Raw genomic sequence first — 57,671 nt, 5'->3', positions numbered from 1 at the left:
AAATTATTTCTTAAGTTCTTTTTAGAAAAATAACGTACCTTAGCATTTTATTCACGAGCCAATTAACTACAATCAATATTTTTATGAAAAACCCAATACTCACACCTATTTTAATAGCTTCTGCAGTTGCCTTACTTGCCTCCGGATGCTTTTTTATTGCCACCCATTTTTACAACGCAGCCTCATTATTATTGTCGCACCAAAATCGCCCTCCTACCGATGGTGGCACCATTGTGCGCACCGAAGCCGAAGAAGATGGCGACAACAAACAAAAGCGCCAGCAGTGGTTTGAGCAAATGCACCGCGCCGACCCAAATACCAAATGGCAAACAATTGAAGCCGAAACACAATGGAACAAATATGGCGAATGGCTGCGCAACCGCACCGAAGGTAAATCGCGAGGGGGCAACGAGCTATTGGCAAACGGCAATTTATATGGCAATTGGAACGAGCGCGGCAGCAGCAACAATGCCGGAAGCGTTGGCCCTACCGACCTTGACCCCCAGCAATCAAGTCAAGTTTATACCATAGGAGCAGGCGGCACTATTTTTAAAGGTAATTTAGATGGTACAAACTGGGCACCCATAAACGATAAATTGCGCTTCGACTGGGGCTTGTTTGATGTGTTTATGCACAATGCTACCAAATATATGGTTGCCAATCGCGGTGCCCACGCATACCGCTCGGGCGATAATGGCATTACTTTTACTGAAGCAACTGGTTTAGCTGGTCCACAAGCTTGGGGATTTATAAAAAAAGGGTTGGTACTTAACAATGCAAACCGCACCATTTATTTGCTTTGTCAGGAATGGGATTATGTAAATTGGGTTGAAATAACTACCATTTACAAAAGTACCGACCAAGGGCAAAATTATACCCAAATAGCTGCTATATCCGGAACGCAAGGCAACGCCGATATTTATGCGCTACCCAACGACTCGACTTTGTATGTTATCGAAAACAGCCAAAAATTATCAAAAATAATATCCGGAAGTTCTACTTTAACCGTGCTTTCCTCCGGAAGCAGTTTACCCGCGGGTGCTACCGTCTATTTAGCAGGTTTTCAGCAAGGGGCAACCACTATTTTAAATTTATATAGCAACGAAAAAATTTACCGCTCTACCGACTTTGGCGTAAATTGGACGTTTAAAGGCAATGCTCCGGTAGGTACCTGGTGCGGCATGTCTTCATCAAGCAAAACCGCCGACTACTTATATTTAGGTGGCGTAAACTGTTATAGAAGTTACGACGCTGGCGCAAACTGGACACTAGTAAACGAGTGGTGGGAATACTACGGCAATGTAGAAGGCAAACTTCATGCCGACATGATGCACATTAAAAGTTTTAAAAACGGTAACAGCGAATTTATTCTTATTAGTAATCATGGCGGACTTAATATTAGCTCCGACAATTTGCAAACTGTTACTAATATTGGTATGTTGGGTTTAAATGTTGGCCAATATTACTCGGTTTACACTAACAAAGTTTTCCCATCCCGCGTATATGTAGGTACGCAAGACCAAGGCTTTCAACGCACTATTACTGACGACGGTATTGGAACTGAACCGTTTGAACAAGTTATTTCGGGCGATTATGGCCATATTGTATCGTCAAACAATGGCAACAGTATTTGGATGAATTACCCCGGATTTACCGATTATTACGCCTCGCCCCACAACAGCAACTCAACAGCCGGATGGGATTTTAACGGGGCCAATTATTTTTGGATTCCACCTCTTATGGCCGACCCATTTAACCCGGCCATTGCCTATTTGGCAGGTGGGAACTTAGGCGGCGGCGGCTCGCGTATGATAAAATTAGATGCTACCGGCGGCAGTATTAATCCCACCGAGTTAGGCTACGATTTTGAGGATCAAAGCGAAGGGGGTCATATATCGGCAATGTCTTATTCAACAATAAACAAAAACCATTGGTATGTATTAACCGATAACGGTCACTTTTTTTACTCGACCAATAAAGGCGTTACCTGGACGGAAAGCACTACTTTAACGGGGCTGGGCGCACATTATTTTTATGGAGCCACCATTTATCCCTCAAAAACTACTTTGGGCACTGTGTATATTGGCGGAAGCGGTTACAGCAATGCCCCCGCATGGGTTAGTTATAACAATGGCGAAACCTTTACCGATATTAGCTCGGGCTTGCCATCAACCCTCGTCTTTCAGCTAACAGGCAATGATGACGAAACCTTGCTATTTGCCGCCACCGAAGCCGGCCCCTATGTATATGTAGTAGCCGAAAACGAATGGTATGATATGAGTGGACTTGGCGCACCCCTTCAAACTTACTGGACGGTTGAGTATATACCCGCTATTAAAACCGTACGTTTTGGCACTTACGGTCGCGGTATTTGGGATTTTGTAGTTTTACCTATACCACAACCTTTTACTATAAAAGTAAACGCTTTGCTGCAAGGCCCCTACAACACAGGGGCAGGCACTATGTCAACGCTGCTAAACAATGCAAACTTAATACCATTGGCGCAACCTTTTAATAAAACCCCGTGGGATTATACCGGAACCGAAAATGTGGCCACTATTCCTGCTAATGTAACCGATTGGGTTTTGTTAGAAGTTTTTAGAAAAAGTGATACAGTATCTGTCGAAAGAAGAGCCGCATTTTTGCGAAATGACGGCGTAGTGATAGATACAGATGGACAAGAAGGCGCGGTATTCAATAACCTAATATCCGGAAATGAGTATTTTGTAGCGGTCAGATCCCGAAATCATTTAGCTGTTATTAGTAAAAATGCCTACTCGGTGCCTTTAATAGCGCCAATAGACTTAACAGTTGCCAACAACGTAATGGGAGTAAACCAATTATTTATTACGGGTGGTAAAGGCCTTATGTTTTGCGGCGATATTAATGCAGATGGCGTAATAACTATTGCCGATTTTAATATTTATGCACAGCAAAGCTCGGCTGTAAATCAATATTTATCCGGAGATATTAATTTGGATAAAAACGTAACAATTGCCGACTACAACGCCTACGCACCAAACTCGAGTTTAATAGGCGTTAAAGCTATTAGGTATTAGAGATACTAAGTTAGTGAACAAAACTAATTTAGCATCCGGATTAAACCGCGCGTGTTGTATCTTTGTGCGCCATTTTGGTTATACCATAGTGGTAGTATATTTTTTTTGTTCTCAATTTATTAATCTTTTTTATAAATATCACCCTACATGGCCTACGTTTTTACATCCGAGTCAGTATCGGAAGGACACCCCGACAAAGTTGCCGATCAAATTTCGGATGCAATTTTAGATGAATTTTTACGACAAGACCCCGAATCGAAGGTGGCCTGCGAAGTTTTAGTTACTACCGGATTAGTGGTTATTGCCGGCGAGGTAAAAAGTAAAGCCTACGTTGATATACAAAGTATTGCCCGCCGTACTATTAACCGCATAGGCTACACAAAATCGGAGTACCAGTTCGATGCAGTTTCGTGTGGTATAATAAGCGCCCTCCACGAACAATCAGCCGATATTAACCGTGGGGTAGAACGCAGTAACGAGGAAGCTCAAGGTGCCGGCGACCAAGGCATGATGTTTGGCTACGCTTGTAACGAAACCGACCATTATATGCCCCTTACCGTTGAACTGTCGCATTTATTACTGCGCGAGTTAGCCGCTATACGCCGCGAAGGAAAAGTTATGACGTATTTGCGCCCCGATGCAAAATCGCAAGTTACCGTTGAGTATAATGACCAACACCAGCCCATACGCCTCGATACGATTGTAATTTCAACCCAGCACGACGATTTTATTAAATCGGAAATAGCCGCACCCAAGCCGCAGCCGATACCGCAATGCTTAAACAAATTACTGCCGATGTGAAAACACACCTTATTCCGCGTGTAAAAGCATTGCTGCCCGAACGGGTTCAAAAATTGTTTACTAATAAAGTGCGCTACTACGTAAATCCAACCGGCAAATTTGTAATTGGTGGCCCGCATGGCGATACCGGCTTAACAGGTCGTAAAATTATTGTTGATACCTATGGTGGCCGCGGCGCACATGGTGGCGGCGCTTTTTCGGGCAAAGACCCTTCAAAAGTTGACCGCTCGGCGGCTTATGCAATGCGCCATATAGCTAAAAATTTGGTAGCCGCCGGCGTTGCCGACCAAGCCTTAGTGCAGGTAGCCTATGCTATTGGTGTTGCCGAACCCGTTGGCTTATATGTAAACACCTACGGTACAGCTAAAATAAATTTATCTGACAGCGAAATTGCCACTACTTTAAGTAAAATTTTTGATTTACGCCCTTATGCCATCGTTAAACGCTTACAATTAAAAGCACCAATTTACGAGGCCACCGCCGCCTATGGCCACATGGGGCGCACGCCGGGCAAAAATGGCAAACACGAAACATTTGCCTGGGAACGTTTAGATTACGTGAAACCTATTGCCAAGGCTTTTGGCCTATAATTGAGCAATAAATTTTGTCTTTGACTACTTGTTGGTTTAATTTTTAATTAAATTGCTTTAACTTTCGGGGCAATTTAATTGCTGCTATTCTATTATTTATTTTCTTGTGTTGTATTGTGAGTAAAACTAACAAAGCCCATACCGATAACCCCTATGCTAACCTAACCATGCAAGAGGCGCAACTCATTTATCGCCACTTGTTTGAAAATGCCGACTACCACAGGCAAATCGCAAAATTGTTGGCTCAAAATGAGCATTACGGTATGGCGAATGGTCATTTGGTTATGGCAGCCGAAAACTATTTACAAGGCTTGTCAGTTCATTTTGTTGGTTGGGGTTTACCCGTTGAGCAATTTAAACGCATTGCGGGCTTGTTTAGCCAAACCGACTCGGGCTGGCAGGTTTCGCCCCTTGCCATGTTTGCAGGTTTGTACTTGCGGGCAATTTACAATTTATTCGAGGGGGCATCGGGCAATTTATTAAATGCAAATTGGCAACAACTTTTTCAAAAGGCAACAGATACTAACCTGAACCCAATAACCATAGCAAAAAAGTCGGCACAATTTACTGCTTGGTGGAACAGCGCTCGCGAACTTCAAAATAAAAGTTTTAATGTGGTGTTAAATGTTAATTTATCAACGCCGGCACAACAAACCTTAAACGATTACAGTTTGTCAGAGAATATTGTTAATGAATTGCGCGAAAATTGCTGGCAAATTATGGAGTTCACTAAAAAAATTCCGGATAAGCAACGTACAAGTTTTTTTAATTGGATGAAAACTTATTTAGAACCAATTTTAAATGCCATCAATAAATTTTCATTCGATTCAATTCTTAAAAAATAAACGAACCTTTATAAAAAGTAATATTGTAGTTTGTTATTTATGACCAATCAGCCGCCATCATCTACCCGCTTTATAGACATGCTGTTTAAGGTACTACTCAACCTATTGTTTTTTACTATAATATGCGGGGCAATTTATTGGGGATACTCTAAACTGCGCGATAATTTGCTTAAAGGCGAAACGGTAGTAGTGAAAGATAACCACGAAGTAATACTTGAACGCATACAAAACGTTTTTAAAGTAATATTGGTCGAGGGCGAGTTTGCCGATGTGGTAACCTACCGCGATTTTTATAGTTACGATTTACCCGGATTTAGAAAAAGTGCCTTGCTAAAAGTAAAAGCTAAAGTAACAGTGGGCTACGATTTAGACAGTGTAGCTATGAACTATGACCATACTACCAAAACTATTAATATCATCCGGATGCCAGCACCTAAAATACTTTCTATTGACCCCGATATTCAATATTATGATGTGTCGAATGGCTTGTTTAATTCATTTTCTCCGGAAGATTTGACCAAATTGCAAAAATCAGCACGCGACACCATAGAACTTAAAGCCCGGCAAGGCGGACTTTTAGAAAAAGCCAGTCAACAATCGGTTCAAATGTTAGATATGCTTACCTTTGCCGCCCGCGAAACCGGATGGAATATTACCGTTGAAGGCAAACCATTTAAACCACAAGCAGTTTTACCCCAAAAACAAAACCCGGCACATGGGCAGTAAATGAAGTGGATAAAAGGTCAACAATATACGTTTCAAGTCGATTGTAGGTGTTGGATGTAGTAAAATGCCTAAATCATTGATTTTGAATTTGTTAAATAATTTATATAAATTTGAATAAGCCAGGTCGCTACTTTTTCTTCCGGATAATTTTTTTGCGACTTTGGCAACTCAATAAAAATTGCAAAGCTTCCTAAATTAAACGAAGCCAAATTTTTCTGAACGCCTAATCTTAACTACTTAATTTCATGCAAAATAACTTTTTATTTTTGGCCTTAAAGCTACTTGTTTTGGTAGCTATCTGTTTAAAAACAGCTAAAGCGCAAACCCCTGCCGATACGCTGCCTATAAATAATAGTATTGTTGTTACAGGCAAGGCAAACTCTTATGTCCCTAAAATTAGTGTTGGCACCCTCATTCAGTTCGAATACGCCTACCAACTGCCCATTATGGATATGGGCAAACGGTTTGGCAACAACTCAAATATTGGCTTAACGATTTTGCAAAAAACAGGTAAAAATTGGTTTTATGGCATAAATGGCCAATTTTTATTTGGTTTTAAATTGCGTGAAGACTCGTTGGCTTGGAACTTATTCGCAGAAAATGGGCAAATTTGGGGACGAGACGGCCTGCCTGCCGATGTTGTTTTTGCCCAACGTGGCTATATGGGGGGTATGCGGCTGGGCAAACTATTTCCATTAAATCCGGTTAAAAATCCTAACATGGGCATTATGGTAAGCCTTGAAGGAGGGTATTTTGAGCACCGGATCAGAATTTTTGACCGCTATCACCAAGTACCGGCCTTAGAAGGCAATTTTAACAAAGGATACGACCGGCTAACAAAAGGCTTTTTTGTGGGGCAGTCTGTTGGCTTTTTATATTTAGATCCCAAACGTCTTAAAAATATTTATGTAGGAGCGCATTTGTACGAAGGTTTTACCCAACCTCAACGCGCATTTAATTTTGATACCCAACATCCCGACTTAGTAAAAAACCGAAAAGATTGGCTTGTAGGCTTCAAAGCCGCTTTAATTTTACCCCTTTACCGCACAGAACAACAAAAACGATATTATACTCGATGATTTGATTGGCTTTTAGTTTAGGCTGATGGCTAATGGCTGATGGCTAATGGCTAATGGCTGATGGCTAATGGCTTTTTTGTCCCGCAATAAATTCTAACTTGGTTTTGCTTTGTTTTTATATTTAGTTTTTTTTAAGATAGCTTTGTTTTTTTTGGCTATTATCAGATGGTTTAACCCAAAAATTGCCTATTTTTTGCAAAGCAGGCGAAAAGCATTCACACAATTGCCAATGCCACCATCCGGAAAAATGGTTATTTGGATGCACTGCGCTTCGTTAGGCGAGTTTGAACAAGGCCGACCTGTTTTAGAAGCCATCAGGCAGCAGTATCCGGATTGTTGGATTTACTTGTCGTTTTTTTCGCCATCGGGGTACAACGTAAAAAAAAATACGCCGTTGGCCGATGCCGTTGGCTACCTTCCGTTCGATTTGCCCAAATATATTGACCCTTGGTTAAAGGCACTGCGCCCCAATTTGGTGATCTTTGTAAAATACGAGTTTTGGTTTTATGTGTTGCAACAGTTAAAGAAAAAACAAATTCAAGTGCTTAGTATATCGGCTATATTTAGGCCCAACCAGCCCTTTTTTGCTTGGTGGGGAGGCTTTGCCCGGCGCGGCTTGGCCTGTTTTAACCATATTTTTGTACAAAATACACAATCGGTACAACTTTTACAGCAAATTGGCTTAGAGCAGCGCTGCACCTTAGCCGGCGATACCCGCTTTGACCGTGTTTGGCAATTTACACAATTGCCACCAGCGTTGCCAAACCTTATTTTGCCCTTTTTTAAATCTGATGAAAACGACCATTCCCAAACTACAAAAGTTTTGATTGCCGGCAGTACCTGGCCTGATGATGAAAAATTGTTAGCAATGGCGTTTAGGCAATTTCCGGATAATTGGAAAATGGTAGTTGTACCGCACGAGATTACATGGAGTCATTTACAACATATTGAGCAGGCTTTCTCTGACCAAGACATAGTTCGCTACTCCGATTTAGTTTCGGGAAAAGTTAATTTTCAGTCGCATAAACAACCTCCTAAAATATTAATAATAGATACCATTGGCTTGTTAGCAAACTTATACCGTTTAGGGCAGGTTACATGGATTGGCGGTGGATTTGGTGCAGGTATTCATAATACCTTAGAGGCGGCAGCCTGGGGAATACCGGTTTGTTTTGGCCCTAATTATAAAAAATTTAACGAAGCAGTTGAACTTATAAATAAAGGAGCTGCGTTTAGTATAACAACTTGGCAAACTTTGACTGATAAAATTAAGGAATGGCAGCAGCATCCGGAAAATGGGGAGGTAGCTGGGGCATCCGGAAAAAATTATATTGCCGAGCAGCAAGGGGCAACAAAAAGAATAATGAATTACATACAGGATTTATTGGCGTAAAGCATCCATTTTTTTGACCATCATGAGCAGTAAGATAATGATTTTTTTAATTTGATGAGTTTTTTCGAGCGAGTTTAACACGCCTTCATATTGGTATTGTAATTGCTCGTGCGATAGTGTGATGGTAGCTCGCATAGGGTAGGCGGTTTCTATTAACAGTTGCTGGATAGGTTCGTCGTTCATTATTAAACGGACGAAATCAGTTGCGCCGGTTGCATCAAAATAGCGGTAATAGTCGTGGTGGGTTTGGGTGGCAACTTTTGCCAAACTGCGCAATAGGTTATAATTTTTAGGGGTAAGAGTAAAACTAACGCCATAATATACGGCATTAATGCCAAGAAACGTATGATAAGTTAATCGCCCTGATTTATTGGGCTCGACCTTTGTTTTTATGAGCAGGTTGCGGTTTAAGTACTGCCCTTGTAAAATTGGAAACTGCGGTTTTAAAGAAAACGAATGCCCTGGCCACTCCATGCCAATAATATAGCCTATAAGTGCTTGTGGCGTAAAGCGGTTTCGGGGTTTGATTATTACTTTTAAACCCAGTTCAAGGTTTAACCAATCGTATTGGCTTAATACGGTATTGCTGATGTAATTGTAATAGGCCCCAAGTATTGATAAGGTTAATAATGGCAACAAAACAACCAAAAAACTTAACCACCAAGCATAATTACTTGCTACTAAAGCCAATAAAAATACCAATATTATTATCAACCATTTAATAACTGTTAATTGCAACGAAGCCAAGTTTACCACAGGTTTGTGTAAAAGTTAATAAAATGTTTACCAGATATTGTAAAGTAAAAGACGAAGGCACAAAAATAGGAGTAAAATTTGACCTTATTGGGGTGTGCAGTTCTTGGATAACTCTTTTGCGCTTTATTTTATGTTAAATTACCAGCGAATAAACTATAAACACTTATTTTTTGTACCTTAGCGGCTTAATTAATTAATTAAGAGTACAATTACCTACGGAAAACAAAAATATTATCTAATAGTTATGGATAACAAACCTCAATTATTGTTCGGGAAAAAAAACTTTACCTTCGTTTTGGCCGGACTTGTTTGTATTGTTATAGGTATGGTGCTAATGCTGGGTGGTGGCAATGCCCCCGACTTAACTAAAACCTATCCCGAAGCCACTTTGTATGGCACCCAACGCACTTTAATTGCTCCGTTTTTAATTTTAGTTGGTTTTGGCCTACAAATTGTTGCCATTTTTACGCAAAATAAGCCTGCCGAATAAAATAAACTATTTCGTCTAATTAATGGTTTAATTGGTTTGATTATACCAAAGAAATAGCAATAACGCTGGGCTTTGGGGCGGCAGATTTGCCCCGCGGCCAATGGCTTAGATAGCCGGTTTGGGTGTTGGCATTTTCGCCGGGGTGTTGTACACTTAAAAACAATGTATCGTAATTAGGCGAAAACATAGGGCCGGTAAACTCGGCGTTATTAGGTGCCGAAGCAATTTGTAGTACTTTTCCGGCATTTTTTCCGGAGGCAGGAACCATAAAAAGTCCGTTATTTTTAAACGGCAAATATTCGCTATTTTTCATGGCCGAACCACTAATATCAGAGGTAAACCATAAATTGCCATGGTCGTCAAAAATTAAATTATCCGGACTTGAAAACCCCGTTTCTTCACCTCCGGTTAAAAAATATTCGTGTTTAAAGTGTAATGCTGCATGGTCATTATTTTGTTCAACAATTTTTAAAATAGCACCGTGGTAATTATTATTTTTGGAGTTATTGGTTAAAGAAACAAAAACCTCGTTAGTAAAGGGGTGAATTTCAATATCTTCGGGGCGGTCAAGTTTTGAGCCACCTACCAAATGCGCGGCCTCGCGGGTACGCACCAACATGTCGAGTTTGGTTTTAAATTTTGCGCGTAAATCAGGATTATTTTTATAGTCCAACGGAATCCATTCTCCTTTTTCTAAGTTGGCAACATATAAAGTGCCGGTTGCCAGCGAGCCGGGTTTGTCGGCAATAAATTTGTACAAACATTCAAAATAATTATCATCTCCGGTATATACCACGCAACGGCCATCTTTGGTTAAAACGGTGGTAGCACATTCGTGGGCAAAACGCCCCATAGCGGTATGTTTTTGTGCCTTTCCTGTGTAGGGGTCAATTTCAACCACCCAGCCATAATGTTCGGGTAGGTGTGCGGGGTAAAATTTTTCCCAACCTAAATCGCTATCAATATGTGTTGCGGGTTGGGTAGTATAGTTGGTTTCGCCAACAAAAAGATAATAATTTTCTTCGCAGGTAAGTAAGGTGTTCCAAGGTGTTTTGCCGCCGGCACAGTTTGCCAAAGTACCAATGGCTGTTTTGTTGCCTTTAATTGCAATATTATCGGCAAATGGGATGGGCGTTAAAGCGGTAATTCGCCGGTTATAGGCATCGTTTTTTACAAGCGACCATTTTTTAGATTCCGGATTTTGTTTAATCCGGATAATTGTACCCCCAACAGCGTACATTTCTTGTTCAATATCAAGTTTAGTGGCAGCTTGAGTTTTCATAATAAAACGGTCGCAATACTCGTGGTTTACCCAAAGTAATAAATCGTTGGCAGCATCATTTATTTTAAAGATACATAAATAGTCATTGTCGAAGCCAAATTTATCGGCTTTTGAGATAGGGTCATTCCAACTAATCAGCAAATCGTATTTTAATTCAGGACTAAGCACAACATCGTCCAAACTGTTAGGGGCAATGCCTGTATATTCAATTTGCGACAGTTTAGAGATATGCTGTTGCTTGGCAGTTTTATAGGTGTAAACACACCCATACCCCGAAAAAGTAGCAGTTAGGCCAAGGCCTCCTAAAAATTGTAAAAATTTACGGCGGTGCATTATATTAATTGATATTTACTTAATGTTGATAAAATAAAACAAGCAAACTCGTTTAAAAAGAACACAAATATACGCCGCCAAATAAAATACTAAGCAAGTAGCCCAATTTTGTGCTACCGAAGTACACCAATTTGTCAGAGCAGAATATAGCGCGATACTTTTTATCCGGAAACCTTTGTAAATAAAGGGCTGTAGCTCGTTTTAGGGCTATAGTTTAAGCCGGCAAACTTTGATTTTTGTATTTTTTATGACGGTCTATTTCGCTTAATTTTGCTAAATATTGCCGTGCCTCAACCATTTGACGCATAAAACTATTAAAACTTGCCGCAAAAGTCGTAATTTTAGCGTTGAATTACAATTTTTATATTGTTTAGTTATATGATTGAACTTACCTTAGTTAACCAAGTTGCCGAACAACGCCCCCGAAAACCCGACTGGCTTAGGGTAAAACTACCTATCGGAGAAAATTATCGAAGGGTGCGCAATTTGGTTGATGAGCATAAATTACATACTATTTGCGAAAGTGGTAACTGCCCTAATATGGGCGAATGTTGGGGAGCCGGAACAGCTACTTTTATGATATTGGGCAATGTTTGTACCCGCTCGTGCTCGTTTTGTGCTGTTGCAACTGGTCGCCCCAACGAATACGATACCGACGAACCCCGCCGCGTGGCCGAAGCTGTTACTTTAATGGGGGTTAAACATTGTGTTATTACTTCGGTAAACCGAGATGAGCTACCCGATGGCGGCTCGACTATTTGGGCTGAAACCGTCCGCGAAATTCGCCGACTTAGCCCACAAACCACTTTGGAAACTTTAATTCCGGATTTTAAAGGTAAATGGGACAACCTCTACCGCGTTTTAGAAACCCGCCCCGAAGTGGTGTCGCACAATATGGAAACCGTAAAACGCTTGTATCGCTTAGTGCGCCCACAAGCCCGCTACGAGCGCAGCCTCGAAGAAATTGCCCGCATTAAAGACTATGGCCTCAGAACCAAATCGGGATTTATGGTAGGGCTTGGCGAAACCGAAGAAGAAGTTTACGAAATATTAACAGACTTGCGCAAAAATGGCTGCGATGTAGTTACCATAGGCCAATATTTACAGCCTACCAAAAACCATTTGCCCATAGATAATTATGTTCACCCCGATACATTTGCAAAATACCGCGATATGGGTTTGGCAATGGGGTTACCGTTTGTAGAAAGCGGCCCCTTAGTACGCTCCTCATACCATGCCGAAAGACATTTGTAATAGTAACAGCAAATCAAGCAGTTAATTTTAAAAAAACTAATTTTGAGGATGTTAATAAATGTTAGCACAAAACAAGTAAATTCAATAAATTTGCAGCGCCAACCAATTTAAAGGCTTAAACCGATTTGGTAAGAATTAGTAAAAAACAAAACACCACAGATAAATTAATTTAAAAATCTCAATATCCAGCACAATGAAAAAAATTATACTTTTTGTTTTAGCTTTTACAGCCATAGCAACTACTTTTTATGCGGGGCAACTGATGGTAAAAAAAACGAACCAATCTGTTGCCGAAAAAGAGCGTGAGCATGGCGAAGAAGAAAAAGAAGGTGGCCGAGTAATGTCGGCTAAATATTTTTACGCTATAAAGGCTAACCAAATTACCGGAAAAATTGACCTTGCCGATGTTTATAAGGCTGAAAAACAAGCCGATAAACTGCAACAAACTGCGCCTGCAAAAGAAATTGATATGACTTGGGATTTTATTGGCCCAAACAATGTAGGTGGTCGCTCGCGTACGGTAGTTATTGACCGGAACAATCCTAAAAGTATGATACTTGGCTCGGTATCGGGTGGGTTGTGGACAAGCACAGACGGCGGTTTAAACTGGGCTGAGCACCCGCAAAACCCCGATTTACCTTCAAAAGCTATATCGTATGGCGTACAAGCGACTAACGGCTATATTTATTTTGGTACAGGCGAAGGATTTTATTATTATTTTGGATTTGGTGCTGGGGGAACGCCTGGCCGCGGTGTCATTGTGTCAAAAGATGGCGGCAAAACATTTGAACTATTGGCAAGTACCGACCCCGGTGCAACCCCCAATATTAACTTTGGCTGGGCTTCGGTAAATAAATTAGCCGCACACCCCACTAAAAATATTATTTATGCAGCCATTGGTAACAACGAAGCTGCTGGCAGCGGGTCGGGGTTATTTTATAGCGATGACGACGGCCAAACCTGGAAAGTGCCCAATGGCATTAACAATAACGATAAAATTGGCTGGGATGTTGTAGTTGCCGCAAACGGAACTGTATATGCCGCTATTGGCAACCGATATTTTCGCGCCAATGATGGTGAAAACTTTGAACTGCTAAACTCTCCGGATAATTTACCTGGCGACTTTTTAGCAACAGGTGGCCGCAAACGTATGGCCGTGGCACCTTCTAACAATAATATTATTTATTCTATTTTTATTAATGCTAATAGCAGTTGTTTGCAAGGAGTGTATCGCTCAGAAGATGGAGGTAAACTTTGGGTTGAAATTGGCGCCGGAGGAGGAGATTTTTTTGATCCTTTTGATAACTCAGTTCAATGCCAGGGTAGCTACGATTTAGCTTTCGCCGTTGACCCCGCCAACCCTAACCGCATTTTTGTAGGGGGTATTACTTTATGGACTTGGACTGATGGCGATGGCTGGCTGCAAGTTGATAACACCTTCGACAGCCCACAAAACAATAAATATGTTCATGCCGACAAACACGATATTGTTTTTCATCCAACAGACCCTAATCAAATGTATATTGTTTGCGATGGTGGCATATTTTGGTCGGGCAATGCCAATGCTAAATTCCCCAATTTTAAACCATTAAATAAAAACCTTCGCATCACACAATTTTACGGTATTGCCGGCTCGTTGCACGGTGCAATATTAGGCGGTACTCAAGATAACGGCACGCAGTACATTAACTTTTTTAACAACTCAAAATTTGATGCAGATGAATTAATAGGTGGAGATGGAGGTAACGCCGAAATGTCAAAACTTAGGTCCGGAACCATGTTTGCAGCCAATCCGGAAGAAAAATTTTATAGATCATCAAACCATGGCCAATCTTTTAGCACCTTTTTTGATGAACGAATTGACTGCGAACCACTAAGTTCAGATGGGTCTTGCAATGGAGATGATAAATTAGACGGCGGAGGTGGTTTTATAATTCCTTTTATGTTGTGGGAAGATTTTGACGCCTATGTTCAATCTTTATTTATAACTCCTAATGACCCTGTTGTAAAATCTCGCTTTTTTGTAGGAACAGGTCAAGGGCAAGGAAGCGGCGACTTATGGGTTACCGACGAACCTTTGGTATTTAGCAAAACACCAAAATGGTATAATATTGCTACGGCAAGCCCCAGCGAAATTACCGCCATTGCTTCGTCAAAAGATGGCAATTTAATTTATGCAGGTACCGCCGATGGCAAACTTATCCGGTTTAACAATTTTAACACCCTCGATTTAAATGCTATCCACAACAAAGTATTTAAAAAAGTAAATCCAACTGGTATTACCGAATACAAAATATTTAACTTAAAAGATGTTGCACCGGCCGGTTCAGAAGGGCGTTATATTACCGCCATTAGCATTAGCCAATCAAACCCCAAAGAAGTAGTAGTTAGCTTAGGAAACTACGGCAATAATGATTATGTTTTGCGCTCAACGAACTCTGATGCCAGCAGCCCAGTTTTTGCCAGCATACAAGGCGAATTGCCTAAAATGCCGGTATATGATATTGTAATAGATCGCAGTAATAGCAAAAAAATTATTTTAGGTAACGACCGTGGCGTTTGGGCAGGTGAAATATCCGGAACTACTGCGACTTGGTCGTGGCAATCGAAACAAATAGGCAATACACCCGTTTATTCGGTAAAACAAGAAACAACGCTTAGCGATACCAAAGATATAAAATTTGCCTCGGCAAGTTGTTATGTTACCTATGCCGGCACGCACGGTAAAGGCATATACCGCAGCACCTCGCTTACCTCATCGTTTTGCGATGTAAGTATGCCCACTACTATTGATGGCGTTGAAAATGTCCCTAGCACAACTGCAAATATTACCTTAGCGCCTAACCCAATGAGCCAAGCAGCTACGCTTACCATTACCACCCCCGACGAAAGGATTGAAAAAATTGCACTCTACGATGTTAAAGGCACTTTTGTGCAAACACTATCGAACCAATTAAACCCCGGAAACCACCAAATAACCATTAACCGCAAGGGCTTACCCGCCGGAAATTATTTGGTTGTAACCAGCACACCCAAAGGCAATATTACCCGCCAATTAATAATACAATAAGATATTTAATATAATTGGTAGCTTGAGCCAAAACTTAGTTAATTGATAAAAAGAGACGCGATAGTTGCTATTGCGTCTCTTTTTATTTTTTAACCTCTACTTTTGAAGTAACAAACTTGCTTTGTAGTTGAATTGAGTTCTTCGTTCTTCCCTCGTTACATTTCTGGAGGTAAAACCGAATTAAAATGGTATTTTTGCCGGAAGTTTTATTATTGGTTTTGCTTGTATTGCCGCATAATCTGCTAAAATTGCCAATAATAGAATAAACTTAACTTAACACAGTTAAACCGAAAAAAATAAATGAGCCAGTTACTTTTACAAGCCCAAAACGGTATTTTGCAAATAACCATTAACCGCGAATCCAAACTGAACGCCTTAAACACCGCTTTAATTGCCGAATTTGAAGAAGTACTTCAACAATATAGAGACGATTCAAGTATATTTGGCCTAATTATTACCGGATCCGGAAGTAAAGCCTTTGCCGCCGGTGCCGATATTGCCGAGTTTGCGCAGTACAACAGCGACGAAGGCAGGCAAATGGCCGCAAAAGGAATGCCCATGTTTAGAGCCATTGAAACCTACCCCAAACCCATAATTGCAGCCGTTAATGGCTTTGCCCTTGGCGGTGGATGCGAGTTGGCAATGGCCTGCCATTTAAGAGTAGCAGCCACTAACGCCCGGTTTGGGCAGCCCGAAGTAAACTTGGGCCTTATACCCGGATACGGCGGAACACAACGGCTACCGCAATTAATTGGCCGCGCCAAAGCCTTAGAGCTAATTATGACTGCCGAACCTATAAAAGCAGACGAAGCCTTACAGTTAGGACTAGTAAATTATGTAGTTGAACCCGACCAACTGCTGCCAAAATGCTACGAACTGCTACAAAAAATTGCTACCAAAGCACCGCGAGCCATCGCACGTGTTATTAGCGCGGTAAATGCTTATTACGATGAAGGCGTTAATGGTTTTGCCACCGAAGTGTACTTGTTTGGCGAGTGTTTTGACGACCAAGACTTTAAAGAAGGAACAACCGCCTTTATTGAAAAACGCAAAGCTAATTTCTCCGGAAAATAACCCCCTTTGCCCCGCCAAATATATAGCTACTACACAAATTATATATAGTGTTGCTCGCCAATTTGTCTTTCCGGATGAAAATAAATTCATTTTAAATGTTCTTTTGCTTTGAAAAACCACCTTTTTTTTTCTAACAAGTTTTATTGCCATTTTAATTGTTTTAGGCTGTTTTGGCCTATTTTAATAGCATTTATTCTTGTTAACATAACAAATTGCAAACCAAAAACGAACGAAACAAGAGATGCAACCCAACAGCCCGATATTGCCCTTTTTGATACATTTGCCCGACAAATTGAACTTAGCCTAAACCAAGGCGACCCAAGCTTTTTCAACGACCACTTTTTGTTAGACAGCCTTATTTCGCCCACTATTTCGCGTTTTTCGGCCCCACACGATTTTCAGGCCGGTTTTATGGCGGGAATGAAAGAGCAAATAGCCGTGGGCGAACAAATTGTAAGCGCTATGGGCATGGAAGGTTATTATAAATTGTTGTGGGTTAAAATTGATACCGCTGCACCAAAAAATACAACGGGTGCAAAAGCACTTTTCCGGATGGTGAACGCCGCTGGTTTAGATTATCATATTTTTAGCCTTCAAAAAAAGCAAAACAAGGATAGTATCATTATTTCTGATTTTACGATTGTACGAGGTGGCGTAGCTTTTAGCGACCTTATTTTGCGCTTATATTTATCCGGATTAACCGAACATTTAGACTCGACTATTGAAAATCAAATGACCGATTTTGAAAAACAATGGCTACAATATCAACCTCAAATTGCCCTGATTGAAAAATCGTTAAACGAAAACAAATATAAACCCAACAAAAAGAAACAGCAAACCATAGCCCTTAAAAACCTAAACGATTTACCGCAACCGTTGCGCAACGATAAATTGGTACTTTTGATGGAGTTAAGTGCTGCTCAGTATTTAGGCGGTAAACAATTAAACGAAACTATTGTTAAATTTAATCAAATTTTTCCGGATGACCCAATTGTGGATTTAGTGGTGCTCGACTATTATTTTGAAACAAACAAACCGTCAAAAACACAGCTAACCGCCATTGATAATATTGAAGCAAAAATTGGAAACGACCCTTACTTAAATATTTTACGCGCAACTATATACACCAAACAAAATAATTATACTATTGCCGACAGCCTATTAACAAAAGCTATAGCACAAGAACCCGATAACGAAGAACCATGGTGGGATTTAATTGAACTGCGCCTGCGTCAAAAACAATTTGAGCAAACAGTAAATTTATTTGCCCCAATGCAAACCCAGTTTAATATTAACCCTGCCGAGTTTTTACTTGCCGATGGCTACGATGCCTTTTTTACTTCAACGCCGTATTTAAACTGGGAAAAAGAACACCCAATACCCGACTCGGTGCGGCAAGTCTTGCAAAAACCTGTTGGCACTTTTAAACTACATGAACAATAAAAATATTATTTATTTGGGCGTTAATTTTACGCCTCTAAATATTGTTGATAACATTTTTAATACTTATTTGTATGGGCGAAACCATTCTTGACATTATAAAATTTATTTTACCGGCAATTGCCGTAATTGTAACAGCTTATTTGGTGTTATCAACTTATTTAAGAAGTCAGTTGCAACAAAAGGCCATTGAGCTAAGTCTTCAACAAAAACAACAAACTTTGCCGCTGCGCCTGCAAGCATACGAGCGCTTAATTTTATTTTTAGAGCGAAACACCATACCTAATTTGGTATCGAGGCAAACCCAGCAAGACACCGTGCCCGAAATGCAAATGATGTTGGTTGCCGGATTGCGCAGCGAGTACGAACATAACCTTACACAACAACTTTACGTGTCAAGCGAGGCTTGGAACATGATACGCGCCGTAACCGAAGATACCATTGGCATTATAAACCGCATTGGCGTAAACCTGCCAAACGAGGCCAACGGCATGGCACTTTGCCGCGCCTTGCTTGAGCATTATGTACAAAACCCACAAGCTATGCCCAATCAGTTTGCTATTGAACAGTTAAAAAGCGAAGCGCGAGGCCTGTTATAATTTGTACGGTGTTTTCAGCTATTTAAACACAGTATTAAGTTAAAAAAGCACTAAGCTTGCAAACAGCCGTTAGCTGCCCATATTAGAAGTCCATTTGTGCAATTTTGCCAAGCCCCCTTGCGCTGTTTCCTTGTATTTGTCCGACAAGTCTTCTCCGGTTCGGCGCATCGTTTCAATTACCTCATCTAAGGTAATGACGGCATTAGCTGCCTGCCGTTTTGCCAATAAATAAGCATTAAACGCTTTAACAACGCCGTTTGCATTGCGCTCAATACAGGGTACTTGTACTAAGCCGTTAACAGGGTCGCAGGTCATGCCTAAATGGTGTTCCATGGCAATTTCGGCAGCGGTGGCAATTTGGTGAATATCGCCCCCTAAACAATAGCTAAACAAGCCCGCCGCCATAGCTGCCGCCGAGCCAACTTCGGCCTGGCAGCCCAATTCGGCACCCGAAATAGAGGCATTGTCTTTAATAATAAACCCAATCATAGCGGCCATAAATAAGCCACGCTGTAAGGTTTTTTCGGCAATTTTACAATCAAGGCGCAAGTACTCTAAGGCGGCAGGTAAAATACCCGCTGCGCCATTTGTTGGAGCAGTTACAACCATTTGTCCGGCAGCATTTTCTTCGGAGGTGGCCAAAGCGTAAGCATTGAGGCGGGCAAAAAGTGCTTCGCCGTATTGTTGTTGCGCCTCGCAAGCCAAGGCATCGGCATACATGTTTTTGGCGCGGCGTTTTACATTTAACCCTCCGGGAAGCACCCCTTCGCGAAGCAAACCGCGTTGTACACTTTGGTGCATTACCGCCATAATTTGATCTATTTTTTCAAATATCTCCGCTTCGGTAAGCCCCGACACAGCTATTTCATTTTCAAGCAAAATGGTTTCAACCGGAATATTTGTTTGCTCGTGGTGGCGCAACAATTCCCAAAAATGATTGTAGGCATATTTTGGCACGGCAGCAACGTTTGAGGTTGATTTTGTACTGCCAGACTCCTCTTTTTCAATAAAACCGCCACCTACGGAATAATAGGTGCTGGTAAAAAGTATTTCGTTGTTATGTAACAAATTAAACGAAAGCGTATTAGGGTGTTTTGAGGTAGGAGTTAAATAGTCGAAATAAATGTTGGAGGCTACAAACGGGATAAAAAATCCGGAAAAAGGCAATTGAAAAACAGTATCCGGATGGTCAAAACAGGTATTTAGTCGGTCAATATTTACGTATTGCGGTGTATCGCCCAGTAAACCGGCCAAAACAGCCCGATGCGTGCCGTGCCCAATGCCGGTATGTGCTAACGAGCCAAATAAATTAACCCGAATTTGTAGTTGTTGTATAGCTTCGGGCGAGGTTTGTTGTTGTAAGTAGTTCTCAACCTCAAGTCTGAACATATTGGCAGCCCGCATTGGGCCAACTGTATGTGAGCTTGAAGGTCCGGGGCCAATTTTAAAAAGTTCAAAAAATGAGGTTCGAATCATGTCAATAATGAAAAAGAGTGCTGTTTGACAAATATATTAACAGCGAAAATTAAATTTGATTGCTAAACTAACATTTTTTTACCTAAATAGTTGATTTGCTTGTTGATTAGTTAAATATATCCGGATGTTTTTTTATTTTTTCAACGCATTTTTGTAGCTAACAAAAACCTCGCCCTATAAAAGAGCGAGGTTGGGTGTTAAACCAGAATCAACGTTTGTTTAGTTTGTATTTTGATTGCTTAGTTTGTTAGTTTAGGTTATTTGTTTACTACCATTTGTTTGCTTTCAACAGTTTGGCCGTCAATAACTAAGCTATAAATATAAGCGCCGTTAGCAAAATTATTGGTGTTTATGTTTACATTGCCAGCACCGTCGGTAATATTTATTTGTTGTAAAGTGCGGCCTGCCATATCGGTAATAACTATTTGGGCATTGGCAGTATTTTTGTCAATTGCGTAGCTAATGCTGGTTACATCTTTGGCAGGGTTTGGGTGGTTTTGGGCTACCGAACCTTTGACAATTTTAGCAACTGGGGCTACTGTGGTTTTGCTGTTTTCTGCTTTTGTTGGGTTGGCAACAGGTGCGGCGGGGGTAATACCTAATTTTGCATTAATGGCAGCTATTTGTTGCTCAAGGGCAGTAACTTTGTTTTCGAGGGCTTGTTTTTGGGTTTCGCTCTCTTTGATGGCTTCAACAAGTACGGGTATTACGGTGCTGTAATTTACGGCCAAATAACCACGTCCATCGTTCATAACGGCTTCGGGCAATACTTTTTGCAAGTCTTGAGCTATGAAACCCAATGTGTTGCCTTCTTGGAATTCGATACGACCAGCAAACTCGTTGGTTTTGTATTGGTAAGACACACCGCTTAGGGCTTTTACTTTATCTAAGGCGCTGCCTATTTGTTGTACATTTTCTTTAAATCTTGCGTCTGAGGCTGTCCAAACGCCACCTGAGCAATAGGTGTTGCCATTTACATCTAGTTTATATAGCGGGGTGTTAAAACCAACTCCAAATTTATCACTGGCTTGATTAGTAGCTACGGTAACTTGGCCTGTAATGCGTGCTGTTCCTACAACATCAAGGGTTTTAGTTGGGGCATCGGTGCCAACACCAAGGCGGCCATTATGTAAATCAACAGCTACACGGGTAGTGCCATTGCTTTTGAAAAACATTCGGTCGTCAGAGTCGCGGTAAAATAAACCATAGTTAGCATAACTTGGCGAGTGGGCGACAATGGCGCGTTCGCTGTTGATAGTGCCGCTTGCGTATATATAGGCCATGGGGGTAGAAGCGTTGCTGTATCTGAGCGAGCCTGTTAAACCAATACTGCCGGCGACATCAAGTTTGTAAGCGGGGCTACTTTTTCCAATACCTACCGAGCCACCTCCATTGGCTATAATAACATTTTTTGAAGAATTGTAGTTTAAACCCAATACGTCGGTAGTTGCGTCAATTTCGTTGCCATCTATTAACATTATTTGTGTGCCGCTCTCAATTTTAACTGCTGCAGTTGACCCGTTATTTTCGGCGCCAACAACATGCAGATTTGTGCTTGGGGCACTGGTGCCAATACCAACCTTGTCGCCTCCATTGGTAAGGTAAACTTTTGCGCCGCCGTCTGTCCATTGGGCAAATAAATTGTTGGTTAAAAAACCGAAAGCAAGAAGTGCTAAAACGAATAAAAAGTTACGTGTAGTCATGATAAAAAATGTGTTTGAGTGTGAGAAAAATATGTTTTTAAAAAAAAGAAATAAAGTAATGAGTGTTGTGATTGGATATTTTATTGAGCTGAGTTTGTGTAGTGATTGAGTTGTTTGTTTTAATAACGATTGAGTTAGTTTTTGCAAGCCGGATATTTTAGTTTTTTTGTTTGAGTGGAGTGATTGAGGTGCTTGAGTTTGTGTAGTGATTGGGTCGTTTGTTTTAATAACGATTATGTTAGTTTTTGCAAGCAGGATATTTTAGTTTTTTTGTTTGAGTGGAGTGATTGAGGTGCTTGAGTTTGTGTAGTGATTGGGTTGTTTGTTTTAATAACGATTATGTTAGTTTTTGCAAGCAGACTTTTTTGAAGTTTTTTTGCGCGTGAGTGTTTGAGTGTTTGCTGAGTGTTTGCTTGTTTGTTTATATAACTTCCGGATATTGTTTTGCAAGCAGGTTGTTTGCCATAAGCAGTTTTTTTATTTGGCTGAATTTATCCGGAAAAATAGTTGAACGAGGTGTGGTGTTCTAAGAGGTTATCCTTATGTAAGTGCTAAAAAAGCTTAATTTACACCTATCGTATGCGCAAAATTTGTATTTTTGCCACCATTCATCCTTAACATATCTTTTTCTGCTCTCCATTGTAGTGCCATGTATTTGCTCATGTTCAAAAAAATATTGGTTAGTTTTTTTCCGGCATTAATCTATACGCTTTGGCCAACTTTACAGCCCAGCATAAATAATAGTGAACATGTTTGTTTTATACATCAGCCATATAGCTCAAATTTAAACAGCAACAACAATAATAGTTCACCTGATTTTGTTTGCCAACCCGATGCCCAATCCATTACATTTAGGTCGCCCGTTGATGGCCCTATTGTCTTAGCTGGTACTTTTGGCGAGCTACGCCCTAACCATTTTCACGCAGGTATTGATATTAAAACTAATAATCAGGAGAACAAACCCATTTACGCCATTGCCGATGGATTTGTTTCGCGCATTGCCGTCTCGGGCAACGGGTACGGCCTTGCTTTGTATATTGACCACCCTAATGGCTACACCAGTGTTTACGCCCATTTAAACGAGTATGCCGGGCAAATTGGCGACTGGGTAAAAAACAAACAATACAGTTTGCAGAAATTTGCCATTGATGTAAAACCAAACCCTAATGAACTGCCCGTACAAGCTGGGCAAATGGTGGCTTTATCCGGAAATACCGGTTCTTCAACCTCGCCACATCTACATTTTGAAATCCGCGATACAAAAACTGAGCACGCCTTAAATCCTTTATTATTTGGGTTTTATGTGCCCGACTCGAGCCAGCCACTTGTTACAGGTTTCGGCGTTTATCCGGTAATTAATGGCAACCAACCCTTAGATTTGAAAATTCAACGCTTTAAACAAGTTGTTACAGGGTCATATATAGCTTCGCAACCGGTTATTTTCCTAAATACCCCAACGGCTGCAATGGCAATAAAAGCTTATGATAAATTAGACGAAGCCCACAACTGGAACGGTGTTTACAGTGTAGAAATGTTTGAAAACAACCAATACGTTTTTGGTTATACGTTTAGCCGGATTCCATTTGAAGAGTCAAGATACATTAACTCTTTAGTTGATTACGAGGCTCAAAAAGATGGTGATGGCTTATTTCAAAAATGCTTTTTAGACCCCGGAAATAATTTGTCGGTTTACCAAAATACGCACAACAAAGGTTTTATTGATTTAAGCGACTTACAAGTACACAATTTATTGTTTTTAGTTAAAGATGTTGCCGGAAACACCAGCACCTTAACCTGCGCCTTGCAATACAACCCCGCACTTCCTCCCCCAATTGTACCACCTAACAACTATCAGCAGTTTTTTGCTTACGATACCTTAAATAAATTTACAACCGATTTAATAGAATTGATTTTTCCGAAAGGCGTGTTTTATACCGATATACCTTTTCAATACAAAATGAGGTACCCAAGTGCTAAAGAAATTGAACCATTATCGCCCGTACATACGGTACACCAGCAAAGTACGCCCGTGCACAGCGCTTTTGATGTAGCTATTAAACCCAATGCAAATATTATTCCCGAACTAATGGATAAAGCACTAATAGTAATGGTAAACCGAAGCGGCAAAAAAAGTTGTGGCGGCAAATGGGATAATGGCTGGCTGCGCGGCAAAGCCAAAGCCTTTGGCGATTTTTATATTGCCTTAGATATAAAAGCCCCAACTATAAACCCTATTAATATAAGCAATGGCAAACGAATGAGCAAGGCAAAACATATATCATTTGGTATTAGCGACAATTTGTCGGGCATTGATACTTATAACGGCTATTTAGATGGTCAATGGGTGCTAATGAGTTACGATGCCAAAACAAGTATTGTGCGCCACTACCTCGACCCCAACCTGCTGCCCGGAGAACACAGTTTTACCCTTGAAGTAACCGATGAGCGGCAAAACAAACAAGTATTTACCGCTAATTTTATAAAATAACGTAATTTTGCGGCTTAATAACGAATATTTTATCCGGAATATTAAGCAATAATCAAAACGGCTTAATTAAAATATATATTAAAACAAACTATTTGTGGAAAAAGGTAATTTTATTGATTACGTAAAAATTTGTTGCCGATCGGGGAAGGGCGGTGCAGGGGCATCGCATTTCAGGCGCGAAAAATTTGTACCCAAAGGTGGCCCCGACGGCGGAGACGGCGGGCGCGGTGGCCATATTATTTTGCGTGGCAATAGCCAATATTGGACACTTATACACCTTAAATTTAGAAAGCATGTATTGGCCGAAAACGGCCAAAACGGTGGTACCAGCAATTGTACCGGCGCCAGTGGTAACGATGTAATTTTAGATGTTCCGCTTGGTACTGTTGCCAAAAATGCCGATTCAATGGAACAAGAAGTAGAAATTTTAGAGCATGGGCAAGAAATCATTTTAGTATCCGGAGGCCGTGGCGGCTTGGGTAATTCTAATTTTGCTACCGCTACCAACCAAGCGCCAATGTATGCGCAACCCGGCGAACCAGGCCGCGAAGAATGGAAAATTTTAGAACTAAAACTTTTGGCCGATGTTGGTTTGGTAGGTTTCCCTAATGCCGGAAAATCAACACTGCTGGCCGCCGTTAGTGCCGCTAAACCCAAAATTGCCGACTACCCTTTTACTACTTTAGTGCCAAATTTAGGTATTGTTTCGTACCGCGATTACCGCTCGTTTGTAATGGCCGATATTCCGGGAATTATTGAAGGCGCACATGCCGGAAAAGGCTTGGGGCACCGCTTTATGCGCCATATTGAACGCAACGCTTTATTGCTTTTTATGATTCCGGCCGATGCCCCGAATATAGCGCATCAATACGAAATTTTGTTGAACGAATGTAGGCAGTACAATTTTGAATTAATGGACAAAAAACGTTTGCTGGCCATAACAAAATGCGACCTTATTGACGACGAACTCGAACAACTCATCCGGAAAGATATAGCAACAACAACAACCGTAGATTTGCCTCCCATGGTTTTTATTTCGTCAGTAACAGGCAAAGGAATCCAAGCCTTGAAAGATTTAATTTGGGAAAACCTAAATAAGTAAAAAATATTAGTAAATTTAGTAAATAACGCTAATGCAAGCGCGTTTTGCCGACTTAGGCCTTGAACTACTTGATTTTCAGCACTCTTTTGTTGTCCATTGCCAAAAATGTAATGGGCGGGCAGTTATAGATAGCGGTAAAAAATTATGTTGTACTAATTGTTTTTATACTCAAAGCCAGCCTAAATGGTTAGGGCGTTATAAATTGTTTGTGTGCCGCAAGTGCGCCAACTGTAATCATATTTTGCATCATACCATTGAAAGCGAACAAAAATGGCCACTTATTCCGGTAACTTGCCCCAACTGTAAACACCACCAATTGTACGAAGCAACTGCCTCGCAAATTGCCTATGCTAAAGGCTTAAAACTCGACCCATATTATGGCTTGCCGTTATGGTACCAAGCCGGATTTAAGAATGAATTATTTTGGGCCTACAACGAGGCGCATTTAAACTATATAGCGCAGTATATTACAGCAAAAGTACGCGAACGAGGAATTGAACCGCGCAATAGCATCCGGAAAAATTCATCTTTAATTAGCAGACTTCCTGAGTTTATAAAAAAATCGGGCAATAGAGCTTCGTTGCTCAAACTCATTGAAAAATTACAACTTAAAGTATAAAATTGCGTTTATTTGATTTTTTTTGTAATTATATGTTGGCTATGTAAAATTACTACATAGTTTGGCCTATATTTGCACAGGAAATTGTTTTTTAATTACCTAACCCACATAAAACTTAAAACAAAATTTATGGCACGCAAAGTATCAATACTGCTCGGTTTGGCAATGTTTTTTCTAATTGCCTTCAAATTGCCAGCCCAAACCCTTAACAAACCCGCTTCAGAGATTGAATTACCCAATACAAAAGGTACAAATCTTAAACTATCTTCCTTGAAGGGTAAATACGTTTTACTTAGTTTTTGGTCAACTTGGTGTGTGGCTTGCAAAGTGATTAAAAACCCCGAATATGTACGCCTTTGGGCAAAATACAAAGATTATAGCTTTGAAAAAGCCAGCGAGTTTACCATATTTAGTGTGGCCTTAGACGAAGATATTGCCAAATGGAAACAAACTATTGCCAGCGACGGCCTAAATTGGCCTTACCATGTGGTGGACAAAGAATCGTATTACTCTTCGCTGTGGTTCGAGTACAATTTGCCCCATATACCCTATAACTATTTAATTGACGAAAAAGGCGTAGTTGTAGGTGTTAATTTAAGTTTTGCCGAAATAGACAAGTTTTTAGATAGCCGGAAAAAATCGAAAAAACCGAATAGTAATCCGGATGACAGCAGTACCAAGCCCAATTCCGGAAATACCGGCAGTGGTAGTGGAACAGGTGGTAACAACAACAACAATAATAATAATCAAACCAAACCCAATACTCCTCAACAGCAACAAATTACGGTTTATAAAATACAGTTAGGCGCATCGGGCAATCCAAATTTGGCCGCTTTCAGCAATTTAACCGACTTGGGCAAACTGACAACCGAAGCCGTAGAAGGCAAAAACTTAAAACGCATATTATTAGGCACCTATACCGAAGCCACCGTAGATGCTAAATTAGCCATAGTAAAACAACGCGGCTATGCTTCGGTCATAAAAGTTGCGCGAAAAGAAAACGTAGATGTATCAACTACACCTCCGGCAGATGGCGGTAAAACTACCACACCAAACTCGCCTACACAAGGCCAAACTACTGAGTCGAAAGTATTGCGCAAAGTATTTAAAATACAGTTAGGCGTTTTTGCCAAACCCGACCTTAGTAAGTTCTCTACCTTAGCAAATATTGGTAAATTTGACACAGAAGAAGCCCCTAATGGTGCAAAACGAGTATTATTAGGCAGTTTCGAGAAAAAAAATGATGCCGAACTTGCCCTCAATCAAGTAAAATCGAAAGGTTTTCAGGGGTTTACCGTTGCCCGCGATGAATATGAGTTGATTACTGCTTTTGCCCCCACACAATTTGGCCAGCGTTACGAACCCGCAAAACCCGATGCACCAGATATTATAAACGTCCGCGATTTAGAGTTTCCAGAAGTTAAGGCTTCGATGGTTGGCAAAATTGCCCCCGATATTAAACTGCCCGACGTAAACGGCAACACACAAGTACTAAGCGCAACCCGCAAAAAATTAACCTTGATTTATTTTTGGGCAAGCTGGAGCGGCCCCTCGCGCAATAACCACGAAGATTTAAATAAAATTTACAAAAAATACAATAAAAAAGGACTTGAAATCTTTGGCGTTTCACTTGACAAAGACCCCAAACGCGCCGCAGCTGCCATTGAAAAAGACAAACTTAGTTGGTCAATTAATGCTAACGATGCCGAGGCCATGAAGTCGAAATTATTAGATAAATACAACGTTGAATATTTGCCAGCCTTGTTTTTGATTGACCAAGATGGTAAAATTGTTGGCGAAAATTTAACTTTTGAACAGTTAGATGCCGAAATTGACGTGCGTATTGGCGAGTAAAATAACCTTGCAATAAAATAAATTTTCCGGATTTAACCTGAGATGTTGAAACTTATCCGGATGTATAGAAGTTAAACGCTATTATATTCCTATAAAAACCTAATTAAAACAAAATATTTAACTAAAATGAGATTAAAGTCTATTCTTTTAATGGTAAGCCTTTGGGCTTTAGGTCTAAATTTTTCCTATGGTCAAGGGTGTAGTGATGCAGGATTTTGTACGCTTAGTAGCTTTAAACCAAATCCTGCTGAAAGTACCAATACTTTGAACAATCAATTTAAAATTGGCATTTTTTTGGGGATGGCAGACTACTCCGTTTCAGTTTATGGTAATTATATCGAATACAATAGACAGTTGGGTCATAAATTAGGACTTGACTTAAAATTGACAACCATGGCGCAAAACGGAAACGAAATCTCTACCTTTGGCCTTGGCGATGCTTTTTTGAACGCAAACTATAAAGCAACCAAAAAATTAACCCTTACTTTAGGGGCTAAAATTCCTTTTTCAAAGGCCAACAAATCGCAAAACAATTTACCGTTGCCAATGGACTACCAAGCCAGTTTAGGCACACTTGATTTAATATTTGGTGTTGGATTCAATACCAAGAAATTACAATTTGTAGCGGCTGTGCAACAACCACTAACTCAAAATGACAACAAGTTTGTAGCTTCTGACTATCCGGATAGCTCAAAATTGAAAGATTTTCAAACGACTAACCAATTTGTGCGAAGTGGAGATGTATTGTTAAGAGTGTCGTACCCTATTTCTATAACTTCTAAGTTTAAACTGACCCCAAGTGTTTTGCCTATATACCATTTAGCAAACGATAAGTACACAGACGAATTGAAGGCTGAAAAAGAAATTGTCGGTTCAAAAGGTTTGACCCTTAACGGTAATCTTTTTTTAGGCTATGAAATTAACAGTAAAAATATAATTCAAATGAACATGGGCATGCCCTTTGTGGTAAGAGATGCGCGACCTGATGGCTTGACAAGAGGGTTTATAGCAAATTTAGAATATGTAATAAAATTTTAGCGGGTAATGCAAACAGTAAGTTTTAATGAACCTTTCGGCAAGGACTTAATTAAAGCTTCACGTTCTACTAAAAATAGTTTTTAATGCTATTCATAATTAAGCTAAAGCTACAAAAATAATCATACAAAGCCCTGCTCAATTTTTTGTTGGGTAGGGCTTTTGTACAAATTTACTATCCTGTTTTTTAATGAAAATTGCCAAAATAATGGTAACTTTGCGCCCCTTATTCAATTATTTTTCTCATTACAAAATAATACACTCATACTGTTAGTTTTATGAAGTACAGCGATTTTAATTATCAACGACCAAATATAGAAGCCACTAGTGCCGAATTTGAAAACCTATTGCAACAATTTGACAAGGCCAGCACCGCCAACGGGCAAAATGAGATTATGCAGCAAATTAATACCTTGCGCAATAATTTCGACACCATGATGAATATGGCTTACATCAACTACTCGAAAGATACCACAAACGAAGCAAACCAAGCCGAACAAGGTTTTTTTGATGAAAATATGCCTATTTACGAAAATTTATGCGCACAATTTTACCGTCAATTGGCTGCCTCGCCGTTTAGAGAAGAACTGTCGGCTTCTTGGGGCGAGCAGTTGTTTAATTTGGCCGAAATGAAGTCGCGTACCTTTAACAGCACCGTTGTTCAGGAAGCCCAAGAAATAAACCGCCTAAACAGCGAATACCTGCGTTTAATAGCCAGTGCCAAAATCAATTTTGAAGGCGAAGAAAGAAACCTGTCGCAGTTGCGCCCCTACGAAATGAGCACCAACCGCGAAACCCGCAAACGAGCCACCGAAGCCCGTTGGCAATTTATTGCCGGTATTGCACCACGCATCGAAGAAATTTACGACCAACAAGTAAAATTGCGCCACAAAATGGCACAAAAATTAGGCTTCAATAATTATGTCGAGATGGGATATTTAGCGATGTGCCGCTCAGAATACAATGCCAATATGGTTGCACAGTATCGGCAACAGGTTTTAGAAGTTGTAGTGCCCATTGCCGCCAAACTACGCCAACGCCAAGCCGATAGACTTGGTCTTGATAAATTAGCTTACTACGATATTGCCTGCAATTTTAATACCGGCAATCCTATGCCCAAAGGTAATCCGGAGTGGATACTATCGCATACCGAGTCAATGTATAACCAGCTTTGCGAACAAACTAACGAGTTTTTTCAGTTTATGAAAAAAAACGAACTTATGGATTTGGTTACACGCAAGGGCAAAGCCGGAGGCGGGTATTGCACCTATATTGCCAACTATGAAGCACCGTTTATTTTCTCGAACTTTAACGGCACCAGCGATGATATTAACGTACTAACGCACGAGGCCGGCCACGCTTTTCAGGTGTATATGAGCCGCCATTTTAGCCTGCCCGAATATCATTTCCCGACCTACGAAGCCTGCGAAATACACTCGATGAGCATGGAATTTATTGCATGGCCTTGGATGCAGCAATTTTTTGATTCCGACACCGAAAAATTCAAATTTGAACACCTGAGCGGTGCTTTGCTATTTTTGCCTTACGGAGTAACCGTTGATGAGTTTCAGCATTATGTATATGAAAACCCTAACGCTACACCCGCCGAACGCAACAAGAAATGGCGTGAGATTGAAAAAAAATACCAGCCATGGGTTAATTATGAAGGTAATGAATTTTTAGAATCCGGAACATTTTGGCTGAAGCAAGCACATATTTTTGGCTCGCCGTTTTATTATATTGATTATACGCTGGCGCAAATTTGTGCCTTCCAATTTTGGCATAAATCGAGGCAAAATTCAGCTCAAGCCCTTGCCGATTATGTTCGTCTTTGCAGCGCAGGCGGTAGCAAACCCTTTTTACAATTAGTAGAATATGCTAATTTACAGTCGCCGTTTGATGCGGGCTGCCTTAAAAATGTATTGACACCTGTATCAACGTATTTAGATACGGTAAATGATGCCGTGCTATAAGAAACAAATAGCATGTTTAAGCGATAGTGATTTGTTGTTTTAGACCGATTGCTGTTTCCTTACATCTCATCCGGATATTTTACCCTGTAAACCTAATATTAGCATCATACTTGTATGAAGAAGTATTAAATTACATAGTTAAATATCCGGATATTTTTATATTATCCGGATAAGTAGTATGCTTATGATCTCAACTAAAACGCATCCATTCACTATCAACCAAATTGACCACATTGCCTTGCAGGTACAAAATGCGGCCAGTTTAGCAGCGTGGTATAAACAATATTTGGGCTTTGAAATTACAACTTACCCTGCCACATGGGGGCACGAGCCTATAATTGTAACACCTCCGGGGCAAAAATCCGGATTAGCCTTGTTTTCAAAGCCTTCAACTGCTGCCGATGAGCATTTGCAACATAATGACTACTTGGCCAATACCTCCGGAAAATTGGCACATTTTGCGTTTAATTTGTCGGTACCAGATTTTTACGCGGCACAAAATTGGTTCAAAATTAAAAAATTGCCCTTTACTTACCAAGACCACCAACACTTACAATCTATATATTTAACTGACCCCGACCAAAACTGTGTTGAACTAACTGCGTCTATACCTTTTAACGGGCCATTTGTAACCAATACACATCTGTTGCCGGGCTTACACGGTAAACCAATTTTAGCCGATATTTGTTATTTGCCCACACAGCAACCCAAGCCTATTATTATTTTTGCGCACGGGTTTAAGGGTTTTAAAGACTGGGGGCATTTTAGCTTGTTATCGCAATATTTTGCGGCATTAGGATTTGTTTTTGTAAAGTTTAACTTTTCGCATAATGGTACAACCCCCGAACAACCCACCGAATTTGCCGACCTAGAAGCTTTTGGCCACAACAATTTTGGCATTGAGTTAGATGATTTGGGCGAAGTAATTAATGCCGTTGCCCTTAGCAAAATTTTACCTGTTAACGAAGCCCAAACCCACAATATTATGCTCATTGGGCATAGCCGGGGCGGGGGCACTGTATTGCTAAAAGCCCACGAAGACCCAAGAGTTAAGGCGGTAGCAACCTGGGCATCGGTGGCTAAATATGGCGAATTTTGGGATGAAGAGACGATGGAAAAATGGCGGCAAGACGGCGTAATGTATATTTATAATGCGCGTACTAAACAAAATATGCCCATGTACTGGTCGTTATACGAGGCGTTTTATGCTAACCCTACCCGTTATGATATACCTATGGCGGCTGCAAATTTGCAAATTCCGGCGTTAATAATACACGGCCAAGCCGATACAACCGTTGAAGTAAGTGCTGCATATAGGTTACAGCAACAAAACAAATTATTTGAGTTGTTTATTTTGCCCAACGGCGACCATACTTTTGAGGGCAAACATCCTTGGGAAAGTATAATTTTACCTCATCAAATGGCGCAAGTGGTGAACCAAACTGCTGCTTTTTTTTACAAAACGCTTAGCTTTTAAAAGGTTAACTCTAAATAAAAAGCAAATAAGCTGGACTATGCTTTTTTTAATCTAAAACGCTACCTGTCTGCTTAAAAAAGCTCTATCTCAAAAACCAATACCGAGTTAGGTTTAATAATATTGTTTACGGCTTTGCCGCCATAAGCTAGCTCTGAAGGAATAATAAAAGTGCCTTTACCGCCCGGTTTTAAAAGTGGTATGCCTTGTTGCCAGCCTACAATTAAATTTTTAAGCGGAAATGTTATGGTTTGACCCCGTGCGTATGACGAGTCGAACTCGCTGCCATCAAGCAGGGTGCCCCGGTAATGAACCTCAACTTTGCTGTTAATAGTTGGATTTGCCCCAACCCCTTCTTTATCAATGCGGTAAACAATACCAGTGGGCGTGTGTTGGTATTTTTTCCATTTCTGGGCTTTTAGGTATTTGGCAATCAGGTCTTGGTCGGCTTTCATTTGTGCCGACATGTTTTCAATTACAATAGATTTTGCCTTTTTATGGCAGGCCGATACCGTAAATAAAGTACAAAGCGTAAACAAAAATAGCAAAGACAATAAAAATAAACGCATAAAATAGTAGTATAATTTAATATGATTACACGAAAGAGCTAAATAATTGCCGAGCAAAGGTACAACTGTTTTATTAAGGGAAGCCATTAGTAAATATTTTTAGGCAGCCTATTTTTTTATTCCGGATAATGACGATGTTATAAGCCTAATCATAATAGATGGAATAACTGTTTTTATCCGGAAAAAATAACTTTAACTTTGCGGTTTCGATAGCCAAAATTTACCGTTTTTTGTATGTTACGTTCTTTATCTTCTGTTTTTATCTGTTTTTTTCTTTGTTTTACGCTTGCAGCCCAAAACAATACGCTTAAAAATAACAATGCCTTATTGTTTATGGGGCCTAAACTTGGCTACACCGAACACCGCGAAGCCCAATTAGTAATAGGTGTAACCGATAAAACGAAAAAAATTGCAGTTAGATTTTGGAAAAAAGACAGTGATGCTAAAAATTATGAAAAAATTATACTTACCGACTGGCCAAACAAGGGCAAAGATGCCCCGGTAAAAATTACCTTCGAAGGGTTGGACATGGCCACAACCTATAATTATGAGATTTGGCTAAATGGCAAAAGGCAAAATTTTTTGTACCCAACACAGTTTACAACCCGAACTTTATGGGAATGGCGTAATCCCGCCCCCGATTTTTCATTTTTAATGGGGTCGTGCGCCTATATTAACGACAGTATTTACGACAGACCGGGCAAACCCTACGGACGAACAACCGAAATTTTTGAAACAATGGCAAAAACGCCTTCCGATTTTATGTTGTGGTTGGGCGATAATGTTTACCTGCGCGAAGTTGATTATAGCTCGGTATGGGGCATTAATTACCGTTATAGGCACAATATGGCCATACCTCAATTACAAGCTTTTTGGGCATCGAGGCCGCATTTTGCTATATGGGATGACCACGATTTTGGCCCAAATGATAGCAATTTAAGCTACGAGTTTAAAGCTACCAGTTTAGAAACATTCAGCAATTACTGGGGCAACAGAACTTACGGTGAACCCAATAACAAAGGTGCATACGGCCAATTTACCTGGAGCGATTGCGCCTTTTTTCTAATAGATGACCGCTATCACCGCGCCTCGGAAAAACTACTTTTCACCGACCCACAAAAACCTATTTAGGTAGTCAACAACTAAACTGGCTAAAAAATGCACTACTTACCTCGAAAGCTAGTTTTAAATTTATTGCCACCGGAAGTCAGGCATTAAACCCCCTTAATAAATTTGAATGTTGGGCGCAATACCCCGAACTTAACGAACTGCTAAATTTTATAACCGCCCAAAAAATAACTGGCGTGGTATTTTTAAGTGGCGACAGGCATTTTACCGAAATTATTAAAATAGACCAGCCTAATGCGTACCCACTTTACGATATTACCAGTTCGCCCTTATCGTCGGGGGTGTATGCAGATGTAGGTAAAGGCATCGAAGGCAATAATCCAAACAGGCTGCCAGGTACGTTATTGGTCGAAAATAATTTTACAAAGCTAACTGTTAGTGGCGACAAAAATAACCGGCAACTAACAATTACCGCCATAGCTGTTAATGGCGACATAAAATGGGAGCAAACTATTTTAGCTAAAGACTTACAATTTGGACAATAATTTTATCTAATAATAGGTAGCCAGATATAAGAACTGACGTTTTTCCGGATAAGCATTGAAAGGAAACTGCCCGGTTGTATTACCGGTCTGCAATACTTCACAATTTGTAATTTGATGGTTGCCAAAGCATTTTATATTTTAATAGCCCTATATTGCCTAAATTTTACTTAATTTTGGGCGAACTTTTAATGCTGCTCCGGAGGTAATACATCCGGATAAAAAATAAAATCCCACTTAATTTCTCAATTATCAATCATTGTATATCGTTTTAGTACGCAAATTTATTGTTTATGTTTATTAATACTTTCTTCAAAACAAATCAATCTCTATTTACAGCTACCATTTTATGTTTGATAGCTATTTTTATAACTGCTTGTGGCGGTGGCAATACTGGCAGCGCGTCAGCAACAAAGGGCGGCAATACCGTTACCATTCACCATTTAGGCGAAATTGAAGGCTTAAACCCCGTTGCCACCTCCGATGCCAACGCCACTTATGTAGAACTTAATATTTTTGCCCAACTGCTAAACACTGATTTTAAAACCCTCAAACCACGCCCCTGGTTGGCTGTTGCCCGCCCCGAAATTAAAGAAATTAATGACGGCGAATACAAAAACGGCATGTCGTTAACTTACGAAATACGCCCCGAAGCTACTTGGGATGATGGCTCGCCGGTTTTAGCCAGCGATTATTTGTTTACGATTAAAGCTGTTAAAAACCCAAAAACCAGTTGCGCCTCGTTGCGCCCATATTTAGAGTTTATAAACGATATTGTGATTGACCCACAGAACCCTAAAAAATTTACCGTCTTTAGCAAACAACGTTATATATTGGCCGAAGAATTTAGCAGCGGTTACGTGCTTCCGGAAAAAATTTATGACCCATCCGGAATTATGAAAAATTATACCATCAAACAGTTAGACGACCCTAAAAGCAAACAAACCCTCGAAAATGACCCCAAAATTAATGAATTTGCAACTGCATTTACAAGCCCAAAATTTATGCGCGAAGATGGGGTAGTAGGTTGCGGCCCTTACAAAAAAGTGGAGTGGGAAACCGGGCAATATCTGATTTTAGAACGCAAAAAAGATTGGTGGGGCGACAAAGTGCCAAACGATGCTGTTTATGCCCACCCCGAACGTATTGTGTATAAACCAATTCCGGATTGGACAACAGCGGTTACCGCGCTCAAAGGCCATGAGTTAGATGTGGCAATATCAATACGGCCCAACGACTTTTTAGAGCTGAAAAACAACGAAACATTCAAACAACACTTCCAAATTCAAGAACCCAATGAGCTTTCGTATGTGTATTTGTCTATGAACCGCAAAAAACCACAATTGGCAGACGCAAAAGTGCGGAAAGCTTTAGCCCATTTAGTTGATAAAAAAGAAATAATTGATAATTTAATGAAAGGTATGGCGCAACCGGTAACCGGCCCAATTAGCCCGTTTAAAGATTATTACGACAAGTCAATTCCCGATGTGCCATTTGATGTTGAAAAAGCAAAAGCCCTATTGGCCGAAGCCGGATGGAAAGACTCTGATGGCAACGGTATAGCCGATAAAATTGTTAACGGCGAAAAAGTAGAAATGAAATTGGAATTTAAATACAACAACGGCAACGATACCCGAAAAAGTATTGGAATTTTAATGAAAGAGAATGCCAAACGCGCCGGAATTGAAATTGAAGTGGTAGGCCGCGAATGGACACTTTATTTAGAAGACATTAAACGCCGCGATTATATGATAGCTTGCCAAGGATGGATTCAAGGACCTTCCTTAGATGATTTAAAACAAATTTGGCATACCGAATCTGACTCGCCAGATGGAAATAACCATGTAGGATTTGGCAACGCCGAATCGGATAAAATAATTGAAGAAATAAGGGTAACCTTAGATGAAACTAAACGCAACGAACTCTACAAAAAAATTCAACAGCTAATTGCTGCCGACCAGCCTTATATTTTTATCTACTCGCCCAAAGGACGCAATGTAGTACACAAACGTTTTACCAACGCCGAACCCTCCATGAACCGCCCTGGTTACGACGAAAAAGGATTTAAACTTGCCACTGCAACACAGTAAATTATACAATTTTGATTAACTTAAAAAAAGTATTTCTTAAGATTGTAGTAGCGTTCAAATAGAATAAAATTTTTATCTCTAATTATACAGCAGTAGTTTGTTATGTTTAAATACCTTTTAAAACGCCTGTTTTTATTTTTACCCACCTTGTTGGTTATTTCGTTAGTGGCTTTTGCCCTTAGTAAATTAGCACCTGGCGACCCCGTTGAATTATTGCTAAAAGGGCAGGGTGGTGCCGAAAGTAACCAAGAGGCCAGGTCGGGGCGATATGAGGAAGTAGCTAAGAGATTAAATTTAGACCTTCCTAATTTTTACTGTGCCTTAACTTCCGCCGCTTATCCGGATACCTTACACAAGGTTGCCAAAAAGATTGAGCGCGAAACGTTAAGCAACCTAATTGGGCAGTACGGCAACTGGCCTCAAATAGCCGAATATTATAATGCGCTTCGAAACTTAGAAATTAAAGCCGCCCAACTACCCAATAACCCCGCCGACAGTGCCTTATATACCCAGCGCAACACCTTACTGCGCAACACCAAAGAATTGTTGATTACCCACAAAGATAATTTGCGCAAACTTGGCATTGAAAGTTTACAAACCTTGCTTAATGATACCATAATAACCGATACCCAAACCAAAACTGCAATAAATGAGGTAATACAAGCCAATACCAATATGTTGCAAAAAACAACGCCTCAAAAACATTATTATCCGGCTTTACATTGGTACGGGTTAAATAATCAATATCATAAATGGATTTCGGCGTTTTTTGTAGGTGATTTTGGCACCTCGTACATGGATAGCCGACCCGTTGCCAGCAAAATTTGGGACGCTCTGCGCTGGACACTGCTAATTAATGTTATTTCTATTTTATTGGCCTATCTTATTGCCATACCCATTGGCGTTACAACTGCCATAAAAAAAGACACCGCCTACGACCGCATAGTTACCACCAGCTTGTTTATGTTGTATTCGTTGCCTAATTTTTGGATTGGCACAATGTTAATTGTATTTTTAACAACTGCCGAGTATAGCCCATTTTTAGACTGGTTTCCGACCGGAGGTATTACCGATTTACCTAAATCAACCCCATTTTTTACCAGATTTGCCGATATTTTATACCACCTTATACTGCCTATTTTTTGCGTTACCTATGGCTCGTTTGCTTTTATATCGAGGCAAATGCGCGGCGGCATGCTAACTGTTATCCGGCAAGATTATATTAGAACCGCCTACGCCAAAGGACTTGAGCAAAAGGCAATAACGTGGAAACACGCTTTCCGCAATTCGCTCTTCCCAATCATTACTTTGTTTGCCTATATTTTTCCGGCAGCTATAGCCGGGGCGGTAACCATCGAAGTTATCTATAGTATTCCGGGCATGGGTAAACTTGCCATCGATTCAATTAGTGCCCGCGACTGGCCAGTAGTGTTTACCATTTTAATGTTTGCCGCCATTTTAACCATGATAGGAAATTTAGTAGCCGATATTTTATATGCTTTTGCCGACCCGCGTGTGTCGTATGGCGGGAAAGGAAAATAGACGAACTAATAAGTTTTTTAGTTTTAAAAATTGCCCAATTTATTTTATATATTGTATAATTATGTTCTTCGGAAAAAAACAAACCAAGCGTATCGAGCAAGCCCTGCAGCAACAAAAACCTACTGATCAAAGTTTTGGGGCGAATGTAAAAAGGCAGTTCCGCAAAAATAAATTAGCCGTTTGGTCACTGCGGTTTTTTTATGTGTTAATTTGTATCGCCATTTTTGCCGACTTTATTGCCAACGAGCGTCCTATTATTTGCAAATTAGATGGGCAAATACATTTTCCGGTGCTTAAACAATATGCCGTAAATTTGGGCATAACCGCTTGGGATGAAAAATTTGTTGTAAAGTGCTGGGACGAACATAATTATGACTGGGCTTGGTTTGCCCTTATTCCTTATTCGGCTACCACTTTAGACAAAAAAAACCGCGATTTTGTTAGTCCGTTTGGCAAACAAGACCTAAAATCGTGGCGTTGGCGGCATTGGATAGGCACCGACGAACTTGGGCGCGATGTTGCCGCCGGAATGATTGCAGGCACTCGTATTGCAATGATGGTAGGTATTGTTGCTATGTCTATCGCAACTTTAATTGGGGTAATTTTAGGTGCTATGGCGGGGTATTTTGGCGATACTCGGTTTGCTGTTTCGCGCGTTCGTATAATTTTGACTTTGTTGGGTATATTCATCGGTTTTTTTTATGGCTTTATTGCCCGCGGAAACGCTTTTACCGATGGTTTTTTTAGTGCAATTTTATCCGGATTTTTTATTTTTATTGCTTGTATTGCGCTTGCCAATTTGATTGTCGTTCCGCTAAAAAAAATACCCGTTCTTGCTAAAAAAATACCTATTGCCATCGATATTTTAGTGATGCGCCTCATTGAAGTTTTAAATGCCATCCCCGGATTATTGCTCATTTTGTCTATCGTTGCCTTAACCAAGCCTTCTATTTTTAACGTTATGATTATTATTGGTTTAATTTCGTGGACAAGTATTGCCCGTTTTATGCGTGCCGAATTGCTGCGCGTGCGCAGTTTAGAGTATATAGAAGCGGCGCAGGCAATGGGTTTTCCGGAGTTGCGCATAATTTTGCGCCATGCTATACCCAATGCCTTAACGCCCGTATTAATTACAATTGCTTTTGGTATTGCCTCGGCCATTTTAACCGAAGCATTTTTGTCGTTTTTGGGTATAGGCGTTGCCGCCGAAGAAGTTACATGGGGGTCGTTGTTAAATTTAGCCCGAGCCAATTTTAAAGCATGGTGGTTGGCATTATTCCCCGGATTAGCTATATTTTTTACGGTAACTATTTTTAATCTCATAGGCGAGGGGCTAACCGACGCCCTTGACCCGCGCTTAAAACAATAAAACCTGTTTTTTGCTTATTACTTGCCCGTTTGCCAAATTACAAACCACAACATATTGCCCGCTTTGAATATTAATTTGGTTAGCACTCGGTTTTAGCGGCAAATTAATTTCAAGCAGGTTGTTTGCATTTACTTTACCTACTAATTGCCCCATCGCATTGTATAAGTGCACTATTTTTATTGGGTGTTTGCTGTTTATTTTTACGTACTTATCAGCTAATTGAGTAATTTTAAGCATGTTTTCTGCTGTTGTTTTTGGGTAAACAGCGCCATAACCTACTTCTAAATTTGAGCCGGTGCCCGCTTTTACCAACGGTTTTATGGGCAAAGGCACACCCGCGCCATACTCGTCAGCACCAATATCCGGAAGATTATCGCGGGTATTGCCATCGTAGTCGTTTGTGGTGCTGCCGGGTACAGCCAAACCTTTGTCAATAGCTGGGCTACTGTTGCTTAAATGGTATTGGGCGTTTAAGGCAGGGTCGGTTTCGTAGCCGTTGGTATCGAAGTTTAAAGTTTTCCATTCATTAAAAGTGTAGGCCGGCCAATTGCCATTATACTGAAAACTGGCAGCTCCGGCTTTTTTGAAATATATGTTATTGCTAATTTCAGTATTTCCGGATAAAGAATTTTCGCGCACCTCTGCGGTATAATCTTCATCACCCGTTCCCGATTGGTCAATAAAAATATTGTTAAACACCTTTACGTTATTATTGGCAGGGGTAGCTGTATAGGTGTCGCTTACCCAAATACTTGCTGCTGTAAAATAAAGCGGCGCGTGGTACAATTCCGATTTTGTAATAATTGTGTTGTTATAGGCACTACTGTTTTGCGAACCCCAAAAGCCCAATCCGGCGCCACCGGTATTTACAACCATATTATTGCGCACAATGCAATCAATACAATCGTGGTAATTAGGGTTTGTTTTTGTATCAAACCATTCGGCATCGCAATCAAAGCCTACAAAAATGCCACCTTCGCCAATATCCATTAACAAATTACCTTCAATAAGGGCATTTTTTGCGCCGCCTTTAGCGTATAAACCGTTGGTGCTAATATTGTAAAAATAACTATTCCGTACAATCATATTGCTGCCGTTTACGTTGTCTATACCTTCGGCATTAGGGCCTCCGTTTTGCGGTAAATTACTGGGGCCAATCCCCGAGTTGTAAATGGTGCAATTTAAGATGTGGATTTGGTCGCAGCCGGGGGTAATTTTAAGGCAGTCGCGCCCTGTGTCGTGTATCACGCAATTCCGGATAGTAATATTGCGCACCCCATATTGTACACCTAAGCCCCAGTCCCAGTTGGTTTCAAATTTAATACCATAATAATAACCACCTACAATTTCGAGGTTTTCAAGCAATCCGCCTTGCACATCGGGTTCGTTGTACCATATACACGATGAAGCGTCTTCAATATCAGTTGGGGCGGTAATCACAGCCCATTCTCCGGGATAACTTTTTATGGTAATATTGTTTAGCTCAATTCTAATCTCGTCGCTTTCGTAATTGCCATCGCGCAATTGCAGTTCGTCTCCGGCGGTCATATCTTGCAGCGCTCGTTCAACGTTGCGGTAAGGTTTACTAAGACTGCCATTGCCGGTATTGTCGTTGCCCGATGGCGAGCAGTAATATATTGCACCAAAAGCTTGATGGTTATTGATGCCAACTAAAGTAAGTAAAGAAAATAGTAATAGTATTGGAAGCAGACTATGTTTCATAAATTATGGATAATTGATAATTGAAAATTGTATTTGGTGGTTCTTATTTTTTATAAACCTCTTTTATATGGCCTCCCGAAACTGTGTTGTTGCCATCGTTTAAATCGTTTACTTCGTAAATAAGCTTACAATGTTTGTCAAACGATTCTAAAATAAGGCTTTTATCGGTTGCGGTGGTAACCAAACGAAACAAAGCCCCCTGTGTGCCGTCTGAATTTGGAAAGTACAAATCTAAAGCGTTTGGTTCTAAGGTGGCATATTGCCATTTGCAGTAAAAGTACTGCCGTCAATAGAGGAAGAGGTAAAACTGCCCTCATTTGTTTTACTACCTTCATTAAAGGTGATAAACATTTGACCATCTCCTTCAATTTTTCCGGATTGAACATGGCCATCTGCAAATTTTAACTCAACCGAACTATATTCAAGTATCCATTTACCTAAAAATGGCAGTTTTGTAGATGGTTGTGGTTCGTCGGGGTCGGTACTGTTTTTTTCGCAGGCAAATAAGGCAAAACAAATTAAAAATAAGGGCAATAAAAAATTACTACGTGCAAACATATTACGTTTTTTGGGAGTGGAAATAATACAAATGATTGACAACACAAAAATAGGTTCACGTCCACACCTTATCCAAAGAAAAAAAATGCAAAAAATAGCGTAAAACAAGCCCCTGTTTACACGTTAAACCTATACGGTGTAAGGCTCTTGAGCTGAAAACTACTCATTGAAAAACAGAAGTTTCTATTTTGTAATTTGCTTTATAAGAACTAAGTTTTGCTTACCATATTGTTACCGGAATCGTTTTTTTAGCCTTATTTGTGTATAAGGTTATATAATGTACGCCCTTTGCCCAATCGCAGGTGGTAATTGGTATGTTGTATTGCCCACTGCCCGAACTTGTTTGCCATAGTTGTTGTTGCTGGCCATTGCCCGATGTTGCAATTACTTTTGCTTGCTTATTGTTTTCGGGTAAACGAATCGAGAGGGTAAACTGCCCGTTATTATTGCTAACCAAATTAGGGTAAGCTTTTAACTCAATATTTGGTGCGGGGGTATTAAGTGGCGGTTTTACACCCACATTCCAGTCGGCGGGGGTATTAGCACTATAAACGCCATTGCCATGCGTGCCAACCACAATCAGGCTGTCCACAGAGCGGCTGTCAATCATTTCAACAACAGTTTGACCTATACTTTCAGAGGCCAGGTGTTGCCATTCGGTATTAAGGCCATCAAGCGTGTTAGTGTAGTACAAACCAACGCTGGTGCCCAAAAAATAAGCACTGCTATCTGCACCAAGCGGCATAACATGAAGCCAGCGCAGCGAGGGGCCGGCCCCTGTGCCTACGCTATTCGACTCTAAATTGCCAGCTACTTTATCCCATGTTTCGCCGCCATTTTCTGAGTAAAACAAGCTATAAACGCCGTAGTTCGAGAAAACTACAAATACTTTATCGGCATCGCGGGGGTCGGTGGCTACACAACTTACGTTGCCCTTTTGTGGAAAGGCCGTACCGGTAATTTCGACCATTTTAGGCAAGCCCGACAGCGCATTATCAACCCTATAAACGCGCCTACCACCTGATGCCGGCGTAAAACTATCAACGCCGGTGCCAATATATAAACGGTGAGCAGGTTTGGTGCTGCAAGTAATAGCCGATATCCGGGTGTTGGCAAAACCAATAGTATCGGGCAAATTACCCCAGTTTAAAGCTGTTGAGTCGAATTTGTTGTTAAACGGAATAACATCAGTGCCGTAGTTTACCCAAATCCGGTGAGCCGTAGGTACGTATAAAACTTCATTTTTTACCGGATCCATCATAAAAGGATTAATAAATAAATAATCCTCTTCTGCGGGGCCAATGGGGTCAACCCTTACAAAATCGGTCATATTGCCGGCTTCATCTAATTTAATTTTAATAATTTTGCCGCCATTGGTCGAAAAATAAAAATATTGCCCATTGTCTGGAACAAAACACCAGGCGCCGTCGTAGTTAAACGACAAAGGCCAATAAAAGGTAGGGTCGGCGCTGCCGGTGTAGCGGGTGCCGTTATCTTGCAAGCCACCTATAATTATATTGTTAGGTATGGCATGGTTAATAGCTACAGTATAAAATTGAGTGGTTATATAGCCATTGTTAATATTGTCCCATTCAACGGTATCGGCAAAAAAGTTGTTAGTGCGATAAAGGCCACCATCGTTGCCATTTATCAGTGTGTTTGGCTCGTTTGGATGAAATAATACCACGTGTTGGTCGGGGTGGTGGTTCTCCCACGATAAAAATAGGGGCAAATCAGTTGATTCGCCATAGCCGCCCAGAATGCGGGAATTATTTGGGGTAGTAAACCCATCAGTTGAGCGGTAAAGGTTAGTACCGCCAATAACAATCACATTGGGATCGTGGGGGCTAACAGCAATTAATAAATTATAGCCGCCTTGTACGTTAAAATCGTCAAATCGGTAAGGACCAACGTATAAATTATCGGATAAGTTTTGCCACGAGCCACCTGCTCCGCTTCCGTTTCCGGATAAATAGGTGTATTTCCAAAGGCTGTTTTGCTCTGGCTCAAACCTATAATTGTAGGTTGTTTTGCCGCCTCCGGGAGTTACACCCAAAAAATAAACATCGTTGGGGTTTTGAGGGCTATAAGCCATGGTAATACGGTTATAAGCTGCCGAAAAATCGGTGGGGGTAATTTTTGTCCAAGTAGTGCCATCGGGGCTTCGCCAAATACCTTTTTCGGTTGCATCATCGCTAAGTGTGGCATAAACAGCCCCTTGCGGCGTACAAATTACCTCGGCAAAATAGGCAGTACTTGCACCTTTGCCTAATACTTTTGTAAAGGTTTGCCCTCCGTTTATACTCCGGTAAATTCCGCCATAGGTGGTAGAGGCGTAAACCACGTCCAACGAGTCCGGAGCTGATACGTCAACAGCCAAACTCCAAACTAAATCCCAAGTAAGGTCAAAAGTTTCAATACTGGCCGATGCCGTTGTTTTTAACGACTCCCAGGTAATGCCGCCATCGATGCTTTTATACATACCATTGCCCAAATAATAAGCACCTACATCGCCGGCCGAGTTGCCGTAGGCTTCGCCGGTGCCGCAGTACCAAGTATTAGTATGTCCGGGCCTAGTGTCTTGTACCAAACAAGTAATTCCCGGATAAGAGTCCGTGCCGTAAACTTTTGTCCACGAATTGCCCGCGTCTTCGCTGCGCCATATCCCACCCGATACACTTCCGGCCAACATAATATTAGGGTCAGTTACATCGAGGGCTAATGCACGGGTGCGCCCACCTATATTGTGCGGCCCGCGCGACAACCATTCTAAGGTGTCAATACCCGAAGCTGTTTTGTTAGAACGATTTTGTTGTTTTTGTTTTAAAGCTTGTACAAAAGCAATTTCTTGTGTGCGTATGCCTGTCGGAATTTTTCCGGTATTGGGGTCGGCAGTGCGCCGGTGTTCCCAAGTAAAACGGGCAAATTTATCTTCTTTGTTGCCAACGCCCAAAGCCGCACCTGTTGTTTGGTAGGTACTGGGTTTTAATGAGGATAACGAGATTGAGTTTTGTACTAACCAGTTTATACCTGTTGCTGCAAAAATGGCAATAGGTATAAGTAGGGCCAATAAAAACCAGTTCTTTTTAGTTGATTTAGGTAAAAGTGAAGGCATAATTTTCGTTTAGAGATGATTAGTTGGATAAATGAAGTGCGAAAATTAGCAAATACTATTTATTATCGGGCTATTTTTTCCGGAATTAGGCTTAAAAACACCTTAAAAATGACTACGAAGTCCATTGGTTGTTAATAATGCCAACTAAGTAATATTGATTTTCATATAGTTCAAAAACCAAACAAATACTTTGCCAGTCCATGCCGCCATATTTTTCCGAGCCATCCATATAATATTCAACTTGAAGTGTGTTAGGGTAAATTTTATTTCGATTATTGATGCTGTTACCCGTGCCAATAACCTCGTTATAACCAATTTTAGTGGCGTTACGGTAAAAATCTTTCCGGATAAGGTGTTTGGAAAAATAGTCGTTAATAGTAAATTTCATAGGTTCGCCACTGCCATCGTAGTAGCCCCACTGATATTTACGAGGTTCGCTTGCGGCACGTGCTAACTGTTGCCCCGAAATAACAATATCGTTTTTTAAATCAACATGAGCATAAGGCGAAAAACGCAGGCCTTTTTGCGGATGAATATAAGGTTCTAATTTTTGGTAGTCGTGTTTTACTAATAACGACAGGGCTTCGTTGGCACGGCGGGTAATGACTTGTTTTATTTCGGCTGGGGTTAGTTGCGCGGTGGGTTTTTGTAATAAAACTGTTTCGGGTTTAGGCGGGGGCAATGCCTTGTTTGCTGGTGTTGCATTGGTGTCGGCATTATTGGCAGTATTGGTACTGACGTTTGGTGTGGTTGGTGCCACGTTGTTGTTGGTATTGGCAGGTGTTTTGGGCTGCTTGTTGCAGGCAATTAAACTTAGAGCAATTAAACAAATGCTTAAAACGTGGCGGAATTGAAGGCGCATAGTATGGTTGGAGATTAAGGATTGTTGGTGAAAAATAAATATCATACAGACTTAGAGGTTAAATTAGTATTTAGGTAAAAAAGTTCAATTCAAAATTACTGTTTAATCTTCAAAAGATTGTGGCAAAACCAAGTTTGTCAAATTATAAAGCAGCATATAATCAAGGCCGTTGTATTGTCCGGGTACTTTGGGCGGTATTTGCCCAAACTGGTGTGCCTTGCTACTGCCCCAACGACTTGGAGCTGCCCAGCCATTGGGGCCTATTTCGTCGGTATCTATGCTTGGGCTTAGATAATATTGCATCGTATTATTTTGAGTTTCCATGAAGTTAAACGGGCCTTGTGCAGGGGCGGTATTTAATAGTTGCTTAATTTCATTAATTTGTTTTGTTGAAAAGGCTTTTTTGTGATTTTTTTCGTTTTGTTCGCCATGCACCAACCAATAACTAAGCGCATATACTGGCCAATTACGGGCAAAGGCAAATTTTACAAACGCTTTTGGATTGCGGTTGTTTATTTGTGGTGATATACCACTTGCCGCAGCTATTGCTGTTTTCATGTGGCAATTATAGGTGCTCAAGCAAAGCCTATTGTTTGTTAATTGCCAGCCGCATTGCCCTTGACATGGAATATTGCGTGTAGTGTCGCCAACAATAAAATCGGCAGCTTTTACTATGGCATAACCAAACCCATAAAAATTGCCCCAATGTTGGCATTGCTGCCCCGTTACTGGGTTATAAGCAGGCCCATGGTTTAATATTCCGCAACCTTCGGCAGGACAGGCATTTAACCAATATTGCCGAAGTGCCTGGGCAATTTGTTTTGTTTTGTGCCTAATTTGAGTTTCGTTTGGCAAACAAGCTTTTATGATAGCTAAACCATGAAGCAAATGAATGGTTTGGTCGAGCGAGGTGTAAAAGCAATACGACGGAGCTTGGCCACAATGAGGGTTTTGGCTGGGGTTTTGTTCGTCCAAATAAACACAGGGCGGATGCCCACAATGCCCCGCAGTCGCTTACGATAAATATACCCGATGATTTTGTAAGAGATAGAGCGGTATCCGGTAAAAAATGTTGGGTAAAATAGTTAGGTTGCCCATTTTCTCCGGATAGATAAGATACGTCATCCCGAATAAAAAAACCGTTAATTTCGCCTTTTGGCTCACCAAAATATTGCTCTGCTTTTTCATCTAATCTATAATAGGCATCTAAGGCTAAATTAAGCTCGTGCAGGGTAGCCGCACATTGTTTTGCCTTATTATTTTGCTGATATAAACGTGCTTCGGTAGCCAACACTGCCCAGTAAGTGCCTAAATTAACTTCCGTATCGGCCCAACGGACAGCCGTATTATAGCCATCAAAACTGCGAACATCGGCTGGCAAACAATATCCACCCGCTTCCCAAGGCCAAATTTTTAAGTCGGTGCTATCGGGAACAAATACAAAATAACGCAAGAATCGTTCGCGGTAATTCTCGTATTTCAATTGATTTATCTTGGGTGTTTGCGCTTTTGCCCACAGTATTAAAAATAAAGAAAAATAAGCTACCAAACCAAACCTGAGGTAATTCTTTTGTAAATGACAAGACAACATAAACCCAAAATTAGATACTTTTTATTAGTTGAGGCTAAAAAAATAACAACAGCAACTGAATTTAAAACGAACAACAAACCATGCAATTTATCCGGAACAAAATACGCACTGAAATTAATAAATTTAAACTACCCACCAATAACCAGGCAAATTTCATACCTTTGCCTTTCCTAAATAAACAAGCATACACTATTTGTTATGTTGCCAGCTTATAAATTTACAGCTCAATACGCCCAAAACTTAGACGAAGCCGACGCACTGCACAATTACGCCAAATTATTTCATATACCCAAGCAGCCGAATGGCAATTTGGTGCATTATTTTTGTGGCAACTCATTAGGATTACAACCCGTTACCACCCGCGAATATATTGCAGATGAGCTTACTGATTGGGCAAATTTAGGTGTTGAAGGCCATTTTGAAGGTAAAAATCCATGGTTTTATTACCATCATTTTTTAACCCAGGCTACTGCAAACTTAGTGGGTGCAAAACCTCACGAGGTGGTAGTAATGAACGCCTTAACCGTAAATTTACATTTGTTGATGGCCAGTTTTTACCGCCCAACACCCCAGCGATATAAAATTATTATTGAGTCGCCCGCCTTCCCTTCCGATAAATATGCCGTTGCCAGCCAGGCAGCCTTTCATGGTTTTGACCCCCATGATGCCGTTATAGAAATACAACCCCTGCCCGGAGAAAACACACTTACAACCCAACAAATTTGTGCTACTATCAATCAACATAAAGATACGGTGGCCTTAGTATTGTTTGGTGCTGTTAATTATTATACAGGGCAATGGTTTGAGATGGAAAAAATTACGCAGGCTGCCCACGCAGCAGGGGCTTATGCCGGATGGGATTGCGCCCACGCTACAGGAAATGTACCACTTTTGTTAAACCAATGGGGTGTAGATTTTGCCGCTTGGTGTGGTTACAAATACTTAAACAGTGGACCCGGAGGCGTTAGCGGCGTTTTTGTTCACGAAAAACATGGCTTAAACACACAAAATCCCTTGCCCCGCTTTGCCGGATGGTGGGGAAACGATGAAAAGCAACGCTTTACCATGCCCCCAAACTTTGAACCCCAAGCCGGTGCCGCCGGATGGCAATTAAGCAATGCCCCAGTTTTGCCCATGGCTGCTCACCGCGCCGCCCTCGAAATTTTTGACCGCGCGGGCATCGAAAACCTACGAACAAAAAGTATTCAACTAACAAATTATTTAGACTTTTGTATTGCTCAAATTAACGCCCAGTACCCAAGTAATTTGCCGCCGCCTTTACAAATAATAACCCCCAATGATACTGCACAACGAGGCTGCCAACTGTCAATACTAACACAACCTGACTATGGCCGCCAACTATTCGATTACCTAACCCAACAAGGCATAATTGCCGATTGGCGACAACCAAATGTAATTCGGGTTGCACCAGTACCACTTTACAATACTTTTGCCGATGTTTATGCCTTGGCAAATGCTTTGCAAAACGGGCTACGCCAATTCCATAAAACCATTTAATTTAGTTTGCCGCAATTGTTTCCATACCGTCCCTTGTTAGCTATTGTATGTTTACTATTAGTATTGGGCAGCAGTTTGGCCTATTATAGCGTAATAAATTACAATATAGCTGTGTATAAAAACAGTTGGCAAAGACGGGCTTACTATTACGATATTGGCAACCACAAAGAAAAAGAGAAAAAAAAAGGCAGCTTAAAAGTAAATACCCCGACCGGCATATTTGCCTAACTTTACCAGTTACGTATCCGGTAAATTTTGAAATTTATTATCAGGGTAAACTCTACGATGTTGAATACAGGCAACAAGCCGGCGATAGCATAACCTACCATTTATGGCACGATGCCGAAGAACAAGCCTATTTAGAAAAAGAGACCAATTCTTTTGCTCCTTCTAAATCGTCCTCTAAAACTCCGCTATCACACCAAGGGCAAACCCGTGTTTTTCTTCCGGATATGCTTTGGGTTGATGCCTTTTTTTCCGGATACAACTGCTTTAAACCTATAAAGTATCCGGATGATTTAAACCAAATTACTTGTTTTTCCGGATTTTTCCTAAAGGAATTATCGCGCGCACAAACACCACCTTCGCCTCCACCCGAAAATATTAGCTAAAATAGTATTACTACAGCCAAATAAACTTTATTTTACTTTAATCGAGTTTGTTGTAGTTCTTTCGCGTTTTGTTTTCCGTATGCAATAGCATATCTGTTTTAACAAACAGCAATGTAAAGACATCCGGAAATAGACGTGTATTATCTTATTTTATCTAATTCAAAAAAATTATTTATTTCAATGAATAAAAATTATTTCATTAAATTATTTATCATTTGTACGTTGTTTATTTTTTGCTTGCCTACCAAAGCTCAAAATACTTCATCTGACAAGCACGCATCCGATACATCAAAGATGCTAAACGAGGTGGTCATTTCGGGCAATCGTTTTGCCGAGGAACGCCGCAACCTGCCCCAGCAGATTTTGCGTATAGATGCCACCGAAGTAAAAAATACCAATGCACCCACGGCTGCTGAGCTATTGACCGCATCGGGCAAGGTGTTTGTGCAAAAAAGCCAACTTGGGGGCGGAAGCCCTGTTTTGCGTGGCTTTGAAGCGAGCAGAGTTTTACTGGTTTTAGATGGTGTGCGCCTTAATAATGCCATTTACCGCGCCGGCCATTTACAAAACGTATTGCGCATAGACCAAAATCAATTAGACCGCATTGAGGTGGTTTACGGCCCCAGTTCGGTAGCCTACGGTAGCGATGCCTTAGGTGGTGTATTGCATTTTATTACCCGCCGCCCCGCGTTAAACCAAAATGATGGCCTAAAACTCAATGGCCAGGCCTATGCCCGTTACGGAACGGCTGCCAACGAGCTTACAGTAAATGCCAACTTTAATTACGGAGCCAAAAAATGGGCAGGCATTACAAGCGCTACCGTTAGCAGCTTTGACGACTTGCGCCAAGGCAAAAATGCCAATTTTTTATACAAAAATGCCAACGATAGCCTTTGGGCTTGTTATGATTATGCTGCTCGAATTAATGATGTGGATACTACATTGATTAACGATGACCCTTTGCGGCAAATTGCATCCGGATACAAGCAATATAATTTTACGCAAAAATTCCGGATACAGGCCAATGAGCAGATTTCACACAATTTTCAGGTTTATTATAGCACCACTAATAACATACCGCGCTACGACCGCCTAAGCGAACGAAAAGGGGGCCTGCCCCGCCGTGCTGTTTGGTATTACGGACCCGAAAAAGCGCTGCTGGCTAATTACCAATTCAGAGCGGTGCAGGTTGGTTTTGCCGATGAAACTGCATTTACCTTATCATACCAAAACATCAAAGAAAGCAGGCATGACCGCAATTTTAACTCGTCGTTTCAAAATAACAGAAATGAAAACGTGAAAGTAATTTTTGCCGATGCCGATGCTAAAAAAACTTTAGGCACACATACCCTTAGTTTTGGACTTGAAGCCGCTTGGAACGATGTGCGTTCAACTGCTAACAAGGTGCATGTAAAAACCGGCGAAGTACAGCCACAAAGTACCCGTTACCCGTCGGGCGGCAGCCAATACACTTCGGCGGCGGCCTATGCTTTTGACCATTGGCGTTTAAGCGATAACTGGCGTTTACAAGGCGGTCTTAGATACACCATTACCCAAATAAAGGCCAATTTTGACGATACCACTTTTTATAAATTAGATGTGGGTGAGGTAAAACAAAATAATGGCGCGCTTAGTGGTTCGTTGGGTTTGGTGTATAATACCCAAAATGGCTGGCATATTGCCGGACTGTTTTCGACTGGGTTTAGAGTGCCAAATATTGATGATATGGGCAAAGTTTTTGATAGCGAGCCGGGTGCAGTTGTAGTTCCTAATCCGGATATTAAACCCGAATACACTAAAAACTTTGAACTTAACTTGCGTAAAACCATCAACAACAAATTTGATGTCGAAGTTGTAGGATTTTATACTTTGCTCACCAATGCCATTAATACTGCGCCATTTACCTTCAATGGGCAAGATAGTATTATGTACGATGATGTTATGAGTGTGGTAACCGCCAATCAAAACGCGCAAAAGGGTTACGTGTATGGTACCAGTTGGGCTTTGGCTTGGCAGTTTGCTGACCAATGGCGGTTTAATACCATGCTTAGCACCACCTATGGACGGGTAAAACGCAAGGAGGCTACCGATTTTGTGCCACTTGACCACGTTGCACCGTTATTTGGTAAAACCGAAATTAGCTGGAATACACGCGATAAAAAACTTAACACAGCCTTTTATATGCTTTACAACGGATGGAAACATATTGAAGACTATAATCCCTATGGTGAGGACAACGAAGAATCTGCCACCGCCGAGGGTATGCCTGCCTGGATGACGTTTAACTTGCGTGCATCATACCAGTTGTTAAAAGCCTTAGAATTACAAGTAGGCATTGAAAATCTACTCGATACCCGCTACCGCCATTTTGCCTCGGGCATTAGTGCACCCGGACGCAATATAGTGGTATGTTTGCGAACTGACTTTTAAAAAGTATAATAATCGGTTACTAAGTTTTAGTTTTTTAAGATTTAGTAACCGATTCTTTTTTCAAAGTTAATTTATTTTTAACTGAACATACAAAACAATCTTTACAAGGGTATTATACGGATTTATAAGAAGATTATAATTTTGTGGAAGGTTTTGCCTTTAACCCTATTCATTCATCCGGATTTATTAAAGCACAAAAAAAGCAAAACCTCAAATTGCCACTGTTTGAAACTTATGCTGTAAATTTGTTGAACTAAGAAATATTTCGTAAACTATGAACAGATTTACATTAATAGATTATTTGACTTCGAACAGCGACCTTGACAAGGAAACTATTGGACAAATTATTTTAAATTGTAAAAGTTCGACGTTCGCTAAAAATGAATTTCTCTTAAGAGCAGGTGAGTTTTGTAAGCATAGTTTTTTTGTTGAAAGTGGTTTATTGCGGCAATATTCAATAGACGACAAAGGTAAAGAGCACATCATCCAATTTGCACCCGAAAGTTGGTTTGTATCAGACAGAGAGAGTGTTTATTTCAAGCAGCCATCTTCTTTTTTTATACAAGCTATTGAACCGACAACGGTTTACCTACTTGACGAGCAACTTATATTGCAACTTTCAAAGACAAATCAAAGTTTTTTAGAGTTTAACAACAAGCTATTACATAATCATATCAGACATTTACAAAAGAGAATTAATAGCCTTTTAGGGGCAAGTGCCGAAGAACGCTATTTAGATTTTATAAAAATTTATCCCGACCTAACACTTCGCGTGCCACAAATATTAATTGCTTCTTATTTGGGTATTACACCAGAAAGTTTGAGCAGAGTAAGAAAAGATTTGGCAACAAAATATTTCAAAAAATGACTTCTTACCATACATCAATGCACAGTATTTTAAATGCCCATACCTTTGTACCATAATTTTAAAATAATTAAATAATGGCAACAAAATCAGTAGAATTAGTAGCAAGTCCAAGAGAACCACATTTTGTTGGTGATGGATTTAGAGTACACAATTTTATACCAAGTGCTTACAGACTTGATATGCAACGAATGAATCCAATTATTATGATGGATTACAATTCCAAATATTATTTTGAACCAAGCGATATACCAAGAGGTGTTGGCGTTCACCCGCATCGTGGTTTTGAAACGGTAACTATTGCCTACAAAGGCAAAGTAGAGCACCACGATAGTAGCGGAGGTGGCGGTATTATTGGCGAGGGCGATGTGCAATGGATGACCGCCGCAAGTGGTGTTTTGCACAAAGAATTTCACGAAAAAGAATGGAGTAAAAAAGGAGGCGATTTTCAGATGGGTACAACTTTGGGTAAACTTACCAGCCAAAGACAAAATGAGTGTAAGCCAAAATATCAATCATTAGAAAATGCTACAATAAACAGGTATGTTTTGGAGAATAACTTCGGCGAAATTGAAGTTATAGCAGGAAAACACAAAAATGTAAATGGTAGTGCCGCTACTTTTACGCCCTTACATCTTTTAAATGCAAAACTAAAAAAAGGTGCTAATGAAGATTTTACCTTCCCTAAAAACTACAATACAGCTTTGCTTGTAATTGAAGGAAGTATAACCGTAAACAACTCAGAACCAGCACCGGTAAACAATTTTGTATTGATGGCTAATGATGGCGAAGATTTTACAATTCAGGCAACAGAAGATGCTATTGTATTAATTTTAAGTGGAGAACCAATCAACGAACCAATTGCCGCGCACGGACCTTTTGTAATGAATACAAGACAGGAATTGATACAAGCGTTTGACGATTTTAATAAAGGTAAATTTGGCTATTTAGAAGAATAATTATGAAAACAGGAAGATTAGAAGCTTTTAGCGATGGGGTGCTTGCCATTATTATTACAATTATGGTGCTTGAACTAAAAATACCGGAAGGAGTTAGTTTTAAAGCATTACAACCAATGATGCCTATTTTTGTGTCGTACATTTTGAGCTTTATATATGTAGGTATTTACTGGAACAACCATCACCTTTGTAAAAGGGCTCTTATTACATGCCGTTAATAAAGTAAATGGCACTATTTTATGGGCTAACCTAAATTTGCTCTTTTGGCTTTCACTTTTTCCTTTCACAACTGCTTGGATGGGAGAACATGAATTTCAGCCAAACCCGATAGCATTGTATGGTTTTGTTTTATTTATGGCAGCCTTATCATTCAAAATTCTAATTTTTATTATCCTAAAAAGCGAAGGAAAAAACTCAAATTTAGGGAAAGTATATAGTGGCGACAAACGTATAAATAGCTCATTGGTGCTGTATATTTTAGGCATAGCATTATCTTTTTTTCAACCATTAATTAGTTTTGCTCTTTATTTAATCGTCGCTATAATGTGGATAGTGCCAGACAAAAGAATTGAGAAAATTTTAAAAGAATAAAAAATGGAATCATAAAGCATTTACGCCCGAAGGCAATATTGCCGATGAAACTTTACAGCAACGATTTGAAACCAACCTTTTGGCTTTTATGAACTTGGTTGAAGCAGCTAAACATTACCCATGCTTAAAGGAAGCATGGGTAGAGTTTTTAGGTGAAAAAACAGATGCAATGACCGAGCGCACTGAATAAGGCATTTTCCGGATAAATTGACGCCCTGTCCTTTCTCCGGATAAAATTAAGACAACCCACTTCAAAATATATTTACTCCGGATTTATTAACCGCAAAAAAACAAGGCCATAAATCGCCGCTGTTTAAAGTTAATTGCCTAAATTTGTCGAAAATTAACACGCTTAGGAGATGACCTGACGTACGGCTGTCTAAAAACTTTCAAACAATCCGGATAATATTTTAATGTATTTCGTGATTTGAATGCGCCATCTATGAAATCCGCGCTTCAAAAATAGCAGTTTTAAATAGCCATAAATGCACTTTAAGCCCATTAGTTAAAAATATTATTTTTTAATTATTTTGTAAAAAAAAATAACTATTACAAAAAAAAACTCAACCGAACAAATTAAAGTTACTACTTTTAGGCCTTAATGTAAAACCCCATATTGGCAAGTACGCTATACAGGGAAAAAATAAGTTAGTAACCATAAATATATCAATGACAACAAACAGTACAAACAACGAAGCATGGGGCAGCAGGGTAGGGCTGGTGCTGGCCATGGCGGGCAATGCCGTAGGTTTAGGTAATTTTTTACGGTTTCCGGTACAGGCCATACAAAACGGCGGCGGCTCTTTTATTATTCCCTATTTAGTGTGTTTTTTACTAATGGGCATCCCGCTTTTATTTGTCGAATGGAGTATGGGGCGTTACGGCGGTAAACATGGTCACCACAGTACCCCATTTATTTTAGCCGCTATGGGGGGCAAACAACGCTTATGGAAATATATAGGTGTTTTTGGCATTTTTACCAATTTGGCCGTGGCAGCTTACTACTGCTACCTCGAAAGCTGGACACTTGGCTATATTTACCAATCAGTTATGGGCGAGTTTGGCGGCAAAACAGCCGAGCAGGTAGGCACTATGTTTGATGGCTATGTAAGTTTGCACAATATGATGCCTATTATCTTTTGGCTTCTTTGCCTGTTACTTAATACCTATATTTTGTCGCGCGGGTTAAGTGGTGGTGTTGAGGTGGTAGCCCGCATTGGAATGCCTTTGCTCATTATATTTGGCATATTTTTGGCCATTAAGGCCGTTATGCTTACACCCGGCGTAGATGGCGCTGTTAACCCCGGCACCATGGGGCTTAACTTTTTATGGACACCCGACCTTAGTAGTATTTGGAGTCCAAAAGTTTGGTTGGCTGCAGCCGGGCAAATATTTTTTACTTTATCAGTAGGCATGGGAAGTATCCAATGTTATGCCTCGTATGTGCGCGCTAACGACGATATTGCCTTAAACTCAATGAGTGCCGGATGGATGAACGAGTTTGTAGAAGTTGTATTGGGCAGCGCAATTATTATCCCTATATCGGTAGGTTATTTGGGTATTGATAAAGTAATTGAATTAACACAAAACGGCGGCTTAGGTCTTGGTTTTCGCACTTTGCCTTATTTGTTCCAGCAATGGGGGCCATTTTTAGCCTTAATATCAAGTGTTATGTGGTTTGGATTGCTGTTTTTTGCCGGCATAACTTCCTCTTTGGCTATGGGTACACCGTGTATGGGATTTATGCAAGACGAGTTTGGCTGGAAACGCGAACCATCTGCCTGGGCGTTTGGGGCGGTAGTGCTTGTATTGGGCTTGCCCACCGTATTGTTTTTTAACGAAGGCGTTTTTGACGAGTTCGACTATTGGGCCGGAACTGTTTCGTTGGTAGTATTTGCGCTCTTCGAAATCATTTTATTTGCCTGGATATTTGGCATCAATAAAGGTTGGGACGAACTTAACCGCGGAGCCGACATAAAAATTCCCGAAGTTTTTAAAATTGTCATAAAATATATTACACCACTATTTTTATTGGCTGTATTTGTATTTAGCTTGCCCGATCTTTTTAAAAAAATAACCGACTTCTCAAGCCCCTACGTAGTAGCTTCGCGCTTATTATTGCTGGCCGTATTTGTTGGTGTAGCTTATTTAGTGCGCGTTGCTTATTATAAACGACTAAAACAAGGAAGACCTATTACAACAGAATAAAAAGAATAAAATAACAATAATATAAATTATATGAATACATCTGCTTTATTAATGATGCTGTTTTCAATGGGTTTGGTTACGGTTGCTACCGTTTACTTTTTTTATAAAATGTTAGTAACCCCACCCAATCCGGATCATACCCCCGACAGCGAAAAACCCTTTATGGACTTGTCGAAATAATTTAATACTTATTTGCGCTGAATAGGATAAATCCATAATTGAATAAATAAAAATGCCCGCATACAGAACTTGTACTGTATGCGGGTATTGTGTTAATACTTGTTAGTTAGTGGTTGTTTGAGTATAATTGAAGACAAACATGATTTTAGAACTTCGTTTTTTTGTCTCTGTTATCCGGAACTAAATGACCACAAGAGCAAAATTGATTCTAACATAATTTTTTTTCCTCCGGATATTAGATATCAGAAATACCCAACACCTTTGAGAAAAAAATACCGTTATCCGGAAAATATAAAATATTCCACCAGATAACGGTAAACATCTTTAAAAATTAGGGCATCAAACTATTCAGTCACTACATTCTCGCTTTTAGTCGCTTCGCCATTATTAAGTTTGTCTATCTTTTTTTCAAGTTTTTTAACACGTTTCAACAGTTTTTTATACTCTTTACGGCTGGGGGTGTCAAAGCGCGCCCGAATTTCGGAGGCAACTTTCTGAATCTTTTTTTGCAAGCGTTCTTTGGCGGTGGCGGCTTCCTCTTTAAGTTCGGCAACGGCTTCTTCGGGGTTATCGGCAGCTTCTTTAGCTTTGGCACCAAAGGCCTTAGCCTTACCACCAAAAGTACTAACCGAATCTTCAACTCTGTTTTTGGCCAAACTTACCAATTCCATACCAGCCTCCACAATAGTTTTTACCAAACCTTGGGCAGAAGTCCGAAACTCTTCAAATTCTTCTTTCATTTTTTTCGAAGCATCTTTTATGTTTT

Annotated in this window: 40 protein-coding genes and 4 pseudogenes (1 of these 44 cut by a window edge); 32 read left to right on the top strand and 12 right to left on the bottom strand. The window is 40.4% G+C overall.

Features of this window, described 5'->3' with window-relative positions:
* Positions 1-83 precede the first annotated feature (83 nt).
* The 6 genes and pseudogenes from IPI59_15200 to IPI59_15175 all read left to right on the top strand — a co-directional run bounded on the left by IPI59_15200 (position 84) and on the right by IPI59_15175 (position 8,493).
* Positions 84-3,059 carry a hypothetical protein gene (locus IPI59_15200; GenBank protein ID MBK7528843.1) on the top strand — a complete coding sequence of 992 codons (2,976 nt, stop codon included), beginning with the start codon at positions 84-86 and terminating at the stop codon, positions 3,057-3,059.
* Positions 3,060-3,206: 147 nt separating this feature from the next.
* Positions 3,207-4,450, top strand: a pseudogene (locus tag IPI59_15195) (methionine adenosyltransferase).
* A gap of 116 nt (positions 4,451-4,566) precedes the next feature.
* Positions 4,567-5,295 (top strand): hypothetical protein, encoded by a 729-nt coding sequence (locus IPI59_15190; GenBank protein ID MBK7528842.1) that lies wholly within the window; start codon positions 4,567-4,569, stop codon positions 5,293-5,295.
* 39 nt (positions 5,296-5,334) lie between these two features.
* The gene (locus IPI59_15185) at positions 5,335-6,021 is read left to right on the top strand and encodes a DUF4230 domain-containing protein (protein ID MBK7528841.1); all 687 of its coding nucleotides are present in this window, start codon (positions 5,335-5,337) and stop codon (positions 6,019-6,021) included.
* Positions 6,022-6,266: 245 nt separating this feature from the next.
* Positions 6,267-7,100, top strand: a complete 834-nt coding sequence (locus IPI59_15180) for a hypothetical protein (GenBank protein ID MBK7528840.1) — start codon at positions 6,267-6,269, stop codon at positions 7,098-7,100.
* 151 nt (positions 7,101-7,251) lie between these two features.
* On the top strand, positions 7,252-8,493 hold the full coding sequence (locus IPI59_15175) for a 3-deoxy-D-manno-octulosonic acid transferase (protein MBK7528839.1): 1,242 nt from the start codon (positions 7,252-7,254) through the stop codon (positions 8,491-8,493).
* On the opposite strand, the gene IPI59_15170 is transcribed toward IPI59_15175, so the two are convergent.
* Positions 8,482-9,240 (bottom strand): hypothetical protein, encoded by a 759-nt coding sequence (locus IPI59_15170; protein MBK7528838.1) that lies wholly within the window; start codon positions 9,238-9,240, stop codon positions 8,482-8,484. The genes IPI59_15175 and IPI59_15170 overlap by 12 nt on opposite strands.
* A 253-nt stretch (positions 9,241-9,493) precedes the next feature.
* Between IPI59_15170 and IPI59_15165 the strand changes: the two genes are divergently transcribed.
* Positions 9,494-9,739, top strand: coding sequence for a DUF3098 domain-containing protein (locus tag IPI59_15165; protein ID MBK7528837.1), 246 nt, complete (start codon positions 9,494-9,496; stop codon positions 9,737-9,739).
* Between the two features lie 40 nt (positions 9,740-9,779).
* Here IPI59_15165 and IPI59_15160 read toward each other — a convergent pair whose 3' ends face one another.
* Positions 9,780-11,354 (bottom strand): DUF839 domain-containing protein, encoded by a 1,575-nt coding sequence (locus IPI59_15160; GenBank protein MBK7528836.1) that lies wholly within the window; start codon positions 11,352-11,354, stop codon positions 9,780-9,782.
* 378 nt (positions 11,355-11,732) lie between these two features.
* Between IPI59_15160 and lipA the strand changes: the two genes are divergently transcribed.
* The 5 genes from lipA (at position 11,733) to IPI59_15135 (ending at position 18,791) form a co-directional block, all read left to right on the top strand.
* Positions 11,733-12,608 (top strand): lipoyl synthase, encoded by an 876-nt coding sequence (gene lipA / locus IPI59_15155; protein ID MBK7528835.1) that lies wholly within the window; start codon positions 11,733-11,735, stop codon positions 12,606-12,608.
* Between the two features lie 193 nt (positions 12,609-12,801).
* Positions 12,802-15,678 carry a T9SS type A sorting domain-containing protein gene (locus tag IPI59_15150; GenBank protein ID MBK7528834.1) on the top strand — a complete coding sequence of 959 codons (2,877 nt, stop codon included), beginning with the start codon at positions 12,802-12,804 and terminating at the stop codon, positions 15,676-15,678.
* A gap of 300 nt (positions 15,679-15,978) precedes the next feature.
* The gene (locus tag IPI59_15145; protein ID MBK7528833.1) at positions 15,979-16,752 is read left to right on the top strand and encodes an enoyl-CoA hydratase/isomerase family protein; all 774 of its coding nucleotides are present in this window, start codon (positions 15,979-15,981) and stop codon (positions 16,750-16,752) included.
* A gap of 108 nt (positions 16,753-16,860) precedes the next feature.
* Positions 16,861-18,195 (top strand): hypothetical protein, encoded by a 1,335-nt coding sequence (locus tag IPI59_15140; protein ID MBK7528832.1) that lies wholly within the window; start codon positions 16,861-16,863, stop codon positions 18,193-18,195.
* 71 nt (positions 18,196-18,266) lie between these two features.
* Positions 18,267-18,791, top strand: coding sequence for a hypothetical protein (locus tag IPI59_15135; protein MBK7528831.1), 525 nt, complete (start codon positions 18,267-18,269; stop codon positions 18,789-18,791).
* Positions 18,792-18,860: 69 nt separating this feature from the next.
* On the opposite strand, the gene IPI59_15130 is transcribed toward IPI59_15135, so the two are convergent.
* Both IPI59_15130 and IPI59_15125 read right to left on the bottom strand, forming a co-directional pair.
* Positions 18,861-20,267 (bottom strand): L-serine ammonia-lyase, encoded by a 1,407-nt coding sequence (locus IPI59_15130; protein MBK7528830.1) that lies wholly within the window; start codon positions 20,265-20,267, stop codon positions 18,861-18,863.
* A 257-nt stretch (positions 20,268-20,524) separates the two neighbouring features.
* The gene (locus tag IPI59_15125) at positions 20,525-21,970 is read right to left on the bottom strand and encodes a tail fiber domain-containing protein (GenBank protein MBK7528829.1); all 1,446 of its coding nucleotides are present in this window, start codon (positions 21,968-21,970) and stop codon (positions 20,525-20,527) included.
* 661 nt (positions 21,971-22,631) lie between these two features.
* Here IPI59_15125 and IPI59_15120 point away from each other — a divergent pair.
* From IPI59_15120 to IPI59_15090, 7 genes are all read left to right on the top strand, one after another.
* Positions 22,632-24,458, top strand: a complete 1,827-nt coding sequence (locus IPI59_15120) for a M23 family metallopeptidase (protein ID MBK7528828.1) — start codon at positions 22,632-22,634, stop codon at positions 24,456-24,458.
* A gap of 94 nt (positions 24,459-24,552) precedes the next feature.
* Positions 24,553-25,560, top strand: a complete 1,008-nt coding sequence (obgE, locus tag IPI59_15115) for a GTPase ObgE (protein MBK7528827.1) — start codon at positions 24,553-24,555, stop codon at positions 25,558-25,560.
* Positions 25,561-25,591: 31 nt separating this feature from the next.
* Positions 25,592-26,179 (top strand): hypothetical protein, encoded by a 588-nt coding sequence (locus IPI59_15110; protein ID MBK7528826.1) that lies wholly within the window; start codon positions 25,592-25,594, stop codon positions 26,177-26,179.
* A 129-nt stretch (positions 26,180-26,308) separates the two neighbouring features.
* The gene (locus IPI59_15105; GenBank protein MBK7528825.1) at positions 26,309-28,033 is read left to right on the top strand and encodes a redoxin domain-containing protein; all 1,725 of its coding nucleotides are present in this window, start codon (positions 26,309-26,311) and stop codon (positions 28,031-28,033) included.
* 126 nt (positions 28,034-28,159) lie between these two features.
* On the top strand, positions 28,160-29,071 hold the full coding sequence (locus tag IPI59_15100) for a hypothetical protein (GenBank protein ID MBK7528824.1): 912 nt from the start codon (positions 28,160-28,162) through the stop codon (positions 29,069-29,071).
* Positions 29,072-29,346: 275 nt separating this feature from the next.
* Entirely contained in the window at positions 29,347-31,041 is a 1,695-nt protein-coding gene (locus IPI59_15095) for a M3 family oligoendopeptidase (GenBank protein MBK7528823.1), read from the top strand.
* Between the two features lie 184 nt (positions 31,042-31,225).
* Positions 31,226-32,518: a dienelactone hydrolase family protein gene (locus tag IPI59_15090; GenBank protein ID MBK7528822.1), complete on the top strand. Its 1,293-nt coding sequence runs from the start codon at positions 31,226-31,228 to the stop codon at positions 32,516-32,518.
* A gap of 71 nt (positions 32,519-32,589) precedes the next feature.
* Here the strand turns inward: IPI59_15090 and IPI59_15085 are convergent, their stop codons facing one another.
* A complete protein-coding gene (locus IPI59_15085) occupies positions 32,590-33,084 on the bottom strand; it encodes an FKBP-type peptidyl-prolyl cis-trans isomerase (GenBank protein ID MBK7528821.1) in 495 nt (164 codons plus the stop codon).
* Between the two features lie 234 nt (positions 33,085-33,318).
* On the opposite strand from IPI59_15085, the gene IPI59_15080 reads away from it, so the two are divergent.
* The 5 genes and pseudogenes from IPI59_15080 (at position 33,319) to IPI59_15060 (ending at position 39,695) form a co-directional block, all read left to right on the top strand.
* The gene (locus tag IPI59_15080) at positions 33,319-34,215 is read left to right on the top strand and encodes a hypothetical protein (protein ID MBK7528820.1); all 897 of its coding nucleotides are present in this window, start codon (positions 33,319-33,321) and stop codon (positions 34,213-34,215) included.
* Positions 34,185-34,697 (top strand): annotated as a pseudogene (locus IPI59_15075) (alkaline phosphatase D family protein). Before IPI59_15080 ends, IPI59_15075 begins: the two are co-directional and overlap by 31 nt.
* 290 nt (positions 34,698-34,987) lie before the next feature.
* A complete protein-coding gene (locus IPI59_15070) occupies positions 34,988-36,784 on the top strand; it encodes an ABC transporter substrate-binding protein (protein ID MBK7528819.1) in 1,797 nt (598 codons plus the stop codon).
* Positions 36,785-36,886: 102 nt separating this feature from the next.
* Complete coding sequence (locus IPI59_15065; GenBank protein MBK7528818.1) at positions 36,887-38,326, top strand: ABC transporter permease; 1,440 nt, start codon at positions 36,887-36,889, stop codon at positions 38,324-38,326.
* Between the two features lie 61 nt (positions 38,327-38,387).
* Entirely contained in the window at positions 38,388-39,695 is a 1,308-nt protein-coding gene (locus IPI59_15060) for an ABC transporter permease (GenBank protein MBK7528817.1), read from the top strand.
* Here the strand turns inward: IPI59_15060 and IPI59_15055 are convergent.
* The 6 genes from IPI59_15055 to IPI59_15030 form a co-directional block, all read right to left on the bottom strand.
* On the bottom strand, positions 39,684-41,417 hold the full coding sequence (locus IPI59_15055; GenBank protein ID MBK7528816.1) for a right-handed parallel beta-helix repeat-containing protein: 1,734 nt from the start codon (positions 41,415-41,417) through the stop codon (positions 39,684-39,686). The genes IPI59_15060 and IPI59_15055 overlap by 12 nt on opposite strands.
* A gap of 43 nt (positions 41,418-41,460) precedes the next feature.
* On the bottom strand, positions 41,461-41,646 hold the full coding sequence (locus IPI59_15050) for a hypothetical protein (protein ID MBK7528815.1): 186 nt from the start codon (positions 41,644-41,646) through the stop codon (positions 41,461-41,463).
* A 17-nt stretch (positions 41,647-41,663) separates the two neighbouring features.
* Positions 41,664-41,975, bottom strand: a complete 312-nt coding sequence (locus IPI59_15045) for a hypothetical protein (protein MBK7528814.1) — start codon at positions 41,973-41,975, stop codon at positions 41,664-41,666.
* A gap of 220 nt (positions 41,976-42,195) precedes the next feature.
* A complete protein-coding gene (locus IPI59_15040; protein ID MBK7528813.1) occupies positions 42,196-45,090 on the bottom strand; it encodes a hypothetical protein in 2,895 nt (964 codons plus the stop codon).
* A 112-nt stretch (positions 45,091-45,202) separates the two neighbouring features.
* Positions 45,203-45,952: a hypothetical protein gene (locus tag IPI59_15035; protein MBK7528812.1), complete on the bottom strand. Its 750-nt coding sequence runs from the start codon at positions 45,950-45,952 to the stop codon at positions 45,203-45,205.
* Positions 45,953-46,054: 102 nt separating this feature from the next.
* Positions 46,055-46,927 carry a hypothetical protein gene (locus IPI59_15030; GenBank protein ID MBK7528811.1) on the bottom strand — a complete coding sequence of 291 codons (873 nt, stop codon included), beginning with the start codon at positions 46,925-46,927 and terminating at the stop codon, positions 46,055-46,057.
* Between the two features lie 814 nt (positions 46,928-47,741).
* On the opposite strand from IPI59_15030, the gene kynU reads away from it, so the two are divergent.
* The 8 genes and pseudogenes from kynU (at position 47,742) to IPI59_14990 (ending at position 56,905) form a co-directional block, all read left to right on the top strand.
* Complete coding sequence (kynU, locus tag IPI59_15025) at positions 47,742-49,061, top strand: kynureninase (protein MBK7528810.1); 1,320 nt, start codon at positions 47,742-47,744, stop codon at positions 49,059-49,061.
* Positions 49,062-49,186: 125 nt separating this feature from the next.
* A complete protein-coding gene (locus IPI59_15020) occupies positions 49,187-49,672 on the top strand; it encodes a hypothetical protein (protein MBK7528809.1) in 486 nt (161 codons plus the stop codon).
* A gap of 222 nt (positions 49,673-49,894) precedes the next feature.
* Entirely contained in the window at positions 49,895-52,102 is a 2,208-nt protein-coding gene (locus IPI59_15015) for a TonB-dependent receptor (protein ID MBK7528808.1), read from the top strand.
* Between the two features lie 274 nt (positions 52,103-52,376).
* A complete protein-coding gene (locus IPI59_15010) occupies positions 52,377-52,970 on the top strand; it encodes a Crp/Fnr family transcriptional regulator (GenBank protein ID MBK7528807.1) in 594 nt (197 codons plus the stop codon).
* 74 nt (positions 52,971-53,044) lie between these two features.
* Positions 53,045-53,926: pseudogene (locus IPI59_15005) on the top strand (pirin family protein).
* 2 nt (positions 53,927-53,928) lie between these two features.
* Positions 53,929-54,517: pseudogene (locus IPI59_15000) on the top strand (DUF1211 domain-containing protein).
* Positions 54,518-55,186: 669 nt separating this feature from the next.
* Positions 55,187-56,725: a sodium-dependent transporter gene (locus IPI59_14995; GenBank protein MBK7528806.1), complete on the top strand. Its 1,539-nt coding sequence runs from the start codon at positions 55,187-55,189 to the stop codon at positions 56,723-56,725.
* 30 nt (positions 56,726-56,755) lie between these two features.
* Positions 56,756-56,905, top strand: a complete 150-nt coding sequence (locus tag IPI59_14990) for a hypothetical protein (GenBank protein ID MBK7528805.1) — start codon at positions 56,756-56,758, stop codon at positions 56,903-56,905.
* Positions 56,906-57,249: 344 nt separating this feature from the next.
* On the opposite strand, the gene IPI59_14985 is transcribed toward IPI59_14990, so the two are convergent.
* Positions 57,250-57,671, bottom strand: the 3' portion of a protein-coding gene (locus tag IPI59_14985) for a hypothetical protein (protein MBK7528804.1). Its footprint extends 127 nt past the window's final position; 422 of the gene's 549 nt are visible here — the last part of the coding sequence; its start codon lies beyond the right edge, outside the window; the stop codon is at positions 57,250-57,252.

It is taken from the genome of Sphingobacteriales bacterium, assembly GCA_016706405.1.
Taxonomy (GTDB): domain Bacteria; phylum Bacteroidota; class Bacteroidia; order Chitinophagales; family UBA2359; genus BJ6.
The sequence above is the reverse complement of the archived record's forward strand: the minus strand, read 5'-3'. Positions and strand labels throughout refer to the sequence as shown.

Bases quoted from the DNA above. Each gene is read 5' to 3' on its own strand.
- IPI59_15125 (MBK7528829.1), bottom strand. From the start codon at position 21,970: ATGACTACACGTAACTTTTTATTCGTTTTAGCACTTCTTGCTTTCGGT.
- IPI59_15180 (MBK7528840.1), top strand. From the start codon at position 6,267: ATGCAAAATAACTTTTTATTTTTGGCCTTAAAGCTACTTGTTTTGGTA.
- IPI59_15120 (MBK7528828.1), top strand. From the start codon at position 22,632: ATGTTCAAAAAAATATTGGTTAGTTTTTTTCCGGCATTAATCTATACG.
- IPI59_15070 (MBK7528819.1), top strand. From the start codon at position 34,988: ATGTTTATTAATACTTTCTTCAAAACAAATCAATCTCTATTTACAGCT.
- IPI59_15095 (MBK7528823.1), top strand. From the start codon at position 29,347: ATGAAGTACAGCGATTTTAATTATCAACGACCAAATATAGAAGCCACT.
- IPI59_15085 (MBK7528821.1), bottom strand. From the start codon at position 33,084: ATGCGTTTATTTTTATTGTCTTTGCTATTTTTGTTTACGCTTTGTACT.
- kynU (MBK7528810.1), top strand. From the start codon at position 47,742: ATGTTGCCAGCTTATAAATTTACAGCTCAATACGCCCAAAACTTAGAC.
- IPI59_15045 (MBK7528814.1), bottom strand. From the start codon at position 41,975: ATGTTTGCACGTAGTAATTTTTTATTGCCCTTATTTTTAATTTGTTTT.
- IPI59_15035 (MBK7528812.1), bottom strand. From the start codon at position 45,952: ATGCGCCTTCAATTCCGCCACGTTTTAAGCATTTGTTTAATTGCTCTA.
- IPI59_14995 (MBK7528806.1), top strand. From the start codon at position 55,187: ATGACAACAAACAGTACAAACAACGAAGCATGGGGCAGCAGGGTAGGG.
- IPI59_15100 (MBK7528824.1), top strand. From the start codon at position 28,160: ATGAGATTAAAGTCTATTCTTTTAATGGTAAGCCTTTGGGCTTTAGGT.
- IPI59_14990 (MBK7528805.1), top strand. From the start codon at position 56,756: ATGAATACATCTGCTTTATTAATGATGCTGTTTTCAATGGGTTTGGTT.
- IPI59_15185 (MBK7528841.1), top strand. From the start codon at position 5,335: ATGACCAATCAGCCGCCATCATCTACCCGCTTTATAGACATGCTGTTT.
- IPI59_15055 (MBK7528816.1), bottom strand. From the start codon at position 41,417: ATGAAACATAGTCTGCTTCCAATACTATTACTATTTTCTTTACTTACT.
- IPI59_15145 (MBK7528833.1), top strand. From the start codon at position 15,979: ATGAGCCAGTTACTTTTACAAGCCCAAAACGGTATTTTGCAAATAACC.
- IPI59_15080 (MBK7528820.1), top strand. From the start codon at position 33,319: ATGTTACGTTCTTTATCTTCTGTTTTTATCTGTTTTTTTCTTTGTTTT.
- IPI59_15165 (MBK7528837.1), top strand. From the start codon at position 9,494: ATGGATAACAAACCTCAATTATTGTTCGGGAAAAAAAACTTTACCTTC.
- IPI59_15060 (MBK7528817.1), top strand. From the start codon at position 38,388: ATGTTCTTCGGAAAAAAACAAACCAAGCGTATCGAGCAAGCCCTGCAG.
- lipA (MBK7528835.1), top strand. From the start codon at position 11,733: ATGATTGAACTTACCTTAGTTAACCAAGTTGCCGAACAACGCCCCCGA.
- IPI59_15160 (MBK7528836.1), bottom strand. From the start codon at position 11,354: ATGCACCGCCGTAAATTTTTACAATTTTTAGGAGGCCTTGGCCTAACT.
- IPI59_15150 (MBK7528834.1), top strand. From the start codon at position 12,802: ATGAAAAAAATTATACTTTTTGTTTTAGCTTTTACAGCCATAGCAACT.
- IPI59_15135 (MBK7528831.1), top strand. From the start codon at position 18,267: ATGGGCGAAACCATTCTTGACATTATAAAATTTATTTTACCGGCAATT.
- IPI59_15040 (MBK7528813.1), bottom strand. From the start codon at position 45,090: ATGCCTTCACTTTTACCTAAATCAACTAAAAAGAACTGGTTTTTATTG.
- IPI59_15010 (MBK7528807.1), top strand. From the start codon at position 52,377: ATGAACAGATTTACATTAATAGATTATTTGACTTCGAACAGCGACCTT.
- IPI59_15110 (MBK7528826.1), top strand. From the start codon at position 25,592: ATGCAAGCGCGTTTTGCCGACTTAGGCCTTGAACTACTTGATTTTCAG.
- IPI59_15130 (MBK7528830.1), bottom strand. From the start codon at position 20,267: ATGATTCGAACCTCATTTTTTGAACTTTTTAAAATTGGCCCCGGACCT.
- IPI59_15200 (MBK7528843.1), top strand. From the start codon at position 84: ATGAAAAACCCAATACTCACACCTATTTTAATAGCTTCTGCAGTTGCC.
- IPI59_15105 (MBK7528825.1), top strand. From the start codon at position 26,309: ATGGCACGCAAAGTATCAATACTGCTCGGTTTGGCAATGTTTTTTCTA.
- IPI59_15090 (MBK7528822.1), top strand. From the start codon at position 31,226: ATGATCTCAACTAAAACGCATCCATTCACTATCAACCAAATTGACCAC.
- IPI59_15065 (MBK7528818.1), top strand. From the start codon at position 36,887: ATGTTTAAATACCTTTTAAAACGCCTGTTTTTATTTTTACCCACCTTG.